At 39.6% G+C, this 57,671-nt stretch carries 57 protein-coding genes and 1 tRNA gene (1 of these 58 cut by a window edge); 6 read left to right on the top strand and 52 right to left on the bottom strand.

What is annotated here, in order from left to right; genetic code table 11:
• Window positions 1-286: 286 nt before the first annotated feature.
• The 15 genes from BM086_RS05565 to BM086_RS05635 all read right to left on the bottom strand — a co-directional run bounded on the left by BM086_RS05565 (window position 287) and on the right by BM086_RS05635 (window position 16,436).
• Window positions 287-1,111: a flagellin N-terminal helical domain-containing protein gene (locus BM086_RS05565; protein WP_092324663.1), complete on the bottom strand. Its 825-nt coding sequence runs from the start codon at window positions 1,109-1,111 to the stop codon at window positions 287-289.
• Window positions 1,112-1,434: 323 nt separating this feature from the next.
• The gene (locus tag BM086_RS05570) at window positions 1,435-1,914 is read right to left on the bottom strand and encodes a hypothetical protein (protein ID WP_092324666.1); all 480 of its coding nucleotides are present in this window, start codon (window positions 1,912-1,914) and stop codon (window positions 1,435-1,437) included.
• A 20-nt stretch (window positions 1,915-1,934) separates the two neighbouring features.
• Window positions 1,935-2,339, bottom strand: a complete 405-nt coding sequence (gene fliS / locus BM086_RS05575) for a flagellar export chaperone FliS (RefSeq protein ID WP_092324668.1) — start codon at window positions 2,337-2,339, stop codon at window positions 1,935-1,937.
• A gap of 98 nt (window positions 2,340-2,437) precedes the next feature.
• Complete coding sequence (gene fliD / locus BM086_RS05580) at window positions 2,438-3,952, bottom strand: flagellar filament capping protein FliD (RefSeq protein ID WP_175560124.1); 1,515 nt, start codon at window positions 3,950-3,952, stop codon at window positions 2,438-2,440.
• Window positions 3,953-4,185: 233 nt separating this feature from the next.
• Window positions 4,186-4,665, bottom strand: a complete 480-nt coding sequence (locus tag BM086_RS05585) for a flagellar protein FlaG (protein WP_330391530.1) — start codon at window positions 4,663-4,665, stop codon at window positions 4,186-4,188.
• 132 nt (window positions 4,666-4,797) lie between these two features.
• Entirely contained in the window at window positions 4,798-5,997 is a 1,200-nt protein-coding gene (locus tag BM086_RS05590; protein WP_092324673.1) for a glycosyltransferase family protein, read from the bottom strand.
• Window positions 5,998-6,154: 157 nt separating this feature from the next.
• Window positions 6,155-6,370, bottom strand: a complete 216-nt coding sequence (csrA, locus tag BM086_RS05595; protein WP_092324676.1) for a carbon storage regulator CsrA — start codon at window positions 6,368-6,370, stop codon at window positions 6,155-6,157.
• Window positions 6,371-6,541: 171 nt separating this feature from the next.
• The gene (fliW, locus tag BM086_RS05600; protein WP_092324679.1) at window positions 6,542-6,994 is read right to left on the bottom strand and encodes a flagellar assembly protein FliW; all 453 of its coding nucleotides are present in this window, start codon (window positions 6,992-6,994) and stop codon (window positions 6,542-6,544) included.
• 201 nt (window positions 6,995-7,195) lie between these two features.
• Window positions 7,196-9,346, bottom strand: coding sequence for a flagellin N-terminal helical domain-containing protein (locus tag BM086_RS05605; RefSeq protein WP_092324682.1), 2,151 nt, complete (start codon window positions 9,344-9,346; stop codon window positions 7,196-7,198).
• 80 nt (window positions 9,347-9,426) lie between these two features.
• Window positions 9,427-11,370, bottom strand: a complete 1,944-nt coding sequence (locus BM086_RS05610; RefSeq protein ID WP_092324685.1) for a flagellar hook-associated protein FlgK — start codon at window positions 11,368-11,370, stop codon at window positions 9,427-9,429.
• Between the two features lie 37 nt (window positions 11,371-11,407).
• Window positions 11,408-13,063 (bottom strand): flagellar hook-associated protein FlgK, encoded by a 1,656-nt coding sequence (flgK, locus tag BM086_RS05615; protein ID WP_092324688.1) that lies wholly within the window; start codon window positions 13,061-13,063, stop codon window positions 11,408-11,410.
• A gap of 155 nt (window positions 13,064-13,218) precedes the next feature.
• Window positions 13,219-13,737 carry a flagellar protein FlgN gene (locus BM086_RS05620; RefSeq protein WP_242952131.1) on the bottom strand — a complete coding sequence of 173 codons (519 nt, stop codon included), beginning with the start codon at window positions 13,735-13,737 and terminating at the stop codon, window positions 13,219-13,221.
• A gap of 51 nt (window positions 13,738-13,788) precedes the next feature.
• Window positions 13,789-14,076, bottom strand: coding sequence for a flagellar biosynthesis anti-sigma factor FlgM (flgM, locus tag BM086_RS05625; RefSeq protein WP_092324693.1), 288 nt, complete (start codon window positions 14,074-14,076; stop codon window positions 13,789-13,791).
• Window positions 14,077-14,493: 417 nt separating this feature from the next.
• Window positions 14,494-15,624: a hypothetical protein gene (locus tag BM086_RS05630; protein WP_092324696.1), complete on the bottom strand. Its 1,131-nt coding sequence runs from the start codon at window positions 15,622-15,624 to the stop codon at window positions 14,494-14,496.
• 200 nt (window positions 15,625-15,824) lie between these two features.
• Window positions 15,825-16,436: a thymidine kinase gene (locus BM086_RS05635; protein ID WP_092324699.1), complete on the bottom strand. Its 612-nt coding sequence runs from the start codon at window positions 16,434-16,436 to the stop codon at window positions 15,825-15,827.
• Between the two features lie 360 nt (window positions 16,437-16,796).
• Here BM086_RS05635 and BM086_RS05640 point away from each other — a divergent pair, with 360 nt between their 5' ends.
• The 3 genes from BM086_RS05640 (at window position 16,797) to BM086_RS05650 (ending at window position 19,262) form a co-directional block, all read left to right on the top strand.
• The gene (locus BM086_RS05640; RefSeq protein ID WP_092324702.1) at window positions 16,797-17,273 is read left to right on the top strand and encodes an Hsp20/alpha crystallin family protein; all 477 of its coding nucleotides are present in this window, start codon (window positions 16,797-16,799) and stop codon (window positions 17,271-17,273) included.
• Between the two features lie 389 nt (window positions 17,274-17,662).
• Window positions 17,663-17,860 carry a hypothetical protein gene (locus tag BM086_RS05645; protein ID WP_092324704.1) on the top strand — a complete coding sequence of 66 codons (198 nt, stop codon included), beginning with the start codon at window positions 17,663-17,665 and terminating at the stop codon, window positions 17,858-17,860.
• Window positions 17,847-19,262 carry a hypothetical protein gene (locus tag BM086_RS05650; protein WP_092324707.1) on the top strand — a complete coding sequence of 472 codons (1,416 nt, stop codon included), beginning with the start codon at window positions 17,847-17,849 and terminating at the stop codon, window positions 19,260-19,262. Before BM086_RS05645 ends, BM086_RS05650 begins: the two co-directional genes overlap by 14 nt.
• 45 nt (window positions 19,263-19,307) lie before the next feature.
• Here BM086_RS05650 and BM086_RS05655 read toward each other — a convergent pair whose 3' ends face one another.
• The 7 genes from BM086_RS05655 to BM086_RS05685 all read right to left on the bottom strand — a co-directional run bounded on the left by BM086_RS05655 (window position 19,308) and on the right by BM086_RS05685 (window position 26,103).
• The gene (locus BM086_RS05655) at window positions 19,308-19,793 is read right to left on the bottom strand and encodes a CvpA family protein (protein ID WP_092324710.1); all 486 of its coding nucleotides are present in this window, start codon (window positions 19,791-19,793) and stop codon (window positions 19,308-19,310) included.
• Window positions 19,794-19,803: 10 nt separating this feature from the next.
• Window positions 19,804-21,030 (bottom strand): DUF5711 family protein, encoded by a 1,227-nt coding sequence (locus tag BM086_RS05660; protein WP_092324712.1) that lies wholly within the window; start codon window positions 21,028-21,030, stop codon window positions 19,804-19,806.
• Window positions 21,031-21,237: 207 nt separating this feature from the next.
• Window positions 21,238-22,281 (bottom strand): aldose epimerase family protein, encoded by a 1,044-nt coding sequence (locus BM086_RS05665; protein ID WP_092324714.1) that lies wholly within the window; start codon window positions 22,279-22,281, stop codon window positions 21,238-21,240.
• Between the two features lie 108 nt (window positions 22,282-22,389).
• Window positions 22,390-22,989, bottom strand: a complete 600-nt coding sequence (gene recR, locus BM086_RS05670; protein WP_092324716.1) for a recombination mediator RecR — start codon at window positions 22,987-22,989, stop codon at window positions 22,390-22,392.
• Entirely contained in the window at window positions 22,989-23,336 is a 348-nt protein-coding gene (locus BM086_RS05675) for a YbaB/EbfC family nucleoid-associated protein (protein ID WP_092324718.1), read from the bottom strand. The genes recR and BM086_RS05675 overlap by 1 nt, the downstream gene beginning before the upstream one ends.
• The gene (dnaX, locus tag BM086_RS05680; protein WP_092324720.1) at window positions 23,336-24,937 is read right to left on the bottom strand and encodes a DNA polymerase III subunit gamma/tau; all 1,602 of its coding nucleotides are present in this window, start codon (window positions 24,935-24,937) and stop codon (window positions 23,336-23,338) included. The genes BM086_RS05675 and dnaX overlap by 1 nt, the downstream gene beginning before the upstream one ends.
• Before the next feature lie 92 nt (window positions 24,938-25,029).
• On the bottom strand, window positions 25,030-26,103 hold the full coding sequence (locus BM086_RS05685) for a 6-phosphofructokinase (RefSeq protein WP_092324722.1): 1,074 nt from the start codon (window positions 26,101-26,103) through the stop codon (window positions 25,030-25,032).
• A gap of 128 nt (window positions 26,104-26,231) precedes the next feature.
• Between BM086_RS05685 and BM086_RS05690 the strand changes: the two genes are divergently transcribed.
• Window positions 26,232-26,320: transfer RNA gene (locus BM086_RS05690), tRNA-Ser, on the top strand.
• 64 nt (window positions 26,321-26,384) lie between these two features.
• Here BM086_RS05690 and BM086_RS05695 read toward each other — a convergent pair.
• The 12 genes from BM086_RS05695 to BM086_RS05750 all read right to left on the bottom strand — a co-directional run bounded on the left by BM086_RS05695 (window position 26,385) and on the right by BM086_RS05750 (window position 38,517).
• The gene (locus tag BM086_RS05695) at window positions 26,385-27,311 is read right to left on the bottom strand and encodes a methyl-accepting chemotaxis protein (protein ID WP_092324724.1); all 927 of its coding nucleotides are present in this window, start codon (window positions 27,309-27,311) and stop codon (window positions 26,385-26,387) included.
• Window positions 27,312-27,336: 25 nt separating this feature from the next.
• On the bottom strand, window positions 27,337-28,350 hold the full coding sequence (locus BM086_RS05700; RefSeq protein WP_092324726.1) for a hypothetical protein: 1,014 nt from the start codon (window positions 28,348-28,350) through the stop codon (window positions 27,337-27,339).
• Window positions 28,351-28,353: 3 nt separating this feature from the next.
• The gene (locus BM086_RS05705) at window positions 28,354-29,892 is read right to left on the bottom strand and encodes an MBOAT family O-acyltransferase (protein WP_175560125.1); all 1,539 of its coding nucleotides are present in this window, start codon (window positions 29,890-29,892) and stop codon (window positions 28,354-28,356) included.
• A gap of 1 nt (window position 29,893) precedes the next feature.
• Window positions 29,894-31,423, bottom strand: coding sequence for an amino acid adenylation domain-containing protein (locus BM086_RS05710; RefSeq protein ID WP_092324731.1), 1,530 nt, complete (start codon window positions 31,421-31,423; stop codon window positions 29,894-29,896).
• Window positions 31,424-31,428: 5 nt separating this feature from the next.
• The gene (locus BM086_RS05715) at window positions 31,429-31,653 is read right to left on the bottom strand and encodes an acyl carrier protein (RefSeq protein ID WP_092324734.1); all 225 of its coding nucleotides are present in this window, start codon (window positions 31,651-31,653) and stop codon (window positions 31,429-31,431) included.
• A gap of 34 nt (window positions 31,654-31,687) precedes the next feature.
• Window positions 31,688-32,854: a diaminopimelate decarboxylase family protein gene (locus tag BM086_RS05720; RefSeq protein WP_092324736.1), complete on the bottom strand. Its 1,167-nt coding sequence runs from the start codon at window positions 32,852-32,854 to the stop codon at window positions 31,688-31,690.
• Window positions 32,855-33,024: 170 nt separating this feature from the next.
• Window positions 33,025-33,660, bottom strand: coding sequence for a cytidylate kinase-like family protein (locus BM086_RS05725; protein ID WP_092324738.1), 636 nt, complete (start codon window positions 33,658-33,660; stop codon window positions 33,025-33,027).
• Window positions 33,661-33,666: 6 nt separating this feature from the next.
• Entirely contained in the window at window positions 33,667-34,380 is a 714-nt protein-coding gene (locus tag BM086_RS05730) for an ABC transporter ATP-binding protein (RefSeq protein WP_092324741.1), read from the bottom strand.
• Window positions 34,381-34,409: 29 nt separating this feature from the next.
• Window positions 34,410-35,168, bottom strand: a complete 759-nt coding sequence (locus BM086_RS05735) for an ABC transporter ATP-binding protein (protein WP_092324743.1) — start codon at window positions 35,166-35,168, stop codon at window positions 34,410-34,412.
• A gap of 26 nt (window positions 35,169-35,194) precedes the next feature.
• Entirely contained in the window at window positions 35,195-36,238 is a 1,044-nt protein-coding gene (locus BM086_RS05740; RefSeq protein ID WP_092324745.1) for a branched-chain amino acid ABC transporter permease, read from the bottom strand.
• Between the two features lie 67 nt (window positions 36,239-36,305).
• A complete protein-coding gene (locus BM086_RS05745) occupies window positions 36,306-37,193 on the bottom strand; it encodes a branched-chain amino acid ABC transporter permease (RefSeq protein ID WP_092324747.1) in 888 nt (295 codons plus the stop codon).
• Between the two features lie 151 nt (window positions 37,194-37,344).
• On the bottom strand, window positions 37,345-38,517 hold the full coding sequence (locus tag BM086_RS05750) for an ABC transporter substrate-binding protein (protein ID WP_092324749.1): 1,173 nt from the start codon (window positions 38,515-38,517) through the stop codon (window positions 37,345-37,347).
• 336 nt (window positions 38,518-38,853) lie between these two features.
• Between BM086_RS05750 and BM086_RS05755 the strand changes: the two genes are divergently transcribed.
• Both BM086_RS05755 and BM086_RS05760 read left to right on the top strand, forming a co-directional pair.
• Window positions 38,854-39,357 (top strand): hypothetical protein, encoded by a 504-nt coding sequence (locus BM086_RS05755; RefSeq protein ID WP_092324751.1) that lies wholly within the window; start codon window positions 38,854-38,856, stop codon window positions 39,355-39,357.
• 218 nt (window positions 39,358-39,575) lie between these two features.
• Window positions 39,576-39,851 carry a hypothetical protein gene (locus BM086_RS05760; protein ID WP_092324753.1) on the top strand — a complete coding sequence of 92 codons (276 nt, stop codon included), beginning with the start codon at window positions 39,576-39,578 and terminating at the stop codon, window positions 39,849-39,851.
• 247 nt (window positions 39,852-40,098) lie between these two features.
• Here BM086_RS05760 and BM086_RS05765 read toward each other — a convergent pair whose 3' ends face one another.
• The 18 genes from BM086_RS05765 to fabK form a co-directional block, all read right to left on the bottom strand.
• On the bottom strand, window positions 40,099-41,787 hold the full coding sequence (locus tag BM086_RS05765; RefSeq protein ID WP_092324755.1) for a spermidine synthase: 1,689 nt from the start codon (window positions 41,785-41,787) through the stop codon (window positions 40,099-40,101).
• A gap of 97 nt (window positions 41,788-41,884) precedes the next feature.
• Window positions 41,885-42,763 carry a cation transporter gene (locus BM086_RS05770; RefSeq protein WP_175560126.1) on the bottom strand — a complete coding sequence of 293 codons (879 nt, stop codon included), beginning with the start codon at window positions 42,761-42,763 and terminating at the stop codon, window positions 41,885-41,887.
• 1 nt (window position 42,764) lies between these two features.
• Window positions 42,765-43,577, bottom strand: coding sequence for a response regulator (locus BM086_RS05775; protein WP_092324759.1), 813 nt, complete (start codon window positions 43,575-43,577; stop codon window positions 42,765-42,767).
• Window positions 43,574-44,086: a hypothetical protein gene (locus BM086_RS05780; RefSeq protein ID WP_092324761.1), complete on the bottom strand. Its 513-nt coding sequence runs from the start codon at window positions 44,084-44,086 to the stop codon at window positions 43,574-43,576. The genes BM086_RS05775 and BM086_RS05780 overlap by 4 nt, the downstream gene beginning before the upstream one ends.
• Window positions 44,087-44,205: 119 nt before the next feature.
• Window positions 44,206-44,778 carry a TetR/AcrR family transcriptional regulator gene (locus tag BM086_RS05785; protein WP_092324763.1) on the bottom strand — a complete coding sequence of 191 codons (573 nt, stop codon included), beginning with the start codon at window positions 44,776-44,778 and terminating at the stop codon, window positions 44,206-44,208.
• 84 nt (window positions 44,779-44,862) lie between these two features.
• Window positions 44,863-46,437, bottom strand: a complete 1,575-nt coding sequence (locus tag BM086_RS05790) for an AMP-binding protein (protein WP_092324765.1) — start codon at window positions 46,435-46,437, stop codon at window positions 44,863-44,865.
• 5 nt (window positions 46,438-46,442) lie between these two features.
• Complete coding sequence (locus BM086_RS05795; RefSeq protein WP_092324767.1) at window positions 46,443-46,682, bottom strand: phosphopantetheine-binding protein; 240 nt, start codon at window positions 46,680-46,682, stop codon at window positions 46,443-46,445.
• A gap of 65 nt (window positions 46,683-46,747) precedes the next feature.
• Window positions 46,748-48,133, bottom strand: coding sequence for a condensation domain-containing protein (locus tag BM086_RS05800; protein ID WP_092324769.1), 1,386 nt, complete (start codon window positions 48,131-48,133; stop codon window positions 46,748-46,750).
• Window positions 48,134-48,455: 322 nt separating this feature from the next.
• A complete protein-coding gene (locus BM086_RS05805) occupies window positions 48,456-50,114 on the bottom strand; it encodes an AMP-binding protein (RefSeq protein WP_092324771.1) in 1,659 nt (552 codons plus the stop codon).
• Between the two features lie 3 nt (window positions 50,115-50,117).
• Window positions 50,118-50,879, bottom strand: a complete 762-nt coding sequence (gene accA, locus BM086_RS05810; protein WP_092324773.1) for a carboxyltransferase subunit alpha — start codon at window positions 50,877-50,879, stop codon at window positions 50,118-50,120.
• A gap of 54 nt (window positions 50,880-50,933) precedes the next feature.
• Window positions 50,934-51,782 carry an acetyl-CoA carboxylase carboxyltransferase subunit beta gene (locus BM086_RS05815; RefSeq protein WP_092324775.1) on the bottom strand — a complete coding sequence of 283 codons (849 nt, stop codon included), beginning with the start codon at window positions 51,780-51,782 and terminating at the stop codon, window positions 50,934-50,936.
• Window positions 51,782-53,110, bottom strand: coding sequence for an acetyl-CoA carboxylase biotin carboxylase subunit (locus BM086_RS05820; protein WP_092324777.1), 1,329 nt, complete (start codon window positions 53,108-53,110; stop codon window positions 51,782-51,784). Before BM086_RS05820 ends, BM086_RS05815 begins: the two co-directional genes overlap by 1 nt.
• A 1-nt stretch (window position 53,111) precedes the next feature.
• The gene (locus BM086_RS05825) at window positions 53,112-53,546 is read right to left on the bottom strand and encodes a 3-hydroxyacyl-ACP dehydratase FabZ family protein (RefSeq protein ID WP_092324780.1); all 435 of its coding nucleotides are present in this window, start codon (window positions 53,544-53,546) and stop codon (window positions 53,112-53,114) included.
• 27 nt (window positions 53,547-53,573) lie between these two features.
• The gene (locus tag BM086_RS21550) at window positions 53,574-54,005 is read right to left on the bottom strand and encodes an acetyl-CoA carboxylase biotin carboxyl carrier protein (protein WP_092324782.1); all 432 of its coding nucleotides are present in this window, start codon (window positions 54,003-54,005) and stop codon (window positions 53,574-53,576) included.
• A 4-nt stretch (window positions 54,006-54,009) separates the two neighbouring features.
• Window positions 54,010-55,248 (bottom strand): beta-ketoacyl-ACP synthase II, encoded by a 1,239-nt coding sequence (gene fabF / locus BM086_RS05835; protein WP_092324784.1) that lies wholly within the window; start codon window positions 55,246-55,248, stop codon window positions 54,010-54,012.
• Entirely contained in the window at window positions 55,241-55,981 is a 741-nt protein-coding gene (gene fabG, locus BM086_RS05840; RefSeq protein WP_092324787.1) for a 3-oxoacyl-[acyl-carrier-protein] reductase, read from the bottom strand. The genes fabF and fabG overlap by 8 nt, the downstream gene beginning before the upstream one ends.
• Window positions 55,975-56,910, bottom strand: coding sequence for an ACP S-malonyltransferase (locus tag BM086_RS05845; RefSeq protein ID WP_092324790.1), 936 nt, complete (start codon window positions 56,908-56,910; stop codon window positions 55,975-55,977). Before BM086_RS05845 ends, fabG begins: the two co-directional genes overlap by 7 nt.
• A 532-nt stretch (window positions 56,911-57,442) precedes the next feature.
• Window positions 57,443-57,671, bottom strand: the end of a protein-coding gene (gene fabK, locus BM086_RS05850; RefSeq protein WP_092324793.1) for an enoyl-[acyl-carrier-protein] reductase FabK. It continues 716 nt past the right edge of the window; only the last 229 of its 945 coding nucleotides appear in the window; the start codon falls outside the window, past its right edge — the gene reads right to left on this strand; the stop codon is at window positions 57,443-57,445.

Genomic DNA, 57,671 nt, shown 5'->3' on the forward strand with positions numbered 1-57,671 from the left:
GACTGAATACCTGTTGTAATGCTAAGCTGTCTCTGTGCGTTCATCGCTGTAATGTTGTGTTGTACTACCATATTAATTTCCTCCTTGAAATTGTACGGTGGCATCCTTGCCACTCGTTTACTTATTATGAGACTGTTCCTATGCTGGCTAGAAACTATCTCTTTGTTTTACACCTTTATTATCGACTATAATTCTAAAAACTTTAGAGGATATTTTATTAAGAAAATATAAACTTAGAAAAACGGCAGCTTTCTTTCGAAAGCTACCGCCCAAAATATCTGTTATATTACTGAAGAAGTGAAAGAACTCCCTGATTTGTTTGGTTAGCCTGAGCCAGCATCGACTGTCCTGCCTGTGCAAGAATATTGTTGTTCGAATACTTAACCATCTCAGCTGCCATATCTGTATCACGAATCTGTGATTCAGCTGCTGTTGTGTTCTCATTAACGTTATCAAGGTTCTTGATTGTGTGCTCAAGTCTGTTCTGAACTGCACCAAGATCTGCTCTCTGTGAAGAAATACTAGTAAGCGCTGCTTTTATATGAGTAATACTGGACCTTGCATTATCGCCGCTAGAACCAGTAACCTTAACATTGATTACGCCAATTCCTGTTGCACTAAGTGACTGAATGCAGATCTTAATTGTATCTGATGTTACATTATCAGTACCAACCTGAAGGTTCTTATTTAAGAACGTTCCATCAAGAAGATTCTGTTCATTAAACTTTGTAGCACTTGATGTTCTGTCAATTTCAGAAATAAGTGCATTTACTTCCTGCTGAATGTAAGCACGATCCTGTGACTGTAATGTATCATTAGCAGCCTTTGTAGCAAGTTCATCCATTCTCTGAAGCATATCATGAACTTCATTAAGAGCACCTTCTGCTGTCTGAACTGCTGAAATACCATCCTGAGCGTTAGCTGAAGCCTGTGTAAGACCTTTGATCTGACGTCTCATCTTTTCGGAAATTGCAAGACCTGCTGCATCATCTGCTGCCCTGTTGATCTTGTAACCGGATGATAACTTCTCACTTGACTTCTTCTGATTGTCTGTCGTAATTCCAAGCTGTCTCTGAGTGTTCATTGCAGTAATATTGTGTTGTACTACCATAACTTTTCCTCCATGAACGGCCCCCGCCTCCTTGCTGCATTCCGTTTTATGTTTTCTATTTGCAGCTTACGTGGACTCCTTTCCATGGCTGCTTGGTTTTTATTCACATTTATAATATCGGCAACCTTTTTACTTACTTAACCCCTTTTGAAATATTTTTTTATTTTATTTTGATAATTTAAAATATTGTTGCAGCACGAATAAAACAAAATTATACACACTATTCTGATTTTCACTCTACATATGAAAATCTAAATAATAAAAGACCTCCTAAAGCCGGATTCATTTCCAACTTTGGAGGTCTTTGCACTTTTATTACCTTATCAATTCTTATTATCCAAAAACTGTGGTGGTACATCCTTATAATTTGTCATTGTAGTATAGTAGTTATACGCTGCAGCCGATGTCTGTCTGTTAAAATTCATCTTCTGCCTTGCTGCACTAAAATACTCTTCTGCCATTTTTTTGTTTCTACGCTCTGCTGCCTCTATAGAAGCGCTAAGTCCTGTAATATCCTTGATGTATTCCTGCATTCTTCCAATCTGAAGCTTGTACATATCTTTGTCCTTATTGACATCTTCTTTTACCCTGTCAAAAAGTGACTGGAACCCGTCATCAAGTTTTATAAGCTGTTCAATGAGCTCTCCTTTGATGTCCAGGATCTCATCAAATTCAGCCTGATTTACTTCATCCGGTGTTTTCAGGAGTTCTCTTTGTCTTTCGTTTTCCTCCTCAATCTTTTTCATTACATCAATTTTTTTCACAAGACTTTCTTCGAGCATATCAAGACTAGCAGATACCATAACTTATCCCCCTAAAAGTTTTATGCTTCCTTAACGTATACATGATTAGCTTTCATAACTTCAATCCAGTTATCCCGGATTGAATGCATATGCCCATTAATTTCTTCGATAATCTCCTTATCCTTAGTCAGATTCGCTTCAACTAATCTTTTGTCGATATATGAGTACATATTCTCAAAATCCTGAGCAACAGGATATTTCATATCAAGAGTCTGACGCAGATAGTCGATAACTCTCTCAGTCTTTATGATATTTTCGTGAGCTTTCTGGATATCTTTTTTCTCTATGGCAAAATCAGCTATATTAAGAAATTTGATTGCTCCATCATACAATAAAAGTGTAAGCTCCGGTGCGCTTGCAGACATGATCTTGTTATTCTTATACTGTGCATAAGCTGCTCTTTGTTGTGCGCTAAGTACTGGCATATACTACCCCCTCGTTAGTGAGATTTAAACCTATATGAAATATATTTGTGATTCCAAATAGATTCAGTTGCGTAATTGAGTTATAAAACATTCTTATTTTACTGGCTTCCACCGCCAAAGAAACCTGATAGTGAAGAGCTTGAAGAGTTGATCTTGGAAAGCGCTGTCTCCATCCTTGTAAACTTGGAATAAAGCTTATCCTGAGCTGCATCCAATGCCTTCTGTGCATCATTTATCTTAGTGTTATAAGCACTGTACTGTGATGCCATAAGCTTATCTTCATAAATTGTGAATGCACTGCTATAAGTAGTACCTTTCATAAGGTCTGATACTTTAGTGTACATCGCATTACTAAACTGCTGGAAGAAGCTCTGTACAGCGTCAGGATCAGATGAAATCATAGCTGTAAGAAGATCTGTGTTTCCACTTGTAAGTGAATCCTCTTTATCGCCATCTATATGAAGCGCATCTCTCTCATTCTCTTCAGTTGAGAAATAACTTCCTGTAGCTATTCCAAAGCTTGCAAGAGTAAGAGTTTTGGTAGTTCCATCACTAAGTTTAACGTCAAATCCCTTATTTGTTATTCCTCTAAGGCCTGTTCTGATGTTACTGATTGTCTCATCACCACTGAGAAGTCCATCTTTGATCTTGTTTTCCCAATCCTTGACCTCTTCATCGGACATCTCATCTTTCTGCTCATCGGTAAGCATCTTATACTTCTTCGCAGCATCCGCATTATAAAGAGTTGCAAACTCTTTCATAATGCTATTATATTCTTTTAACATCTTCTTGATGTTATCATATATGCCGCTTGTATCCTGCTTGGTGCTCAGAGTAATGCCTGATGCAACCTCATTTGCAGTGATTGTAAGACCATTTATATTGAAGGTATTACTCTTTGAAGTATATTCAACGCCGTTAAGCTTGATCTTTGCATCCGAGCCTGAAACATAGTTTGTACTGTTAAAGCCAAGCTTCTCAGCAGCATCGGAATTAACTGCTGCAAAGTTGTATGAATCACCACTACTCTTGGCTGATACAAAGAATCTGTTATTATTTTCATCATAGTTGAAATTAAGTTTTGTTCCGGTTACTGATGAAGAAGCACTCTGAAGCTTTGAAAGCACATCAGAAATTGAATCTGTAGCTTCATAATCAACCGAAATTAGATCTGAGTTGTTTCCTCCAATAGCAAACTGAAGAGTTCCGGACGTCAGTCCCAGTTCACTCATTGTCGTAGACTTTTTAGCTCCTTCATTGCTGGTCGTCTTAACATCATTACCTGTCAAAAATGCTGACTTTGCAAGTGATGTAATATCAAGAGTCTGGTCAGTTGCCATAGCTCCGTCGCCGGTCACAACAGAAACAGCATTTGCATTTGATGCAGTTGTAGTTTTCTTGGTATATGCTGAAGAAAAACGCATATTACTAAGTGTTCCGTTGTAGAAAGATACCATCTTCTTATTGAGGTCTTTCCACTTATCCATCTTCCATGTAAGTTTCTTCTGGTCACCAGTATGCTTGGTAACCTTATCCTTTTGTCTCTGTGTCAGGGCAGTGATGATACTTTCAGTATCAAGTCCTGAGTTCATACCTGTAATTCTGATTGGCATATGCTTCTCCTTTCTCAATCCGTGAGTGCGTTTCGTCGACATCCATGTCAAACTGTATTGCAGTTCTTAGAACAAAGAGTTGCTTTGCAACTCTTTGCGCGCTGATGCGCGCAAGCTTTAGCTTGCATATACATCTGCGCATCAGTCGCATCCATAGCGGAGCGTTTTTTATTTCATAGGAATGCGGAGCAATTTCCTATGAAATGAAAGAAACTGCAACCCAAGAATTACCGTTACCGCTTTTCGTCGACCATAATTCCTGCTATCTCCCACACCTTGGCGATCATATCAAGAGTCTCCTCAGGTGGAAATTCCTTGATAACCTTCTTGGTATCCTTGTCTACCATCTTTATGGTCACACGATTGGTCTTGTCATGAATTCCAAATACTGCCTCAGCATTGGAAATCATCTTCTTGTTGACTTCGGAAATAGCCTTTCTTATTTTTTCATTATCTGCCTGAATCTGCTCTTCTGTCTCTTCTATACGAGCCTGCAGCTGAGCATATCCATTCTTTTCAGATTGTGCATCACCATTGGACTCTCCTGAGTTCTCAGTAGCTTCAACTTTGAGATCAATGGTATTAGTTGTGCCATTTGCCTCTGCTTCAGCAATCTCGGACTGAGACCGGCTCTGTTCCTGAGACTGCGTTTTAAACTGGGGCTGCGTCTGCTGAATAAGCGGACTAAATCCGTTGATTGCTTCCATTCCCATAGCTACACCTCCATGTTAATACGGGACATATGATACATTACAATATTTCTCATCTCATATATCGGAAGCATTTTTCATAATTTTATATACAAGGAAGCAATTCTGATAAAATTAATAGAAAATTAATAATTCTCACAATTTCAAAATCTCAGGAAGAAGTTTTGTGTAGGCAAAGTTTTCAAATACCTTTTTTTGCCCGTTTCTTGCTATCTGCTGCCTTTCTTCTTCATGGTCCAGGTAATAAGCTGTTTTTTCCACCATTTCTTCCGGAGTATAAGCAATCACAAGATCCTCTCCATCCACAAATCTCTCCGCAATCTCCTCCTGATAATTAGTTAAAAGAAATCCTCCTGCAGCCAGGATATCCACTACCCTAAGCGGAATTCCGGAAATAATCGACCTGAGAGTGATATTTAAATTTACCTTGCTCCTATGGAAAACTCTTGGCATCCTTGTCATGTAGTCTGCAATCCCTAAGTTACAAACACCTTCTATCGGCTTTGCGTCCGGATCAGAATACAAAACGGTATCAAAGTATTTTCCCATTTTTGCAAGAATGTTTCTTCTTTCATTCACAGTGACTTTTTTTCTCAAGATATCAAGAAGTATCTTATTATAATCAAGGTCATATTTGCCTGTTTTCTCAAATTGAACATACTCGCCAAGTCGCTTTATATGTTCCTGATTAACTATCTCGGGATTGGTAAAAAAGTCCATTCCAAAAACTCGCTCCTGTGCCACTATCACAGCATCAATATACCCCTTAAGTTCAGGCGGGAGGTAATTTATCTGATCATAGAAATTATATTCGTTATCATATAAGCTCCCCAGGAAACAGACATCATGCTCATAGATAATTCTTCCATCTGTTTCTGAGTCAAGCTTATCGCACATATCTTTAAGCCTTATGGCATTTACCGCAAGTGTTGAGTGGCGGACAGTATCTATACCCTTATCCTGCATTTCTTTTTCAAGGCTTTTATCAAATAAAAATATATGGTTTACAGAGTTGGAAGTAGTGTGGGAATGCAGAGTATAATGAGGACAGTCAAACACCCATGAGATATATGGAATTTCGTATTTTTGACATACTTCTGAAACATTCGGAAAATAGTCAAAGCTAAATACCAGATCATAATAACAAGTTCCGCTATTATTCTGACCCAAAGGCACCTTAAAAAGAACCTCTCTAAATCTCTGATCCAGCTCCGGAGTAAGATCATATGATTTGGAAGTGCATTTAATACAGTCAACTTCATGGCCAAGTCTTCTCATGGCATCACGGCAGTCCTCACCGTTAAAATCATCCCAGTCATAATATAAAATACGCATATACCCTACCTGTTTGACAAAAATACTGTAAATATCAAAAGTGATGTTACTGATTGTTCCATATTAAGCACTATCACAATCCAACATAAATAGAAAAGCGCCGATACACACTCCATGTATCGGCGCAATAATCCATTCTTAAACAAATATTGCAAAATCACAGCAGCTTTTTGAGCGCCTCTATTCCCGCCATATCATTAGCCTGTTTATTTTCATTCTGAATCTGAACATAAACTTCTTTTCTATAAATAGGAATCTCCTTAGGTGCTGAGATACCTAGTTTTATCTGGTCTCCCCTGATATCCAGAACGGTAATCTCAATATTGTTGTTGATAACAATTGCTTCATTCTTTTTTCTTGATAATGCTAACATTTTTCTCTCCCTCCATGGTTTCAAGTCAAAAACATCTTGCCGTTAAACTCTTCTATGTAATTCTCTGCAAATTTTGAAAAAATCCAGTATGCTGAATCTTCAAAGTTCACAGTAACATACAAATATTTGCTCCCAAAACTTTTCTCAAATAACCATTATAAAAGCAATTTTTTACTCTTTGTTCTTCTGCAGAATATCATAGATAGGGAACTTTACAGGATAGTCGTCGTTTTCAACAATTGTCTGAACGCCTCTCATACCCTTTGAGTCAATGATAAATGGTCCCATAAGATTTGCTGTCATGAGTTTGAGATCATGAGGAACTGTGACAGTCACAAGCACAAGCAGATCATCGGAATCAATATCGCCAACCTCATCTGCAACACTGACTGAAACTTCCGGTTTATAGTCAGGCTTAACAGTTAGCGGATCTATTACAGGCATTGCAAAAGTCGGTTCTTCGATAGACTGAAGCCACTGGATAGTTCCGGAGCCCGGCTCTTCCTCATCACGCATAAGCGTAAATCTCTTCAAGTCAGGAAATCCGATTATTCCATTAGAAAAAGAAATAATCTTGCTATCATCAATTTCTACATCACCGAAGATTCTTGTTGATAATTTCATGTCATAACCTCCATATTAGATAAACAGCTTCTATTCGCAAGGAGCTTAACAGTTGCGATAATGACACTTGCCACAAATTAATTATATACGTTTTTTCGTCTTTGTGCTATATTTTATTGTTTTATTACAATTCCATTATCTTTCAATTGTCAATAAACAGGTACTAACGTCTTAGAAAACATTGATTTAATCATTTTTTCATCAGATATAATTCATCAACGAGCTCTGGCTTATCTTACCTGTTGCCATAAGGCTGGCTTCGTATATAACCTGCGCGGTTGTAAGCTTTGTCACTGCTTCAGCAAGATCTATATCTTCGTTGTCAGACTTAAGCGCTTCGAAAGTTGTAGTCTGCTCCATAAGTCTTGAATCCACAAGTTCAAGTCTCTTTGCTCTTGTTCCGTTGGAGGTAACTGCAATATTTGCTGTATCAAGGGATTTCTGAGTTGAAGTAATCTTGTGCTCAAATTCTTTTTGTATTTCATCCCTCAAGTAACTATATGCTTTATTTGCTGCATCTATCTCCGCCTGGATCTTTTTCTGTTTATTCTTTTCAGTTGTCTCTTTGAGTCTCTGTTCAAGAGTTTTAATGGTATTATTTACCTGCTTAAGTTCATTCAGTATTCTTGAAAGGTCGCTGACATCTCGTTTTACATTAGTTGTGAAAACCTCCTCAGCAGTTGTATTGACAACAACCGACTGTGAAAATCCTACATCATAAGCAATCTCATGTGGAGCAGTTCCCTTGTTATAAAGAATAGACTTATTATTCTCATCCCAGTAAGTACAGCTGAAAAGATTCTCAGGTCTGATATCGCCTTCTACCCACTCTTTTTTATCATAAATAACATCGATTGAATTTGCATTTATGATATCCGGAAGTGTGGAAAGTTTCTTCTTCAAATAATCATTTAGTAAAAGTTCTCCGGTGGATGCATTGAGGTAAACCTTGGCATTATCACTGGTATCTACCGAAAGTGCCTCATAAGCAGCATCTATGTCCTCTTCTTTTGTCGTGGAATAAAGAATACTTGCCGAATCAACAGTAAGTGTATTTTCTTTATAAGAAGCATGCACACTTCCGTTGCTTGTAACCTGAATAATGGAATTAGCTTCTGTTCCATCTGCATTTGCTACAGCATTGGTATCTTTTATTGTAAATGTGCCATCACTATTGACTGTAGCCTCAAATCCGCTCAGGTCATTTCCGTTATCATCCTGCGCAGAAAGCTTTATTGTATAGGACTGTCTCACTGCCGGTAAAAGAGGAACCTTAACAGATTTCTGTCCTGCATCGTCAGTATAAGTTATTGTTGCTATCTTCTTTGTTTCTTTACTCGTTATTGCTGAACTGACATTTCCGGTTTCATCATCCTGGAAAACGCCTTCTCCTGAGAGGTTAAATATTCCTATATCAGTACCGTTTTCATCAGTTGCTGTTATTTTATATGTGCATACATCCTGCGCATCCCTGGTGGTTTCTACCTTATAAGTAATACCTTCACTGGTAATCTCATATGAATCTGCATTTGTTCCGGGAGTTCCACTATCTGTAGGCGCTGCTGCCGGAAGCATAACGCTCTTGGAAGTACCAGCCTTAGTAATATATGTCAGATTTATCACATCAGTAGATTCCACTACAGTGCTTGTTGCAGGCTGAACCAGATCTTCTCTGAATTTGAGCTGAAATTCTTTATTATCGCCATCAATATAATCAAGATTGTCATAGGAAAGTCTAAGTCTCCCTACTGTCTTCTCAGATATATCGTGTTCATAAATAGTCTGACTAGTATCGTCCAGCACTGTCGAAGAATCAATCTTATATTTTCCGCAAACCCTGTGCGAATCCGTTATGTTCTTTGCATTAAACTCATCATTTATATCCGTATAAGTCGCGGTTGTAGTCTTATCATATGATAAAGACCTGTCTGTTCTGTATCCTGTAAAAACATATCTTCCGGCATAGTCAACATTTCCTGTTGCATAATATTCTTTTGCCAGAGCATCCATCTGTGTGACAATTATGTCAAGATCGTCCAGAGTCAGTTCCTTATTTGAACCTTTGTTAGCCTGCTTGACACTGTCAGTCAGTACTGAAGTAATTGTCGAAAGAGCATCACCGGTTACTTTAAGCCAGCTGTCCGCATCCTTGGCATTCTTTTCATAGTACTGTTTAAGCTGTGTCACGCTGCTTCGAAGTCTCAGTGCCCTAATGGCAACAACAGGATCATCGGAAGGCCTGGTCAGCTTTTTTCCTGTAGCCATCATGGTGTTAAGCTGATCCTCAGACACCTTATTATTATTGATATTGTAAAGGGAATTGTTCTGCATGATCTTATTGGTAATGCGCATAGGGAAACCTCCTGAAAAAAACTATTAGTATGCTGTGCACATGGATGCTGCACTTGGATGCTGCACTTGGATGCTGCACATCACACACCGGTTTCGAGTATCAATCTGTCATATATTTCGGTCAAAGTCTGGATCATTTTAGAGGAAAGCGTATATGCATTCTGGAATTTTACAAGATTTGATGCTTCCTCATCCTCATCAACGCCGGAATCCGAAAGACGCTGATTGCCGATTGTCTTTTCAAGCGCTGTATAGGTTTCTTCAAGCGTGTTAGCGTTACTTGTATTAAGAGCCACATCCGCAAGAACTTTTGTAAGGAATTCGCCTGAAGTAGCGCCTCTGAAGATTTTCTTGGTATCAAACATTTCTTTTAATCTATCCATGTTGTGATACTCGGATTCACCTTCTGTAATATCAGACTTAGTTGCCAGCCTGTCGCAGTTGTCCTGAAGTACTGAATTCACATCAAAATTTCCACCTCTAAGGAAATAGTAGCCCTTGTTCTCAGAAAGTGATGTAAGTTCTTCATAGCTGTACTGAGCCACTGAGTTTCTATCCTGAACTCCTGTTAAAAGAAATACGCCATCCAGTGAATCTGATGTATAGCCGCTTACCATTATGTCGTTAACTGCTGATGAAAACTGTCTTATCCATTCATTCATCTGTTCAAGATAATAGGGAATTCCTTCGTAGCTGTTTCCAAAGCCGATTGAAGCCGCTTTTCCTGTAGCAGGAACACTCTTTCTCACATAATCTGAAGGCTCTCCGCCGTTATCCAGAACAAATTTATATTTTGAACCGCCATCATAGGACCAGCTGTCATATTTGTACATCTTTGATCCTATTGTTATCTGTCCGGCTTGTGGAATCGTACATTTATTCATATCCTTCAGATATGCCACATCACCGACATCAATTTCCACTGTATATATCAGGTTTCCGTTTCCATCTCTTTCATAGACAGGATTTCCGGATGTATCAACTTCCTGATTACCATTTGCATCAAGTACGGGTATAAGTTGCGGCGTCCCGCTGATTCCGTGGAAATACTGCGAGTTATTTCCATCTCTTATTGCCAAAAGACCTTGGAGTTCTCCGCCAATTATCCTTGAATCCATCTGGAAATCAGAAAGATCTGAATAATCATCACCGTCTTTATAGTTGGCATATGCCCACTTAAGTTCAAACAGTCCGTCAACATCGTTCTGATTGACACCACCGTCAGATTCTCTTGCAACACACACAAGCTTCCTGTACTCATAAGAATCAACCAGCTGATAGGAACCGCCTATCCACACCTGATATCTGGTTGCGCCTGTAACTCTGTCCGGGTCATTCTCATCCTTTACAGGTGATTCCTTGACTTCAACAGAAACAATTTTTGACAGTTCATCGATAAGCACATCTCTCTTATCTCTGAGTTCATTTGCTGTGGTTCCTGTCATCTCTATTACATTTATCTGTTTGTTAATACTTGCAACTTCCTGGGAAATAGCTGTGATTCTGTCAGCGCAGAGCTTAATCTCAGCATTAACATCTGCCTGTTCATTCTGAAGACTTGTATAGACACTGTTGAAATACTCTGTGAGGCTTCTCATGGATGAAACAAAAGTTGCTTTCGCTTCCGTTGTGCCTGCTGCCTTTTTTACATCTTCCATGGCAACCTTCATCTTATCGAAAAGAGATGTAAATCCTGTCGTTCCATCATCAGCAAGATACTGCTCGATAAGCTGGTTATAATAGTTCTTTTGCTGTACATTTCCAAGAAGCGACTCATTAGTCCTGTACTTCACGTCGTAGAAATTGTCTCTTACTCTCTCTATTGCAATAGTCTCAACACCCGCGCCAGCACAACCATAGCGGGCAAAAACTCTTATAGGATCACTTGCTTCCTGTTTAACTTTCTGCCTGCTGTAGCCCTTTGTATCCGCATTAGATATGTTATTGGCAGTTGTGTTCAAAGACGCATTTGCTGCTCTGAGTCCCGACGCTGCAATATTTAATCCAAAAAATTGTGATGGCATAGGCTTCTCCTTTATCTCTGGTAAAAAAAGTTATTACTCAACTTCCAAGTGTATTCAAAAGATGCTCAAGCATTTCACTTACTACGTTTATATATCTGCTGGAAGCATTGTAAGCATTCTGGAACATGATCATAAGTTCAAGTTCTTCATCACTTGAAACACCTGCTATCTGCTCTCTGCCTGAATCAATGGCATCAACAGTCTTTTCCTGAGCTTCAAATATTCCTTTATATACATCTCCTGAATTTGCCACCTGTGAAACAAGACTGTTATAGTAGGTTATAAAGCTATTCTTGGTGCTGACATTGGGATTTAGCACGTAGTCTTCAGTGGTGAAAGCCTTTTTTAATGCCTCCATCGTCGCCATATCCTCATTTCCTTCTATTGTCCTGAAGGTGAAGACTGTAGGATCCTGAATAAAAGTAGAATTCACCTGAGTGTTCATGATAGTAAATCCGGAATAAAGCGTATTTTTATCAATATCGCCAATGTCATACATAACTTTATCGTCTTTGTTAGCGACAACAAAAAGATCAAAATCCTGTGGAAGTCCCAGGGTATCATCAAGATTTGCCGGATTAGATTCTGCTTCTTCCAAGACCTTATTGACCTCAGTTACTACAAAGTGGATAAGCTGATCAAACTCAGCCTCAACATTCATAAGAACTGACTGTGCAATGTGTTTGTTGTAGTAGTCAGGATCTTCATAGATATCATGATATGTAGCGTGATGATCGCCTCTTGCCAAAAGAACTGACTTTAACTTGCCAACATCTGTATTAGTGGAGGTGGAAACAGTCTGTGTCAGATCAAATATCTTTGCTCCGTCAATACTGTCTACTATCTTTTCACCGTCCTTGTCATAATGAGTCTTCGCTGCGAATTCCCAGTAAGGAGTTGCATATCTTTCGCAGCTTTCAAGGGTTCTGTCGATTGCTATGTGATTAACATGATCGGTGGTAACAAAGGCTGTCCCTTCAAACAATACAGTCACATTTCCAAATATATCTTCCTTGTAATCTATCTTTCCATACTCACCAAGCTTATCTAAAAGAAGATTTCTCTCATCCCTAAGGTCATTGGCATGTTCCTGTTTGCTTGATTCAATCTCTGCAATCTTCTCATTTAGTTCTTTTATCCTGTCACCATAATAGTTGATGTCTTCTACAATTCCCTCGATAGTGGCATCAAGATTATCCTGATAAGCTACAAGTCCTTCATAAACGCTCTTAGACCTTGCAAGGAACTCGTTAGCTCTTGTTACCAATGCGCTCTGATTAACTGCTGAGCATGGGTCTTTTGCCAGCTCCTGCACAGCTGTCCAGAAATTATTTAAAGAAAGAGCAAACTCCTGACCATCCATTTCCTGAAGCTGATCTTCAATCTCTTCAAGAGCCCTGGTAGAAACATCGTAAAAATCTTTTCTTCCAACCTCACGCCTGTATTCTACATCAAGGAAATCGCCCCTTACCTGTTTACAGTGATTATAGTTAACACCGGTTCCTATCTGTTTCCAGGCAATTACAGTGTAATCGCGCTCCAGGGTCTGATAGGGCATTGTTCCCTGCTGAACCTGCTGCCTTGTATACCCTGTTGTATCAAGGTTTGCCATGTTATGCGCTGTTGTATTTAATGCATTTTGGGATGTTGTAAGTCCTGATTGTCCTACATAAAGATTAGCCATTAAAGACATAGGGATTCTCCTTATATACTGGATAAGTGATGTAAAAGATTGCCTTGGTACTCTATATATCGGTTAAAAAGCTCTCATCTTTACCCTAAAAATGGGCGCAAAAAAGACACTATCGGGAAAATGACTTTCCCGGGTGGGTTATCTACACGCGTGTATTACTGCTTTGCATCAAACCCGCCCGATGTGTAACCAAGACATTCGCCTGTAGTGTCTAACGCTCTGGAATAATTTGCAGTTTCAGGAGCTCTTTTAGACGACTGGATGATATTCATCTCAAACTGGACCATCTCAAGAGAGCTTATAAGAAGCTCCTGATTCTGTCCATTTACACGCCTGACATTATTCGTAACTCCAACGAGTCTGTCTCGCTGAATTGCCAGGCTTTTCTGCTCGTCCGGCCTTTTGTCCAATATTGTTATCAGATCGGTCAGTTTTAATGAATTAACATCCATGTTAAGTACGTTGGCTATGTCGCCCATCGTTTCTACTCTTTGTTTTTCCAAACGCTGGATCTTGCCTACTACGCACTGCTCCTCATCCGTGATTTCCGCAAGTGCCGTCAGATCGCCCTCTATGATGATCGCGGTCTTCCGGCTTGACAACCCCAGTAATTGCTCGTAAAGGGTGCACTCACTATCAAGTACCTGCACCAGATTTTCCATTAAACTAGCCACTGGAATTATCCTCCTGTATTTATAATGATGGGCATATGCCCATAAACATTTTTATATCAAGCCTTCAGACTCTTCATATTTAGCAAGAAGCTTTTCTGCAAAGTCCTCTCCGCTCACATCATAGGTTCCATCCTTAATAGCAGCTTTTAGTCTTGCTACGACGTCTTCCCTGACATCCGGAGCAGCACCTACAGCCTGTTTAGCAATCTGGAAGTCTTTTCCGATTGAAGAAAATGATACAGTATCTCTGATATCATTTGTCTTTTTTGATGGCTGTGCTTTGCCTACTTTGCTGTTTGAATAAACCTGCTGAACCTGACTGTATGCTTCTATTCGCATAATCTTTTCCTCCTTCCCTGGAGTATTTTTATATCTACTTCATTTATCGGTAGATATTCACATTACTTTAGTCTTCCCCCTGAAATTCTTAAACTGATTACCAAAAGTTTATTATCTGTTATATATCAGAGAGATATGCCAAATTAAAACTGGCTCAAATGACATATCTCTCTGACATTTTTTAAGAATTTACATGACTTTTATGATAGTAATGCGGCCCTTCTCCTGGGATCTGATACTTTATTTTTTTCGTTCCGGTTTATTTATCGGTACATTAATAAAAAAACTTTAGACTTTTTTTAGAATTAATTTGTGAAAAAATTGTGTTCTTCTAAAATAAAAATTCAAATGACGTATTTTCATGCATTCATGGACTTTATATCCAGGAATATATAATTATTGTGACATATCCGCATCCTATAGTCTTGCGAGATCAACCTGCTGCACTGTGCCAACACCGCCGCTTTCCTTTAAGAAAAGACCGCTTGAGCGCATCATGGCTGTAACTCCAAAGTCCTCACTATTTTGATGCGTATGCTCAGTAGCCACATTTCCAAGATAGATTGCTCCCACATCTGCCTCTTTTAATGATAAAAGAGTATCCGTGCCATCTTCATTTTTAAGCCATACCTTCAAAAGATCATAAATCTCATCATTCTCATCTATCCAGCCATTTCGGTCACTGTCATACTTTGCAAGATCTTTAAATCCATTTCCGCTTCTTGCTCCAAAAAGCTCGTTTCCATTATTTATTATTCCATCACCGTTTCTGTCATAGGCAAGGAACCCACTGCCTTTTCTAAGTGAAGAAATCTTATCCTCTTTGCCGTCGCTGTCAATATCAAAGAAAAAACTCTGATCACTTATACTTGTAACTCCGCTTCCTACATTTATTATAAGCGGATCAACTAAATTCACAGCTCTTGCGGAAACTTCCATATCTGCATACTGCACAAATCTTCTGGAGAGACTAAAATCAATATTGAAATCTATGCTTCTGCCATCTTCAGTAAGTGCCATTCCTTTTCCTGAAAACGTCGTTTCTTCCTCTTCAACATGTGCCATCTGAACTGTAGTCACCGAAACATAGTGACTGCTGGCAATCATGGAAGATGTCTGATGAAGTAAGTGCCTGTAGTTCTTTCCGGGATTTCCTCCGGATAGAATATCCAACAGCTCCAATATTCGCTCGATCATGCTGGCCCTAATCTCTTCCAGCTGATCAATTATTGATACCTCTTCTTCCTGTATCATTCCTGCCCTTGAAGGATTCAGATAGTTATAATTATCACTTCTTATAAAATCATTTCTATCAAGATTTCCTGCGATATATTTATCTCTTTTATCCAAATCTCTTGTAAGGCCTTCTGTTCTTTTTCCCAATTCCTTTCCATTTGAGGTTTCAAGTTCGCTCTGTTTGCGGCCCTGTTCCTGCAAATTCTGTAAAAACAAATCTCTATCTACCACGCCGCTTTGCACCGTAACTGTATTATCTTCATAATACTGGTGAGTCGATACTAGGTTAACGTTACTCTGTGCAATTTTCATGTTGCCTCCTTGAGAAAAACAGGTAACTATTCGCGTGCACATTATATATTTTCGCCGGCGAATGTGCTCACTAAACAGTTACAAAAACGAAAGTGAAAATAGCACAACACAACTCTCCAATCTTTATATCGACTCCTCCTATACGGTTTGTTAGTAATATTGCTAAAGACTAAATATTCAGACTTTTGTTTTTTATTTTGTCACTCCTGCACGTCTCTTTCTCTGGCTCCGTTTACTTCACCTGAAAGGAAATGTCTTCTGCAGACTGAAACATAGGATTCATTACCTCCCATCATGATCTGCTCGCCGCTTCTTACAATCTTCCCATCATGAACCCTTGCATTAAAGTGAGCTCTCCTTCCGCACCAGCAGACTGTAGGAACTTCTTCTATATAATTTGCAATTTCCATAAGCCTCTTTGATCCGCTGAAAAGATGGCTGGTAAAATCAGTTCTAAGTCCATAGCATATTACCGGAAGATCGTATTTATCCACGATCTGAGCCAGCATATCAACCTGATTCTCAGTTAAAAACTGCGCTTCATCAACAATAACACAGTCCAGACTCTTCCATGAATCTGATTTTCCTGTAAGCCACTGCTTTTGGTACATTTCCAAAAACTCTTCAACAAATGTGCACTCCGCGCTAAGTCCGATCCTTGACTTTACTATCTTCTCACCATCACGATTCTCCGTCATTGGCTTTAAAAGGATTGCATTCTGTCCCTTTTCAATATAGTTATAGCGCACCATCAGCGCATTTGCTGTCTTCGAGCTTCCCATTGCCCCATATCTGAAATATAGTTTTCCCATGATTCCCCCTATGCATATGATTTATTTTTTATTGCAATTCTCATTTTTACGCACAAGTTATATTGTACCAAGTAAAAATAATTCATTCCATATAAAATTAATCGTTTCTTTTTGTTCAAAATCTTATGCATCAGGTTTATTTAAAATCGAATATACATTTACCCGACCTGTTACTTTATCTTCATTTATCTTCAATAGCCAATACTTAAGCATAGTTTATATTTTTTTTAGAATTATTAATGTTGACTTTTTGTTCCACATGTTCTATAACATACTTGTAACAAGAAATTAGCAGCCAATCACTTAGAGTGCTAATTAAATTTTATACAAGAATTCTATAGAGAAAAGGAGTGACGAATTATGTTAATGCCTATGCTTTGGAGTAATAATGATATTTTTGACGAGATGGATGACTTATTTGGAAGAGGATTTTTCAATTGGAATGATTCCGATGTCTGCAGAAATGGCCATACTGGCAATAACACAGCTTGTGGAACAAACCTGATGAGAACCGATGTAATCGAGAAAGATAATTGCTATCAGCTTGAAGCTGAACTTCCAGGATTCAATAAGGAGGACATCAGCATCGACCTTAAGAATGACATTCTTACTATCAGTGCTACTCACAGCGACAACAAAGATGAAAAAGATAACGAAGGCAAGTATATCCGCCGTGAAAGACGTTCATCTTCATATCAGAGATCTTTCCACGTTGAAGGTTTAAAGCCTGATGACATTATCGCTCAGTATAGAAACGGAGTTCTCACAGTAAGCATTCCTAAGAAAGAAGCTCTTCCGGAAAAAGAAGAAGTTACAAGAATTGAAGTAAAAGATTGATAATATCGTTTTCATCACCTCTCACCCCCAGCCCTTATCGGTTGGGGGTTTTTACATTATAGTTCATGATATATAGATATATGAAATTACCAATACACATTTTCTGCGGTGTTATGGGAATATCATTTAAGAACATATTCTTTTTTCCTGACTTTTAGTATATATTATAAGAAGAGATGGCTTGTGCATGCTACTATCAAGCGATTGATGATAACAAATTGCTGTTCAAACTCAGATTACGCGAATATTTCACATAGAAATATGTCATAATCCGTAAACATAGCTTCCAGAAAGCATATAACATTACTGAAGAAACAGCATATTAGCATTTCAACAAAGAAATGTCTGCTTTTTACTTATATACCATTACAACATTTTAGGAGATTTTTATGAACGATAAACTTGAATATGAAGGCTATGTTGGAACTATTAATTACGATAAGAAATGTGACTATTACACCGGAGAAGTTGAAATCGACGGAACAATCTATACCTATGAAGGCGATACTTTGGACGAGCTGCGCGAAGATTTCGAAGATATAATCGACTCTATTATTGCTTTTGAGGACATGGATGATGAAGAATAAAAAAAATCCTTCCTCACCTGCAACACCTTACCTTATCATGCTCGCAAGCTTTATTTTTCGTGCTTTCTATGTATCTATGATCTCAATTTATAAAAATCAGCATGATGGTGGAACTCCGTTCACTGCCGGTCATTTAGGCTATATCACCTATTATATTAACAATAATGCTTTCCCAAACTTTGATGTCAGCAAGGTGGATCAGTTCTGGCATCCACCTCTTCACTATTTTTTGACCGCAAATTTCTTGAAAGCGGCCTGGTACCTGTTCCCAGCACAAAATGGCAACTATGAAATCGCCCAGGCGCTTCCTTTATTATATGTAACCTTATCTATTTATTTAATTCATCGCTCACTAAGGCTTTTATTCCCTGACGATCAGCGTGCTTCGAATATAGCCTTATTATTTGCTGCCTTCCAGCCAAGTTTTCTTTTTCGTTCTGCAACGATCAACAACGATGCTCTTGCAACTCTCCTGACTATTGCACCATTATATGTTCTTCTTCACTTAATCAAAGCAGATATGGCTGAATATGACTTTTTTAACCAGAGAGCAATTTTTCTCTCAGAAAACGGGAAGTACGGCTTCCATCTTATAAGCAAACTCCGTATTTCCAAGTTTTTCCACATATTTCTCATGATGCTTTTTTTCATTCTCGGTATGTGGACAAAAAAGTCTGTTATGCTGATTGCCGTTCCGATTGGTCTTGTATTCTTATATGAAGCTTTTAATGGTCAGAAAAAAAATCTTATAACAGCTATAGTTTTATTTGTTATTACTTTACCTATCAGTTTGGGCTGGTATATTTGGATGTATCTAAAATGGAATATTCCATTTAATTTTGTTTGGAATCTGGAAAAACCCGACATGGCAATGGGCTATATTCAAGGACTATCACCCCTTTATCGTATCCTTGATTTTTCCCCTGCTCATTTCAAGTACCATTATGTCTTTGCAGGAAGTAATGTAAATGCAATCGACATTAATCCGCTCACGCTTCTTATCAAGACCTCGGCCAACGACCTCTGGATCTGGTCTTATGTAGACGGTAAAGTAATGAAGTTATCTTACATTATTTTATTATTGCGAATTCTGTTCACTGTTATCTTCGCTGCTTCACTTATTATTCTTATCGCAGACAGAAGAAATAAACCCATCACTCATATAAAAAATAAACTGGCAATCGTCTCTTTTACGATTACCAGCTTGGTTAGTTTTTATGTTTTTGCTTTTCAGAATCCATATATCTGTTCAATGAACTACAGATACATCGAGCCTATAATTCTTTGTGAAGCGATATTTGTTGGATATCTTGCTTCCTTAAACCGCGTGCCACGATGGATTCTTTCTTTATTGACTCTGCTTTTGTGTGTAGCCAGTGTAATGAAGATAATGTATTTCTAATGTAACTGTACTTGTGTAGCTTCGTTAGAAAAAGAAAAATCGCGTTTACTTTCTTATTTTATCAATAGATCCCATAATAACCTGCAGTAAAACCGTTGCCGCATCTTTTCCTGTCTTCATTACTACAGGAATGATCTGCAGTTCCGTAATATGCTCAACAAAATATATTATAAGATATGCCTCAGCAATTCCGACAATCGCACCTAAGAACCTGTCTATATTCCCAACTATCGGGATGTTATGCACTCTTCTGAATGCATCCGCCAGGGATGTCATTACTTTGTATATTATAAACGCAACAACAAAATAACCAATCTTAGGCACAACAGATCCAAATTTTGCAGTGATCAGATTGTGGTAAATGTTTATAATATAGTACACTGCAATGCAGGATGCCAAAACTGCGATAAAACCTGCCATTTCAGCGAAAAGGCCATTATTCAGTCCATAAGACATTCTCCATAAGAAAAGGCAAACAACTACTATCGTCATTATTATCTGCGAGATTTCTGCGCTATTTAATCCATTCAAAATTTTGTCCTCATTTCAGATTCATAGTTTCGATGTTATTTGACGTTACCAAAGTAAATTTGCTGCGCATGTTAGTTGGTATCATCACTTTCACCGGCTCTGAGAATGATCCCATATATTTATCATGTCCCGAGACAGACCTGATAATACATTCATCTTCGTTATAGATTATTATCTGATTGTCATAAAAAACAATATCAGAATATGCAAGATCAAAATATGTTGTTAAGATCATCTGCCCGTCGGAATTATAAACCTGCAATCTATACTGTCCATCTGAAGTGCTATTGGAGAAAACAAGGCCGACGTACTCATCGCTATTAAAGATTGATCTTATTTCTTCATTGCCAATTAAATTCTCAGCCTGGCTTACAGGTTTCTGATCACCCTTATAAAACATGATTCTGTCATCTGATACTGCAAATGCCGTATTGGAATTTATAAATTTAACATAGGGAACAACAACGCCAGGATAATCATATCCACTGGCATAATTATCAATGGCATTTTGTCCAACTGAACCAAAGTTAAAGAAAGCCACACTTGTTTTCAGTGCCCCCTCATCCGGATACAGATAAGATACGCATAAAAGCTCAGCATTCGGCGACAAACTAATTGAAATAGGATATCCGCTGTCTTTCATTGTTGTTTTAAAATTGGCTATAACATTGCCTTTTGAATCGTAGATGTAAATCCATGTCACATCAGTTCCATCCAAAACCGCAGCAACAACGCCCTGACCGGCCACACAGAAATCTCTTATCGGAAGATTAGTATCTATCATCCCCATTGAGCCGCTGGTATTACTAACATAGATAATATGTCCATTATAATCACCTATCGCAACCACGGAATTACAAAAATGCGCTATGGGATTCTGCATCTCATATGTCTGATTCCAAACAGGCTGTCCATTAGATGAAAAGCAGCTCACACCGTCTTTACTGTATTGCACAATATATCCGGATAAATTTATAACCTTGGCATCCATACCATTGGGAATTTTTGCTTCAATAGAAACTGTTGCTTCAGAAAACTCTTTGTTTCGCCAGCTTGTATAAATTGCTGTAACTAAAAGGGCTACAAAAACAATAATAAAAACGGTACTAAAAAAGACTCTTAGCCTGTGGGTTCTTATTTTTTCCTTGTAAGATGTATGCCCTGTCGAAGAAGGACTTATCCCACTGCTTATATTCTGTTTTTTGGCATATGAACTAAAATCTTTAACTTCTGCCAAATTATAACCTCCAATAGCATAAGTACAGCATGCCTGGCAAATGCCAAACGCGCTGTACTGTATGCTTCATCAATATATAATATCTTGAATAACTCACTCAAGATATCAACAAACAAGCCAATCATAATCGACTTATGTCGAAGACTATGTTTGAAGTTCCTTACTATTTACTATTAATCAGTTCATTCGATTTCTGACCTATTACAATCATTTGAACTGATATACTGTTACGCAGTCATAATCTCTTTCAGGTCCAAATACTGCATCAGGAAAACCTTCCTGATTAATTGAATTAGGATAATACTGAGTTTCAAGGCAGAAACCATCTCTTGCTTTATATTCAGTATTGTTTTTTCCACAATTACTCTTAAGGAAGTTTCCAACATATAGCTGAACACCGGGAAGTGTTGTAGAACACTTCAAAGTTATTCCTGTCTTAGGAGACTTTGCAAAAGCAGCCTGTCTAAGCGTTCCTTCCTCGCCATCAACACAGAAATTGTGATCATATCCGCCAACACACTGGAGCTGTTTGTCATCGACTTCGATATCCTGACCGATTGTCTTTCCCTTTGTAAAATCAAATACTGTTCCGGCTACATCCTGGAGTTCTCCTGTAGGAATAGCAGCGGAATCAATTACAGGAGTGAACTTTGATGCATTCAGTTCAAGAGTATGATCCAAAATGCTTCCTGAATCCTGTCCACCAAGGTTAAAATAAACATGGTTTGTCATATTTATAAGAGTCTTGGCATCACTCTTTGCATGGTAATGCAGTTCAAGATTGTTATCATCATCAAGTGTGTACTTAAGTGTAAAGACTCTGTTTCCTGAGAATCCTAAATCGCCATCCTTTGATTCCAGAGTAAATTCCACACTATTTTCACCCTCTTTAGCTTCCCAGATACGCTTATGGAAACCATCATTGAAATCAGTGTGAAGATTATTAGGTCCATCATTTACCGGAAGAGTAAACTCTTTTCCATCAATTGTATACTTTGCGTTTGCAATTCTGTTTGCGGATGGGCCTACAGTTGAACCAAGGAAGCAGTCATTATCAAAATAGTTCTCTGCTTCATCGAATCCCAATACCACATCAACCCTTTTACCATCACTGGTTGGGACAAAAATATTTTTTATTGTGCATCCATAGTTGAGAACAACTGCTTCCATGCCGCAATTATTGTTCAAATGAAATGCAAAAATAGATTGTCCGTCTTTTGTTTTTCCCAACAATTCTTTTGTCACTGCCATTGCAAAATCCTCCTAATTAGAATTATGACTAGTTTGTATTATCACCTATAAATCCCCAAAGCAATCAGGCTTGCTACTCATATCCTGTTGCCAATTTGCACTAAAAGATCACAACTCAGTTCTTCCTTCAAGTGCTCTCAAAAGAGTTACTTCATCAATATATTCCAAATCGCCGCCAACCGGAACTCCACTGGCTATTCGAGTCACTTTGATTCCTGTCGGTTTAATGAGCTTGCTGATATACATAGCTGTAGTCTCACCCTCAAGACTTGAATTGGTTGCAATTATAACTTCATCAACATCCTCAGTCTGAAGCCGCGCCATCAATTCAGTAAGTCTTATGTCCCCAGGACCAATGCCAAGCATAGGTGATATTGCACCATGCAGTACATGATAGACTCCTTCAAACTTACCGGTCTTTTCATATGCTGCCAGATCCCTTGAGTTTTCTACAACCATAATTGTTTTATGGTCCCTATTGTCGTTTCTGCATATTGGACAAATATCATCATCAGTAAGAGTACAGCATACCTTGCAGTAATGAACATTTTCTCTGGCGTTTGTTATTGATTCCGTAAGCTTATGTACTCTGTCTTTTGGTAAATTTATTATGTAAAAAGCAAGTCTTTGTGCCGATTTACCGCCAATTCCCGGAAGGGAAGCAAGCTCATCTATCAGTCGGTTAATATGTCCGCTGTAAAGATCCATTAGAAAGGAAAACCTCCGCCCAAGCCGCCGGTCATTTTATTCATCATTGCTCCACCAGCTTCATCTGCCTGCTTCATTGCTTCGTTTACTGCTGCAAGGATCATATCCTGAAGCATCTCAACATCATCAGGATCAACTGCTTCAGGTGATATTGTTATAGCTTTCACTGTCTTGTTTCCGTAAACTGTAACTTCAACAGCTCCGCCACCTGACTTTGCAGTAAATTCTTTGGTCTCAAGCTCTTTCTGGCTCTCCTCCATCTGGCGCTGCATTCTCTGCGCCTGTTTCATAAGATTGCTCATGTTTCCTGGCATTCCGCCTCCTGGAAATCCACCTCTTTTAGCCATTATTCATTCTCCTTTTCTTCATCTTCTGTTACTATATCAAATTTAATAGCCTGCAGGTCTACATAATTTTCTTCAAAAACCTGCTTTGGCTCAAGATATCTTGTTTCAAACTCAATGTGCTTGCCTATTGAATTATCAAGAAATTCCTGTAATTCCTCTCTGGACTTGTCTTTGGAATACTTCTCAGTAAGCTGCCTGTTATCAAAAACAAACTGAAGCACATCATCGTTACCCAGACTAAGCTTAACCCGTTGCATGTAATTCTTCATCGGGCTTTCCATTCTCATCAAAAGCTTAGACCAGTCCTTAACTACCCTTTGCAGATCCTCAGGCACTGCTCTGTCCAGCACTTTTTTTACCCTGGGAGCTGCGGGTGCGCCGCCTTCACCGGAGGCAAAAGAATTTATTGCAAAAGCTCCTGTCTGTACAGCGTTTAACAGCTTTGAATTTTCTTCATCATGCTGCTCCAAAACCCGAAGTCTGTCCTCAAAAGCCCCTTGCGTAGTCTCCATCTGTGGTTTACATAATTTTATCAGTGCTATCTCTATGAGAATTCTTTTCTGAGAAGCATATCTTATCTGTGACGACAACTCAGAAAAAATCCGGATAAATCTTAAAATCGTATCAATATCAGCCTCTGCTGCCTGCTCTTTTAGCGAAACCAGGTTGTCGGAAGAAATATCGATAACATCTTCCATCTGGTCAGAAGCCTGAACCAGCATAAGATTCCTTAAATACCAGACAAAATCATTAACGAACTGAGCAAGCTCACGTCCCTGAATAACAATATCTGCCAGAATCTTTAGTGCTTCGTTTGCGTCCTGCTTAAACAGTGCAGAAAAAAGTCTGCTGAAAACCTCTGTATCAACTGCTCCAAGAACATTTAACACTCTGTCATAGGTAAGCGTTTCGCCATAATTGAATGCAATACACTGATCTAAAAGGCTGAGAGAATCACGCATTGAACCATCTCCCATTTTAGCGACATACCTAAGTGCTCTTTCTTCAACCTCAATTCCTTCAGCATCTACAACCTCGCGAAGTCTGGACTCGATAGTATCTATCGTTATCCTGTGGAAATCATATCGCTGACATCTGGACAAAATCGTAATCGGGAGTTTATGCACTTCTGTAGTAGCAAGAATAAACATAACATATGACGGCGGTTCTTCCAGCGTTTTAAGCAGTGCATTAAACGCTCCTGTCGAAAGCATGTGAACCTCGTCGATTATATAGACTTTCTTTTTTCCCTTGGTGGGAGAATATGAGACCTCATCAATGATCTCTCTGACATTTTCAACACCATTATTAGATGCAGCGTCGATTTCTATAACATTCATGCTGTTGCCCGCTGCAATTTCTTTGCACATCTCACACTCACCGCATGGACTGCCGTCCACCGGATGTTCACAATTGATTGCTCTGGCCAAAATCTTCGCAACAGAAGTCTTACCTGTTCCGCGAGTTCCGCAGAACAGGTAAGCATGTCCAACTCTATCTGATTTGATCTGATTCTTGAGTGTGGTAACAATATGATCCTGGCCTTTGACATCTTCAAAGACCGGAGGTCTGAACTTACGATAAAGAGCTACATAACTCATTCAAAAAATATCTCCACCAAACTAATTCTTTATATATGTACTCCCCAATACACATATAATAAAACTTTTATCAAAAATAAAAACTCCAACATTTAATCACCGAAGCATACGCCAAGCATCTTAGCCTCTCTAATAATGCTTGCTTCAGGTGATACATACTTTAATTTTCCTGCTATCTCAGACAGCGGAACCTTAACGATTTCCCTGTTTTTATATGCCACCATATAACCAAACTCTTTATTGAGAATAAGCTGTCCTGCTTCAGTGCCAAGCCTTGAAGCAAAAACTCTGTCATACGGATCCGGAGCGCCACCGCGCTGCATATGTCCGGGAACAGTGACTCTTACTTCATTTCCGGTTCTCTTCTGTATCTCATCAGCTATTTCATAAGATACTGAAGGGAATGGCGACTTTGCAAGTTTCTCCTTGTATTCCTTCTTGGATAACTTGGCATCCTTCTTGGAAATAGCGCCTTCGGCAACAGCAATAATAGTAAATCTGCTGCCTCTCTTGTTCCTGGCATCAATCGCTTCACAAACCTTGTCAATATCATAAGGGATTTCAGGGATCAGGATAACATCAGCACCTCCTGCAATTCCTGCATTAAGCGTAAGCCATCCAACTTTGTGTCCCATTACTTCTATAATAAATACTCTGCCATGAGAATCAGCTGTCGTGTGTATATTATCTATAACATTTGTTGCAACATCTACTGCACTCTGAAAACCAAATGTCATATCAGTTCCCCATAGGTCATTATCTATGGTTTTAGGAAGAGAGACAATATTTAATCCTTCTTCACTTAAAAGATTGGCTGTCTTCTGAGAACCATTACCGCCAAGTACAACCAGACAATCAAGCTGCAATTTGTAATAGTTCTGTTTCATAGCCTCAACTTTATCCAGACCATTTTCATCTGGCTCCTTAATAGTCTTAAAAGGTGTTCGTGAACTTCCAAGAATAGTACCACCTTTTGTCAGGATGCCTGAAAAGTCTTTTGATGTGAGCATTCTGAAATCACTGTAAATAAGCCCTCTATAGCCATTTAAAAAGCCATAGAACTCAAACTGCTCACCGCTGTGCGCAATACACTTAACAACGCCGCGCATTGCTGCATTCAAAGCCTGACAGTCACCACCACTAGTCAACATACCAATTCTCATCATGTGAAAAGGCCTCCTTTGAAAACTGCTTTTTGTAAACGCACACTACTAATGATTATACAAAATAATGGCGTCAATGCCAAGTAATGCGTTGACGCCACTTCATTAAAAAAGTATAATGTAACTTACGCGGAGTTGTACCCAAGTGGTTGAAGGGTCCGGATTCGAAATCCGGTAGGTCGGCTCGTCCGGCGCAGGGGTTCAAATCCCCTCAACTCCGTTTTGGCTCTGCCTGATTGGCAGAGCCTTTTTCATTGTCTTTTATTATTGATTCTTAAATTGCACTAGTTCTTAAAGAATGCTATATCAGCGCTAAGCCTCTTGGAAATATCCTTTAATGTGTCAGCTGACGACGCAAGTGTGGTTACCGTAGCGGACAGTTCTTCCATCGACGCGCCAGTTTCTTCTGAAGAAGCAGCATTTTCTTCTGAAATTGCAGAAAGAGCACTCATCGTATCAACAACAGCATCTTTTGACTGGTCGCATATGGTAGCACCATTTGAAATATGCTGTACTCCTCCGACTGTTCTTTCAATATCTTCAAGCATTCCATTAACTGCTTCAAAGGTCTCACTAAGAGCAATCTGTTGCTCGCTATTTCCGTTCTTCACGTCATCAGCAGCAACAACCGCTGCATCTGACTGCTCAAGTAGCTTCTCCATTTCTATCTTTATATCATCTGCCATCTTCTTGGAATCTTCAGCAAGGGTTCCTATCTCACCTGCAACTACCGCAAATCCTTTTCCAGCTTCTCCCGCCCTGGCTGCCTCAATAGAAGCATTTAAGGATAGCAGATTGGTCTGGGTTGCAATATTGGTGATACCCATAACCTTCTCTCCGATTACATTGACAGCATCTTTCGTTGCCTGAATCGTTCTTGAAATTTCCTCTATCTTTTCCGTCATTTCTGTAGAAGATTCCTGCAATGACCTAAGCGATTCGCTAGATACCTCAGAAGCTTTCTTCATCTTCTGAGCGATGCCTGATAATTCTTCTGAAGATCCTTGAACATCTGTAACAGCCTCCCCAATCTTTCCAACATTCTCTGTTGCTTCCTGTATCTCGTCTGCCTGCTGAGTTGCCCCTGAAGCAATCTCCTGTACGGCATTTGATACATCTTCTGTTGTCTGAGATATCTGACTTGCTGCTAATGGCTGCCCCAAAGGCAAGGTCAATACATTTTTTACATATATAATAAAAAAGAGAAGCATTTTTACTTCTCTCTTTCAGCCATGATCATTCCTTTTTCTCTTTCAAAACAACACCGTCGTATTGAGCCTTAAACTGCTCATAAGAGGCATTCCAATCATCATAAGAGTTATCCCCTGCATGGCTCTTAAGGTCATAATTGTTTACAAGGTATTCACCTAAATAATGTGTCAGCTTGGCAGCTCCTTTTACATTAGCGTGATCTGTATCTGATAAATCTATGGAATAATCCACCACACAGTCTTCCATCACAGTAAAATCAATAAACGGAACATTGTATTTTTGAGCTGTAACAGACGCTGCATTTATCCTCGCCTGCTTTTCTTCAGTGTTCACTTCAGGAGAATGAACAAACACTACCTGTATACCTTTTTCCTGAAGCTCTTCCACTGTTTTTTCCAAATACATAACACCTTCTGTCTGTGTAGCAGCCTCATCTATACGATATTCATATTCAGGCCTTTCAAAGGCTGTATACTCCAGGTTGGCTGCATACCCCCTCAGCTTTGAATAATCCGTTGAGAAGTCTTCTTCTGTCAGTTCTTTCCATCTGTCATGGTAAATAATGATATCAAATAAAAGCTCGTGTCTTGGATCAGAAGGACTAAGCACATCATAAACTGCTTTTATCTTTGTTAGCGAAAGCGGAAATCGGTCCCAGGCAAGATGTACACTATACATATCCTTGTATTTTTCAGACTGACCATATTGACTGACCTCAATAACAACCACCTTAGGAGTTGTATAGTTAAGTGCATTCTTTATAGTCCAGTATGTCACAGGTAATCTTTCTGAAGTGTTACCAAAATTATACGAAGTAATACCACATTCGCCCCATAGCTGCAGCGGGTTTACCATTAGCTGCATGTTGCTGCTTCCAAAAAACAGAACATCATAATCATTTTTCTCTCTGAAAAAACCTTCATACTTAACATAAGCATCTTTTCTTTCAAGAATCTTTGATGAATACAGAACCATCAGCACAAGCAACAGCCCTCCTGCCACCACTTGCACAATCGCCTTTAACGATTTGGAATTCATTTATTAAAAACCTCCGTAGATAAAGTCAGCAGCGTTGTAGGATGAACCGTAGATTCCAAAGATCAGGGTTATCATTATAACCCCTGCAGTAAGCGCATATCTGAAAAGCCATGGCTGAGCAGCAATATGTTCGCGAATCTTCATACCACTTTCCTGTCTTATGCTAACAATATACCAAATAACCACTCCGACACCGACCACAAAAAAATCTTTGTACGTAAGACTGTACAGCTCAATATCTGTGATAATTCTATACCATTTGAAATTATGGATTATCTGATCTGTAAGTCTTAGAAATCCACTGAAAGAGCCGGTGATAGTGAACATTTCACCAATTGAGATCAAAATCCAGGTACGTGCTCTTCCAAATAATTTCATGGCATAACTATCATTATTCAAAGAAAAGCAGCGGTTTAAAAAGCTAAAGACCGGTTCAAATATCTGAGCGCTCGCCATTACAATACCATGCCAAAGTCCATAGGCAATGTAAGCAAAACTGAACTCATGCCAAAGTCCAATCAGCAAAAATGTAATTACAGAAACAATTCCTGCCGGGATTGTTTTTCCCAAATGTGCGTTTCTTTTTGAAAGCTTTGAAGAAAAATTAGCGTAGGTCTTTGAAAATGCTAAAGGATAGAAAACATAGTCCCTTATCCAGTTACTAAGCGACATATGCCACCTATGCCAATATTCGCCTATTGTAGTAGCAAAGAAAGGTCTCCTGAAATTCTCTTCCAGGGTTATCCCGAACATTTCCGAAATGCCGCGGACCATATCTATTCCGCCCGAGAAATCTGCATACAATTGAATATTAAATAAGAATACAGCTGTGATTACAATTGATCCCGCAGGTGAATCAGTCTGTTCTGTAACCGTGTTTACGAACAATGACAATCTGTCTGCAATAACAAGTTTTTTAAACAGTCCCCACAAAAAAAGCCATAAGCCTGATCTTACCTGAGCAAAGTCAAATTTATGTCTTTGAAAAAACTGAGGATTTAGTTTATCAAATCTGTTAATGGGTCCCTGGATAATCTGAGGAAAGTAGGATACAAAAAGTGCATAGTGTAAGAAGTTTCGCTCAGCTTTTACCTCTCCTCTGTAGACATCGATAAGATATCCGATTGACTGAAATGTATAAAAAGACATTCCAAGGGGAAGGATCAACCATGAAAACGGAAGAAATTTTTTGCACTTGAATACCATAAGCATTCCAAAAGCGACAACAGCAATTAAAGTCAAAAGAAGCTTTTTCTTTTTGGAAATCATGGCCTTAAATGCTTTTTTCTCTTCCTTTGTCCATCTTTCTTTATTGTCTTTTAAGCTATTCTTCTGATAGTTCGTAAACTGTTCCAGCTTTATCGCGCCCAAAAAAGTCATAACAGTTGTAACAACTAAGAATACAGAATATCTTAGATCTGTATATAAATAAAAACCAATACTCCCCACTAAAAGCACGATCCACTGATGATTCTTAAATATAGAATAATAGACTAAAAGAAGAATCGCTACAAACAACAAAAACGAAAATGAATAAACCACTTTAAATATCCTCCAGCTCTGCAAGCTTTTTTCTATCAATCTTGTCATGAGCATTCATTGGAAGCGTATGTAAATAAACAAACTTATTAGGAAGCATATATGAAGGAAGATACTTTCTGATCTGTTTGATTATAATATCATCGCATTCAGCCTCAGCGCTGTAAAAAAGATATATCATCTCTTTTGACTCTTTATACACAGCACAAGCCATTTTTATCTCATCGAGAGCATTGACCACAGTTTCAATCTCGCCCATCTCGATACGATGTCCCATGTGCTTGATCTGATGATCGCTTCGACCCGCATAGTAAAAATTGCCTGACTCATCATAATATCCAATATCCCCGGTCCTGTACATCAGATCTTGATATGCCGTTACTTCCGGATCCTGGACAAAGGCTTTTTCTGTCTGCTGCGAATTTCTATAATAACCCAGAGCAAGACAAGACCCCTTTACACATATCTCACCTTTCTCACCGGCTTTACGTATTCTTTGCATTGTGTCGGGATTTATAAGGAGCATTTCTGTATTGGCAAAGCTTTTTCCAATAGGAATGCTGTCAGTATCATTTAATCTGTCCTTTATTATGTAGCTGCTGCAGTTGCAGGTAATCTCGGTAGGACCATACAGATTTACAAAAGTTGCGTCTTTCCAATAATCCATCAGATAATTAAGGCATTTTACCGGCATTATCTCTCCAGAAAACATAACAAGAGAAATGCTATCCGGAACACATGCATCAAAAAGCTTAAAATTCTGAACGATTCTAAGCGCAGATACTGCCCATATCAGCACATTAACGTTATTTTCTTCCAAATATGGAAAAAGAGCCGCAGGCATAACAAAATAACTCTTAGGCACAATTACCACTGTACCACCCAGATTAAGACTGTTATAGATATCTTTTACAGAAACATCGAAATCAAAGGGTGCCTGATTTGCAAATACCGGCAGTTCAGGAAACGGAAAACTCTCTGCAAATCTGTGCACAAGGTCAATAACACTTCTGTGACTTACAATAACACTTTTAGGAACTCCGGTTGTTCCGGATGTAAAAATTGCATATACAGGATCTGTATCAATTGCAAATTCTCTGATTTTTTTAATCGATTCGAGGTAGTCATCACCAATTTCTTCTGACTGCTCAAGCAATGAGTCGAAAGAGTCTGCTTCTACAGGAAGTTTTCTTTTTGTAGCTGAAATACAACATACAGGCTGGAGCGTATCAAGCATAGCCTGTATTCTGTCTATGGGAAGTGTCGGATCGATAGGTACATAAAAATTCCCGCTGTATACAACCGCAAGAAATAGCTGAAGACTTCTAATATTCCTGTCGATGAAAACAGCAACAGGTTTATTTTTTTCAAAAAGTTCCAAATTCGCATTTTTGCGTATAACAAAAGCAATCTTTTGACTTCTGGTCAAGAGATTGTTATAGTCTATAGCTTCATCTTTATCTTTAAAAGCCACCCGATCCGGATGCTTTTCAGCGCTGCTCTCCAAAAAGCTTAATACATTATACTCATTCATACGTATTATTCCTGCATTTTCCGGATCATATCCCACATTGCTTTTGCACTGTTAAAATTCTCAGGTTTCAGTTGAGCCACATTTACCTCAACATCGAATGCCTCATTTATAGCATTTACAATATAAATAATATCAAACGAAACCAGTATTCCATCATCAATGAGTGCTTCTTCGTTCTCAAAATCAACGTCAGGTCTTGCGCCTTTTAATATCTCCATTAATTCATCCATTTTTAATCTTCCCCTTCTTAATTACTGTATATTCTTACATATGAAAACAATTTGTTTCATAGGTATTATTACTATTTCTTAGCATTCTGTATGAGCCATCTTCTTCCTTAACGTACACTGCAGGAAGATCCCTGCTCAAGAACAGATATATGCCCTCTGTAATTGAATATGCTCCTATGTTCTTAAAACTCAACCTGTCTCCGATCTTTGGTTCGGATATCATGACAGCTCGGGCAATCATATCATTAAATGAACATAGGGATCCATACAGGTCACATGGAACTACATCAGTTTCTTTTCCCTTCTCCGGCACAATTACAGGCGTTTTCATCACCATGTTCTGTCCATAATAGCTTATATGGTTTCTGCCACCGTCAAGAATTAGTATCGGAGCCTCCGGCGTGCCTTTAACATCAGCAACGGATGTAACATACTCACCGCAGGAAGCCACAAAAAATCTACCCATTTCAAGGTTCACACGATAACTATAATTTGCAGAAGAGATAAATCTTACCATTTCCTCGTACACTGAATAATAGTCATCAAAATCATCTCCGATAAAATATGGCACTCCAAGTCCCGGTCCATATTCAAGTAGTTCCGCCTCGAAAGCATATTTATCCTTTAACCTGTCAATAAACTCTTCAAGAAGTTTAAGCTCAGATTCAATCTTACTATATTTCTTTTTCTGGGTACCAGTAAAATAATGAATTCCGATGACTTTAACGCCCGAATGTCCAGCGCTGTCTTTGATGATTTCCTCAATGCAGCTCTGATCCATTCCGAATTGTGCTCCATTGGAAAGCCTTGGAAGAAGGCTAATACTGATATCGGTCCCTTCAACCTGTCTAACAATCTCATGATATTGATGCATTGATTCAGCAGTAAATAGTCTTACACCATACTCAATAGCATCAGCGATCATCCCGACTTCCTTATTTACACCTGATAAAATAATCTTTCCCGGATTTACTCCGTACTGTATGCATATCTTAAGTTCGCCCCATGAGCACACTTCAAAATGATCAACATATTTATCCATATACGGAATAAGAAATGAATTCGCTTTTACAGCATAGCAAAAGCGCAGATCATCATCGGTATATTTTTCTCTTATTGTATTCAGCTCAACAAGGTGTCTGCGTAATATACTCTCATCAAAACAATAATATGGAGTTTTCAATTCTTTATTGTCTATCAATTTAACTCCTTTTTATAAGAAAGAATGTCGCGAGTATGCATCGATATTTCCTCGTATTTAATAAAAAAGCGTCAAGCATAATCTCTATTCTTGACGCTACAAAATTATAGCATTAACACATGGTTTTGTCATTATATCGTTGCATCTTTGCGCTATATAAAAAAATATTTTCAATCAAATACATCCTCACCAAAGCGTACTTTTGCATGAACTTTTATAGCTTCAACGCATTTCTCAAATCCAAGCTTGCTGCTGTCAAGGCAGAGATCATAATTCATTGCGTCAGTCCATTCATGACCTGTGTGGTGTTTGTAATACTCTGCGCGATACTTATCTTCACGGGCACAGAATTTTTCAAGTTCTTTTCCCTTCAAAGGCTGAACCTTCGCAGCCTGCTCCATCAGGAAATCATGAGGCGCATGAACAAAGACGCTAAGCACATTATCAAAGTTCTTCAGGACGAAGTCAGCACATCTTCCAACAATTACGCAGGGTTTAGTTTTGGCGAGCTTCTTGATAGACTCGGCCTGGAAGTTAAAGAGATTGTCAGGGGAAGTAAATTCACTGCTTTCAGGGCCGATAATTTCTCCCTTATATACGTTTACAGGCACCCTCAAAAAGCCTGTCTTCCTGAATTTTTCATCTGCATCAAGAAACAGCCCTTCACTGATTCCGCTTTCTTCAGAAGCCAGCTTTATCAGCTCTTTATCGTAATAATGTATTCCAAGTTCATTAGCGAGCATTTCGCCCACGGTTCTTCCGCCGCTTCCATATTGTCTTGCAATTGTAATGACTATATTTTTCATGGTACTCTACTCTCCTAAATAAGCTTTCTTGATTGATTCATCATTCAGAAGTTCGCTGGCAGGTCCTTCTTTGACGATTTTGCCGGTTTCTAGTACATAGGCTCTGTTGGCTATTGATAGAGCTTTCTTGGCGTTCTGCTCTACTAAAAGAACTGTCACGCCGTCCTTGTTGACATCCTGAATGATCTGGAATATCTCGTTTACAAAAATGGGCGAAAGTCCCATTGATGGTTCATCCATAAGGATTATCTCAGGATGTGACATGAGTGCTCTTCCCATGGCAAGCATCTGTTGTTCGCCGCCGCTAAGAGTTCCTGCAAGCTGTGTTTTTCTTTCCTTAAGTCTTGGAAATCTCTTGTAGACCATTTCAAGGGTTGCGTCGATTTCTGCTTTATCTTTTCTGGTATAGGCTCCCATCTTGAGGTTCTGAAGGACTGTCATTTCAGCAAAAACACGTCTTCCCTCAGGAACCTGAGCCATTCCGAGACTTACAATCTTGTGATTTGCGATCTTTGTCAGCTCGTTCCCCTTATATTTGATTTCTCCTTTATCAGCCTGGATAAGGCCTGATAATGTGTGGAGGGTTGTTGTCTTTCCTGCGCCGTTTGCACCGATCAGCGCGACAACTTCTCCCTTATCCACATGAAAAGAGATATCTTTTAATGCCTGAATTACTCCATAATATACACTTAAATCTTTAACCTCTAATAAAGTTTCCATATACTATCCTTAAGTTTTATTGTTATGCTCTACTCTCCAAGATACGCCTTGACTACGTCGGGATGTGTGAGGACTTCTCTGGTCTCACCCTGGCAGAGAACACGACCGAAATTTAACACGGTCAGTTTCTCACAGATTCCTGATACAAGTTTCATATCGTGCTCGATCAGTAGTATTGTCATGTTGAACTTTTTGCGAACAAGGGCGATGGTTTCCATAAGTTCCTGGGTTTCATTAGGATTCATGCCTGCTGCCGGCTCATCGAGAAGAAGGAGCTTGGGACTTGTAGCCATGGCTCTTGCAATCTCAAGTTTACGCTGCTTTCCGTATGGAAGATTGGATGCAAGTGTATCTTTTTCCTCTTCAAGCCCAAATACTGATAAAAGGCGCAGAGCCTCTTCATCCATCTCTTTTTCCACCTTTTTATATTTGCCAAGATGAAAAATGCCTTCAATAGTGCTGTATTTAAACCTTTCCGTCAAGCCCACCTTAACATTGTCCAAAACTGACATATTCTTAAAGAGCCTGATGTTCTGAAAAGTTCTTGCAATTCCCTCATGATTGATCTCTGTTGTGCTCTTTCTTGTAATATCCTCACCGTCCAGACGGATAATTCCCTCATTTGGCTTGTAAACACCTGTCAAAAGGTTGAAAACAGTTGTTTTCCCTGCGCCGTTTGGACCTATCAGACCATAAAGCTCGCCTTTTTCTATTCTAAGATTAAAATCATCAACGGCTCTTAGTCCGCCGAATGAAATACAAAGATTGTTAACTTCCAGTAATGCCATGTCAAACCTCTCATTATCATATTTTCTTACTGTCTCTTCAGACTAAACTTTCCAAAAGTTCTTTTCCTGAATTCAATTACCTTAGGTGACCAGTTAACTATCATCATAACGATAAGAACAATTGAATATATCAGCATTCTGTAAGTACTAAATCCTCTAAGAAGCTCCGGAAGAAGATACAAGATACATGCTGCTATAACACTTCCTCTGATATTTCCAATTCCTCCAAGCACCACGTAGACAAGAATCATGATTGAAGCATTGTACCCGAAATACTGTGAAGACGCTGTTAGCGTCGTAATATTATGTGAAAAAAGAACTCCTGCCGCTCCTGCGATTGCAGCTGAAATAATGAATGCCATCATCTTGTATCTGGTAACATTGATTCCGGTTGCCTCAGCAGCAATGTAATTGTCTCTGACTGCCATTATTGCTCGTCCATCTCTTGAATTAACAAGATTAAGCACAACGAAAAGAGATAATAAAAGAACTATGATTCCCACTGTAAAGCTGGAATTATGTGGTGTTCCGGTAATTCCCATCGCACCGTTTACAATAAGCTGCCCATCGGGTTCAAGTCCAAGCTCCATGGAGTTTTTCAGAGAAAAATGAACCCCTTTTCCATCAATCCCAATGTAAAAAGCATTTATAACGTTCTTAATAATCTCGCCAAAAGCCAGTGTAACGATTGCAAGATAATCTCCCTTAAGTCTAAGAACAGGAATTCCGATCAAGAATCCAAATAGAGCTGAGATAGCTATTCCGATAACAAATGCAAGAACAAATCTTAGAGCTGAGGGAAGTGTATTTTCCGTAACCTTTGAAAAAAATGCGCTTGTAAAAGCACCTATACACATAAAGCCACAGTGTCCAATACTGAGTTCTCCAAGTATCCCGACGCACAGATTAAGTGCAACCGCTATGACCGCATAATATGTCATCGGCACCAGAAGTCCCTTCATATGGCTTGATAAATTTCCCGTTACAGATAATATTTGAAAAATAACATAGGCTGCAACTACTATGCCGTATGTTATCAGATTGTCCTTAGACTTTTTTGTCAGGTTCATGTTGAATCTCCATTCTCAGAATTAGTATTTGGCAAAATTTTCTTTTGCCCGTTCATCATTATATATATCAGACTTTTTCCTGAATAACCTTGCCTAAGATTCCGGTTGGTCTTACTAAAAGAACTATTACCAGGATTCCGAACACTATTGCATCTGAAAGCTGTGATGAAATATATGTCTTACTAAGTATTTCCACGATTCCAAGGACAAGTCCGCCTATCATGGCGCCGGGAATTGAACCGATTCCACCAAGCACCGCTGCAACAAACGCCTTGATTCCCGGCATCGCTCCGGTGTAAGGAGAAAGAGAAGGATATGCAGAGCACAGAAGCGCACCAGCAATTGCCGCCAGAGCAGAACCTATAGCAAAAGTAATCATGATTGTTCTGTTTACATTTATACCCATGAGGGCTGCAGCGCCTTTATCTTCTGCAACAGCAAGCATTGCCTGGCCCTGCTTTGTCTTTTTGATAAAAAGCTGTAATCCCACAAGGACAATAAGACTTATCGCTATAGTAACGATCGTAACGCCCTGAATTCGTAGTTGTCCGTCAGCAAAAGAAAGACCTTCCCACTTTACGACAGAAGAAAAAGATTTGATGTCTGCGCCAAATATTAAAAGAGCCACATTTTCAAGAAAATAACTTACTCCTATAGCAGTTATCAGCACTGCAAGCGGTGATGCCGCGCCCCTCAAAGGCCTGTACGCCACAAATTCAGTTGTGATACCAAGAAGTGTGCAAAGAATAATCGCTGCAATGATTCCGATAAATGAATTGCCTGAAAGTGCTCCGCTCACAGAAAAGATAATGTAACACCCCACCATGATAAAATCACCGTGCGCAAAATTCAGCATCTTTGCGATTCCGTACACCATAGTATAACCAAGCGCAATTATCGCGTAGATACTTCCCAGACTTAATCCGCTAATGAGATAAGTTAAAAAACTGCTCATTCATGTCCTCCAAAAAAGTTAATTTTAATCTTATTTCTTTTAACATTATATAACTAAAAAAATATTGTGTGTAGAAAAACGGGGGACACCTTTGGCAGCATCCCCCGTTGGAAAATCTTTACATTAAGTCATCGAATAAAACAACTTCCAATCACTGTGCTGAAACATACGCACCATTTTTGATAACAACCGCCTTTGGCTGCTTGTTAGGCTCACCACTGGCATCCCAGGTCATCTTTTCTGATGTAAGTCCCTTAGCTTCAATCTCTGTCATTGCACTCTTCAATGCTTCACAAAGGTCTGAAACACTCATATCAGGTGTAAGATTCTTTGCCTCGATTGCCTGCTTGATGATATAAACTGCATCGTAAGCATCTGCTGCAAACTGGTTAGGAGTCTCACCATATTTCTCCTGATACTTGGTAACGAAGTTAACTGTAAGGTCATCCTTGGCATCTGCTGCGAAAGGCGTAAGAAGCATAACGCCCTCAGCAAGGGATGTATCAAAGTTTTCAACTGTAAGGATTCCATCAAGACCATCTACACCAAAGAATATAGGTGAATATCCCATTGTATTTGCCTGTGTAAGGATAAGTGAAGCATCTTTATAATAGATAGGAAGGAAAACAAGATCTGCGCCTGCGTCCTTAGCCTTCTGAAGCTGAACTGAGAAGTCTGTATTGTTGTCCTGTGTGAAAGCTTCAGCAGAAACAACTTCGTAGTTCTTTCCTGCAGATTCTTCTACAAACTTCTGATAAATTCCGCTTGAATAAACATCTGAACTGTCATAGATGATACCAACCTTTGTTGCAAGGTTGTTGTCTGAAATATACTGAGCAGAAGCAATTCCCTGGTTAGGATCTGAGAAACATACTCTGAAAACATTGTCATACTTAACACAGTCAACTGCTGAACCTGATGGTGTAAGCTGGAACATATTGTCAGCCTTGGTATTCTCAGAAACTGCAATTGAGCATGCACTTGTTGTAGAACCAACTAAAACCTGCATTCCCCAGTCCTTAAGAGTATTATAAGCATTTACAGATTTCTCGGCATTAAGCTCATCATCCTCTTTGCTGTACTCAACCTGGTAACCGTTGATTCCGCCCTTTTCATTGATCTCTGCTACTGCAAGCTCTGCTGCGTTACATACAGCATTTCCATATGCAGCTGCGCCGCCTGACAAAGGTCCGATCGCACCAAATTTAAAAGTTCCTCCACCTGCTGCAGAACCTGTAGATTCCGCATTTCCGCATCCGGCAAGCATTGCCATCGCCATTGCTGCTGAACAGACTAAACTAACTGCTTTGTTTAACTTCTTCATAAATAAAACCTCCTCAGACAAAATAAAGAATTACTGTTCACTCGCTTGCAGCTCGCTCCAGTAACCAATTCGCGCATTCATTCCAATTCGACTTCGTCGAAGGAATGCGCTCACTACTGAATCATTTTCTCACGAAATACGCAGCGTAGTGCGCATTTCTGCATAATCAGTAGTCCTAAAGTTAAATGTATATTTGTATACAATTCATCTACTTTTAAAGATTAAAGTATTATAGTGAAAAAGTCAATGCTAATAAATACATTTTATTGTACGAAATATAGTAGATTGCATTTGTACATTATGATTGTTAGAATTAATTAAAGGGGGATGAACATTATGCTTCAATTATCTTACTTAGGAATTGCTTTTGCAGTAGTGTTCTATTTTGTTTTTGGTATCGCGGTTCGTCTTATGGAACTTAGCGACAAGCAGCGCAATAAGGCGCGGCTCAGAATAATCTTAATTTCGTTTGCCACGACAAGCGCATCTTCGCTTTTTGCAGGATTAATTAATCTCAACAGCAAAAAGATTATTTTGGGTGTCTTATTGGTTTTGCTTTCTTTTGTAACTTTCGTTTTTCTTGCAGGTATTCTGATTGAACTCCACCAGATTAAGACTAAAATTAAAATTCGCAGATTTATGGTTCTGTTTGATAAGGTAAGTTGCTTTATTAACGAAGGAAAAACGCAGGAAGAAATTCTTGCATATCTTGTAGAAATCCAAAAATTAACTGTAAAAGAAGCAAAAGATTTTCTGGAATTTATTTCGGATCCAACTAACTACCAATTTCTTTCAGATGTCAACCAAAAAATCCATGAGTCTCAGATTTTCAAGAATTGATAGCTTAAACGATTTACTTAAACGATTTATTATCTTTCTTAAATAATTCTTTAAAATGTATTAAATTTAGTTAATAAATATGATAATATTATGAAGTAGAAAGTAATTGATCACCGATAAGAAAACAATTGGTGATCGATTAGCCGACCAGCTTTTCTAATTATTGTCAGCTAATCAAAATCGTTTTAAGTAATTGCATTAGAAAGGAGTAACATCAGATGGGAAACAACCAACTGCGCTATTCTCCGTTCAAGCCAAACTTGAAAACAGCTGAAGTATTTGCATGGGGTGATCCGGAGTATAATTTATTTGATCAACTTAATGAAAAATATGAGAAAAGTCATCCAGAGTTCATGACACTCTCATCATATGAAAAAATGGTTATCAGACAACAGATTCACCATGAGGCCATTGGTCTCACACCACTAAACTTAATAAAAGCATTCGTCGAAGATCCACAGTTCGATGAATTCCGTTCGGTTTCGCCGTACTAAATATCTAAAATCTATAAGGATGCGCTAAGCCATCCTACTTATTTCGTAGCAAGCGTGCTACGAAATAGTAAATTACATAATGCATGTATGTAAATATATAAAGGATATCAACCATCATTAAATGGTCGGTATCCTTTTTCTATTGGTTTTATTCATCCTGCTCGTCCGAGAACTGCACATTTCTGAGCTTTTGCGCTTACTCCCGTCAGGAAATTCTTAACTTCATGATATATCTTGTACTTATAACCTACATTTCATCAATCAGCGCTTGTATTCCGCCTTGTTTGAAGATATCTTTGTAGTAGCTAACTTCTCGCTTAATGATTGAATCAATCTGGCGCATGCCAAGGAGTTCGACAGGGGCTTTGTCGTCGGTCATGATGTGGCCTGTGGAGGTATAGGGGATGGCAAGGCCTTGTGCCCTTTTCATCATCGCTTTGAGGTCATCATTTTTCTCAAGAGCGACATCGTTGTTTAGGCGAGTCAACATACTGCCTCCGCAGGTTGCAAATAATTCTTTGTTTGTGGAACCAGGGACGTCCACGATTATTACTTCATCAAATACTGATGATATGGTATCTGCCAGGTACGTGTTGATGCTTGAAGCATCCGTACCAAATACGCCCGGATTTGATAATATCACTGTGTTTCCTGCTCCATCATTAGCATCCTCATCGCTGTACATATTCATATTTACAACCATCACTCCCTCAGGAGAAAGATGTTCTTTTACCATGGTGAAAAACTCTGATGAAGACATCTGAAATGGTATCGTAATATCCTGATAGGCATCCACCATTATAACATCATATTTGTTCTTATCAGCAGCCAGGTATGCTCTTCCGTCATAGGTTGTCACTTTTGTCTCATCTGACAGCCCAAAGTACTGATGAGCCAGGTCAGTGATTTTGTCATCTATTTCCACGCCTTCAATGTTTACATTATCAAAATAGCGTGAAAGCTGCGTTGCATAAGTTCCTGAGCCCATTCCAAGTATAAGCACTTCAAGATTCTTTTCTTTGAGAGCTTCTTTTTGCCTTATTCCGGTCATGAAAGGGGCTGCCATCGCATAATCATAGTACATTCCGGTAAGACCGCTTTCCTTCATATAAACTGACTGGACACCAAAAAGTACGTTTGTTGAAAGAATCACGCTGGAAGGAGTCTCTTTTACCTGAAGATAATTGTAGACAGACTCTCCTTCATAAGTCAGGTTCTTTTCCCAGAAAGCAAAACTTGGGTTATAGCCAAAGCCGCAGCTTAGAGCAAAAATAAGTATGCTGGATACGATCTTTACTGCATCTTTCTTCTTAATGCCGCTGCTAGCAAAATATATGATTGATAGAATAAGAAGTATTCCTGCAAAGATAAGAAATGTTATCGCAGTTCCAACCGCAGGGATTGTCACAAAAGTCGGGACGAAGGTTCCGATAATGCTTCCGATTGTGTTGAATGCACCGAGAGTTCCGATTATCTTTCCATTATCTTCAAGGGAATCCGTTGTATATTTAGCAAGGCTCGGGGTTACTGTGCCCAAGAGAAAAAGTGGAAACACAAATACTATCATGCAGACTGCAAATGCTGCTATAACAAGGAAATTGCTGTTGATCGTCAGTATCACTATTCCTGAAACTGCAAGAATAATGTATTTTCCAAGCACAGGAATAAGTCCAATCCAAATAGCTGCGATAATTATCCTTCCATAAAGCTTGTCAGGATTCGGGTCACTGTCTGCTTTCTTGCCGCCATAGATATTTCCCAGCGCCATTGCGATCATTATCGTGCCAATGATTATAGTCCATACAATCTGTGAAGAACTAAAATAAGGTGCAAGAAGTCTACTTGCACCAAGTTCAACCGCCATGACTGACATTCCGGAGAAGAACTCCGTCATATATAGAAATAATTTATTGCTCAGAATTGCCTTTTTTTCCATACTTCCTCCTCAAAAACCTAACGATATAAAGGTGACATAAGGTCTTTCGCTCACTCGCAATCAAACTTGTAGTGGATTTAGGCTTTTGTCCCTTACATCATATAATATAAATATTCACGCTGCATTCCCCAAGTTCCTGAGTAATGCGCTCTTTCATTCTTTTTACGATATCACTGACTTCCTCAAAAGTCATGTCAGAACGAAATTCAAGACCTATATCTATTATCTTGTTCTTGCCGTTTACTCTGCTCTTCACATCCCCAAGAGTTTCATACGCGTCAAAAAACTCATTTAAAACCTTAACAATCTTAAGCTGACTTTCTTCATCCAAAGTCATATCGGCAAGCTCAATCACAGCTCCGCGAAGATAATCCAAAACCATCTTTCCGAAAAACATGGCAATAATGATGCTTACCACCGGCGAAAAAAATCTTATCCAGGATGTCTTTGCAAAAACAATGCTTATGGCGATAGTTGCGATTGATATAAAGTCAAATCCAAATTCTTTCTGTGCGCTAAGGTATGCTGTATGAAGCATTCTGCTGTGTTCTTTTTGGAAAAGAGCCCTTTCTTTTTTCATGATAAAAAAATCTATAAGGACGCCAAGAATGCTGACTCCCAAAGCAAGGAACAAATCGCCCTCTTCCGACGAGCCTCTTATAATCTTCCTCACAGCAAAAAACACTATGCAGAAAAGTCCTGCGATATCAAATACCTCGCAGCAAAGAGCCACTATGGCTTCAACCTTGCCTGTGCCGTAATTGAACCTGAACTTTAAATTCTTATTAAGCTTTTGTGAAAGAAACAGTATGATTATTCCCGGCACAACTATGCTGAAATTCTCGATAAATTCCAGCCATAATACCATGGAATCACTGGCCGTCGCTGCAATGAATGCTGCAACAGTTCCGGGAATGCGCCACAGTAAAAGGAGCAGTGCAAGTTTTTGCTGTTTCTCAAGTACTTCAGCCTTCATATCATTCCTCATCCATTAAGTCGTAGCTTATCTCATCAAGCTCCGCATGATAGTATTCTGCCCAGCTGTATTGATTCATATAATCACCGGTATACCTGTACTTGGATTCATTCTGGTTATCAAGCCAGTCGTACAGGTCACATTCAATCTTATCCTTTGCAATTGCCATGCTTCCACGCTGTTTAAGTATTATTCCTTCAAGTTTTAGTTTATTAAAAGTATTCTGAAGATCCTGCCTTAAGTTACACAGATAGGAAAGCTTTTTGTCCGGATCTCCGTCATCTTCCCAAAGAGAAGCAATTATCTCGCCATTAGTGGTCTGAGCTCCTCTGTTATTAACTAAAAGAGCTACAATCTCCTTGGTTCTCTTATACTTAAATTCCACAGGCTCTCCATCAACAAAAAGTTCAAAGTTTCCAAAGGTCTGGGCAAATATTCTCTTATATTTTTTCCTTATTTCCGGATATCTTAAGGATTCAAGCTCATACTTAACATCTTTTCCCATGCAGGGCTTTTTGATATATCCGCTTGCATGAAGCTTCATGGCATCATAAGCAGAATCTGTGTGCTCAGACAGAAATATCAGATTAATAAAGGGATTTAATTCCTCTAAATATCTTCCAAGATCTATTCCGTTTAATTCAGGCATATTTACATCAAGAATCGCCACATCAATTTCTTCTTCACGGGCTTTTGCCAGTGCAGAAAGAGAACTGTCAAATAAGAATAATGTAGAATCCGGTGATTCCTTTGTAAGGATTTTTTCTATTTTTGATAAGGAAGCCTTATCACCATCTACTGCTAAAATGTTCATTTTCCCCCTCCATCCGGCAAAGAAATCGCCTTTATATTCTGATTTTTTCTCTGCTGAGCAGTCATATGAAGAGGGTCAGCTTCCCCAATAACCAGCGTCTCACCATCATTCAGCGCCGCCTCATGCAAAGGGCCTGCATTCATATCCGCAAGAACAAGCGCCGCGAACCTGTCATAATTATCCTCGTCAATAACAGGAAAATGATATTTCATTCTGTACCAGTGCTCCGGATCATATCCGGCCGTGCCTATATACAGCCTGTCCGCTGTCCCCGCAACTTCATCGACACCGGCCAGAGCCCCCAGCTCCAGGCCATAGTCCTCACAAAACAGCATTCCATAGGCCTTTAAGATTCTATCTCTCACAGTCTCATCACTGCCATTCTTATTCTTTCTTCCTGTAGCAGTATCCATTATCTTATAATAAAGTTCCTGATTTTCTTCGCTGTCATCAAAGCCAACAATCGCATCAAACAGCTCTTTTTCACTGACATTCTCTGCTATCGCCACTTTCTTCACCTCCTGGTAATTCTTACCTACTAATTCGTACTAACTCGTTCATGATCAACCAATTTATTTAAATATAAACTATACATACCCTACCTGAGAATATTGCAAATGCCAGTACTTTACCCCATAAACGGTAACACTCCATTTAGGAAAATATTTGTCAGCATCTCTGCTATACTCTCCGGGGAAGCCGCAAATTCTTCAGCTGTCCACTTGTGAAGTATACCGATAGTGCAGCCTATTATCCCCGCAATCATATATGAAAACTGTTCCCTGGAAGAAGCCCCCGGAACACGAATATTCGTTACATTAGTTACATACCGGTGAAACATCGTCATTGCCTTCTCAAGAAATCCGTCGCCATGGGGGCTCTCAAGAAGATTTGAAAGAAATGGATTCTGGCGAGTGTAATTACAGATTGCAAGAAAATATGATCTGCACATCTCCTTGTCATTTTGCGGATGAAAAGACTCCATAAGAGTAAAAATATCTTCTATAGTTTTATCTTCCGCAGCAGTGACAAGCGCCGGAACATTTTCATAGTGATTGTAAAAAGTGCTTCTTACAATTCCTGCCTTTTTGATCACATCCGATACAGTAATCTTCTCAAAGTCTTTTTCCCTGATAAGCAGAAAGAATGCTTCCATTATGGCTTCTTCAGCCGTGCTGTATCTCTCATCAAGCTCGTTCATGAATTAAATACCTCTATACAACAATGTAACGGCCCCCCGTTATGGGAAAGCCGTTAACAATTAAACAACTTTAATTATACTATATCACGCCGCAGGATTTTCTATAAGTGCATCCTGACGTTTTATCTTGCCAGTTGAATTTCTTATAAATGGCGTTTTTCTGATAACCAGTGCTGTGATATGCCTGTAAGTAGGCTGACTTAAGTTATACTCATCAATAAATTTCTGTATTAAATCTCTTGTTTCCTCATCAGAATATTTTTTCTTCTCAATTACGTCTGCATCAGGATAAACCCTTGCTGTAAGGCCATTATTTTCTCCGGTGACGACAACTTCTCCAATAAGTGGATTTAATGAAAGCTTATTCTCAATTTCCTCAGGTGAGACATTTTCTCCGTTTGACATTATTATCAGATTCTTGACTCTTCCGTTTATGAAAAGATATCCATCCTCATCAATATAACCCTTATCACCGGTGTGAAGCCATCCATCAACAATAGTCTCCTCCGTTTCCCTGGGCATCTTGTAATATCCCTTCATAACACTGCTTCCCTTTACAAGTATCTCTCCATTTTCAAAAGATACTTCTACATTCTTAAGGAGCTTTCCAATAGATCCAGGCTTATGATTTTCCGGAGTATTGCTGGAAATAACAGGCGAACATTCACTCATTCCATAGCCTTCCAAAATATCTATTCCATATTCCGCGAATTTCTCAATATAGTAAGGATCAAGATGCGCACCGCCTGTAAAGATAATCCTAAGTTTTCCGCCGAATACTTTTTCAGCGATTCCTTTTCTTATAACTGCCATTATCTCATCTGGTACACTTCCCTGAGCGCCTGTCTTTGCAATATCAGCGTTTTCAAGTGCTTCCTGTTCTGCTGCCGAGAGTTTCTTATAAATAGTCTCGATCATAAGAGGAACCATCAGCATGACCTGTGGCTTAAATATTCCCATGTTCCTTACCATATGTATAAAAGAATCATTTATGCAGATAACTGCACCCAAAGACATTGTCTTTAAGTAGTCCATAACAAGGCAATAGGCATGGTGGATAGGAAGAACACTAAGCACAACACATCCCGGTTCTGTATAATACTCAACATATTTCACGTTATCTGAAAGATTCTCCTGAGTAAGCATAACACCTTTACTCTTACCGGTAGTTCCAGATGTATAAATGATTGTAGCTATCTCTGAACTATCTGCTCCCTCCACATCCTTCTCGTTCATATAAAATGCAGCGAATTCACTTGGCGAAAGCATCCATATTTTGCGTATCAGAGGACATTCAGAAAGCACCCTCTCTGCCAGATTGCCTTTTGACGGAGCCAGGAAAAGAGCTTCTGAATCAGACCTCTGTAGCAGCTCTATAAGTTCATCATCAGGAAGGCCTGCATCAAGCGGTACAGCCACATTTTGTCCTGACACTATTCCAAGATAGCCTTCAATCCACTCAGGCGAACTCGTTCCAATAAGTGCGATATGAGCCTTATTAAAACCGTTTTCTTCCAGCATGCACCTTACATGTTTTACGTACTCATTAAGTTCATTATATGTTTTTTCGTGGATGTCCTTCTTCTCAAGCCAGCGAACAGCCGGAAGGTTCTTGTGGTTTTCTACTATTGTCTCCCACAACGTTCTTATGTTTTTCATATTCCTCACCCCACAAGCGCAAGCTCATCAAGAACTCCAAGTGCATCTCCTATTGTAAGAATATTCATCACCTTGTTTTCTTCAAGCTCAACGTCAAATTCATCTTCAAGCTCGCCAAGAAGTGACATAAAATCAAGCGAGCTAAATCCCAGATCTTCACGGAAACGGAATCCATTTTTCATATCCTTTGGTTCCACGTCGCAGTACCTTGAAACTATTTCTTTAAACTTTTTCTCTCTACTCATAATTCTTCCTCCTCATCTATCTTGCTGGTATACAATAAGCTCTTAAATGCAGATACCTTTGCATCTCATACTGCCTTCATAAGTTCATCTACTGTGATGTCCGGCTTTTCTATCCCTGTAAAAAGAATCCTCATCAGATAGTAGTTCATAAGTTCCACATCCTTTTCTGATAGCTGAGCCGTCTGATAATGATATGAGAAATTCATTCCTCCATCTTCTGTATGGGAAACTGTGAGATACATCTTCTTGGTGGCTGCGCCGTTAGCAAACCACTTTGAATGCATCGGTATATCTTTAAGAAATGGATTTTCCATCTTAACCGACATTGGCTGATAAGTAAGATAGCAGCTCTCATAAGTAGTATCATCGGGAGTATTAAACCGTTTTTTTATCTCATCATAAATAAGCGCCGGATCATAATTACTATGCATATATATTCTGTTCTGGACATTTTGTATCTCATAAGCCGCCGATAAAAAATCCGTGTCTCCTGCTATGACCGTTCTGCAAGGAAACATGATTGTCCTGCTGCCCCCGGATGTCCATTCATCTTTGGTTGATCTTCTTGATATGAAATTTTGAATAGATATATCTTCCTGACCATCATTTTGTTTGGAAAGATATGTTCGGATACCCATTAAAAGAAGATTTGTCATGGATATGGAATGATTCATGCAAAAATCTATAAGTCGTTTTGAAGGTTCCGCTTCAAGCTTATAATCTTTTACCGCCACAAAAAGTTCTTTTCGCTCGATATCTGCTGAACGAAGTTTGGGATCATGATGAATCTCTCTTGCTTTCTCCAAAACTGAAGGTCCCTGAATATCTGAATAGATTGGCTCTCCAAGCTCATCAAGCTGCTCATCCCAAAACTTTTTATCCTTCATAAAACGTTTCTCATTGGAAGCTTTACTCAGGTCATTTTCAAGAACAGTCTCAAAATCCGCAAGGTCAGCGGGGTACTCAGAACCAAACTTATAATGAGTGTACAAAGACATGATATCGTTGGTCATCACTACAACTCCGCAGGAATCAATAAGCCTGTGATCCATATGGATAAAAAAGCCGTTGTAGCCGTCGGGAAGCTTCATCATGAATACTTCGCACATAGGAATATCATCACCATCAAAAGTCTGATATGCCCAGCTCTGCATTATAGTGTCCGCTTCCTCCATGGTCTTATCAGAGAGGTCTTTAAACGGTATATCCCTGTCGTCCTTTTTAACTATGTACTGTTTTACTTCGCCCCTTTTGTCAGCCTTGGTAAATCTGACTCTCATACACCCATAGCGTTCAATTTCTTTTTTAATGCATTTCTTCAATAGCTCAAAATCTATGTCTGCCTTAAGTGACGCCACAATGCTAAGTCCTGAAACCTGCTGCGTACCATATTCTTTTATCCATCTATAGTGCATGTTCTGCGCTGCAGTCAGTGAGTATGTTTTCTTCATATCGTCCCTCCTCATTAAAATGATGCAAAGATAAAAAGTGATGTCACGGATTGTTTCGTGCAACGTGCTCTCACAATTCTGCCTCATCGAAATTGACGATATCACATTTAAAAATGCACTTCCATACCCCCTGGCACTTAATGAACATCCCCGGCAAAAGTGACCGAAACATATCGAACAAATCTTATAAATATGTATGATATCTTGAATCAAATATCATAAACACTTATTTACTTTATATGTACAAGCAAATAGGCCCTTCATTATAGATATATAGAAAAACCACCTGCACACTTTAATCTAAAAATGTGCAGGTGGTTTTTTACCTATTCTGATAATCCATCTGTCTTATCCTGGCACGACTTATCTTTCCATTGGAAGTTCTTGGAAGTGAATCCACAAATGAGATTATTCGTGGATATTTATATAGGGCGGCTCTCTTTTTTACATATTCCTGAAGCTCTGTTCCAAGCTTTGGGCTGCCTTCGTAGCCACTGTTTAAGATAACTGAGGCCTTAACAACTGCGCCTCTTGTTTTGGAGGGAAATCCTGTGACAGCGCACTCAAAGACAGCGGGATGTTTCATCAGAATATCTTCAACTTCAGATGGCCCTATACGATAGCCGCTGGACTTAATGACATCATCATTTCTTCCCATAAAGAAATAGTATCCGTTTTCATCCTGAAAAGCCTTGTCATTTGTGTGGTAAACTCCATTTTTCCACACTTCTTTGTACAGTTCTTCATCCCCAAGATAGCCCTTGAGAACCCCAAGAGGCCGTTTTCCATCCTTGGGAATAATAACCATCTCGCCTTCTGTTCCTCGTGGCACTTCTGCTCCGTCCTCATCCACAATTTTAATGTCATAGAGAGGTGAAGCTTTACCAATCGTCCCCAGCTTTTCAGGTTCTTTTCCATCACCAACCTGATTGCATATCAAAAGAGCTGTCTCAGTCTGGCCAAAGCCTTCTCTTACAAAAAGACCTGTCATTCTTGTGAATTTTTCTGATACTGTTCCTGGCATAGTCTCTCCGGCAGTTGTAGTGTGTCTTAGAGCTGACAGGTCATACTTTGTCAGATCTTCCAGAACCAGATATTTATATATTGTAGGCGGGGCGCAGAAAGTATTGACTTTCTCTTCCATAAGGACTCTTAGAAAATCTCCCGCATAAAACTGCTCATAGTCATAGACTAAAATCGCAGCCTCCAAAAACCACTGTCCATAGAGTTTTCCCCATGCAGACTTAGCCCACCCGGAATCAGCCACAGTAAGATGAAGGTCACCTGACTTTATTCCATGCCAGTTTTTCGCCGTAAAAATATGAGCTATCGGATAAGAAAAATCATGTATCACAGCCTTTGGCTCACCACTTGTGCCTGAAGTAAAATAATAGAGCATGTCATCAGAAACGCTTGTAGGTACTCTGAAAAGCTTTTCTGTGCTTCTTTCAAGCATTTCATGAAAGCTTACAGTGTTCTCAAATTTCTTTCCAACAGTGATCTGTAACATTCCTGTTTTCCCGGCAGCTTCCTTTACCTTATTACAGATATCATCAGCATTTACGCAGATCACCGCTCTTACTGATGCCTTTTTTGCTCGCTCTGTAATATCCTCAGCAGATACCATATGGGATGTTGGAATTGCAACAGCGCCAAGCTTGTGAAGCGCAAGAATGCTTATCCAGAATTCCACCCTTCTTTTTAAAAGGAGCATGACTGCGTCACCTTTTCTTACGCCAAGTCCCTTAAGCATATTTGCTGCTTTACTGGATAATCTGCTGATATCAGAAAAAGTATATTTTTTCACCACTCCATCTGCGCTCCTGTGAACAAGCGCAAGATTATCAGGCTTTTCTTTTCCCAGTCTGTCTATCACATCATAGGCAAAATTAAAGTTCTCAGGATATCTTGTCTCAATCCCTGTTATTTCGCCGTTTTTCCCGATTATTTCCTTATAAAATTCCTCATATAAAAAAGCCATATCTTAATAACCGACCTTTCTGAACTTCCTATATCTTCCCTCAAGAAGACTAGTGGTATCCTGCTCCCTTAACTTCAAAAATTCTTTATAAATATCACCGGATAGCTTTTTCATATCAGAGTTATCAACAATCTTATCAATCAGACCAAGAGAATAGAGCTTATCAGCAGTAAGCGAAAGGGCATCTGCTGCCTTAGAAGCTTTTCCTGTATCTTTCCAGAGGATATTTGCACAGTTTTCGGGTGATACCACGCTAAAATAAGCATCTTTTAGCATCCAAATCCTGTCAGCATGAGATAGCGCCAAAGCTCCGCCGCTTCCACCTTCTCCAATAACGATTGAAAGTATCGGCGTTTTAAGTGTGGACATCTCATAAAGGTTGTCGGCAATTGCCCTTCCCTGGCCATGTTCCTCAGCTTCTATTCCACAGAAGGCACCGGCAGTATCAACAAAGCAAAGGATAGGTCTTCCAAACTTCTCAGCCTGTTTCATGAGTCTTAGCGCCTTTCTGTAGCCTTCCGGATTAGCGCTTCCAAAATTGTGAACGATCCTGTCTTTGGTATTTTTCCCCTTTTCTATTCCAATGACAGTAACAGGTATATCCTCTATAAAGCCAATTCCACCTATGACAGCTTTATCATCGCCATAAAGTCTGTCACCGTGAAGCTCCATAAAATCACTTACAGTCCCTTCTATATAATCCTTTGCTGTGAGCCTTCCTTCCATTCTGGCTCTCAGCACAATGTCATAATCATCAATTTTCATACCAACCATCCTCTGTAATGGCAAGAATCATCCCTGATATCTTGCAATACGGTTTTATGCATTAAGTAGTTTCTTACTATGCACTTTCAAAATCTGCTGCAACACTTCTCTTTGTTTTTCTCTTGGAACGACTTCGTCTATAAATCCGCATTCCAGCACCCTCTCAGCCCGTTGAAAGTTACCGGGTAAAACCTGATTCAGTGTTTTTTCGATAACTCTGGGACCTGCAAAGCCAACCCTTGCTCCAGGCTCTGCCAGAGTAATGTCTCCCTGCATTGCAAAGCTTGCATCTACTCCGCCTGTTGTTGGATTTGTTAAAAGAACTATGTATAGATTTCCTTTATCGCTATGTCTTTTCACTGCTGCAGAAACTTTGGACATCTGCATAAGAGAGATCATTCCCTCCTGCATTCTTGCGCCTCCCGAGACAGTCACGCCGATGACAGGAAGGGATTCCTCACTGGCATATTCAAAGAGCCTTGTAATCTTCTCCCCAACAACTGCTCCCATGGAGCCCATCATAAAGTTGGCATCCATGGCAAAGATGCAGACCCTTATCCCGCCTATCGTTCCTTCGCCGCAGACAACGCCTTCCTTCTCGCGGCTTTTTTTCATAGCTGCGTTTAGCTTGTCCTCGTACTCCGGAAAACCAAGTATATTTCTGGATTCCAGATCTGCAAAAAGTTCCACAAAGCTTCTTTTATCGCAAAGCATCAAAGCTCTCCGCCTGCTTCTTACGCCAAAATAATTGCCGCATTCAGGGCACACAAAGTAGTTTTTCCTCACCTTGGATACCATGAGTTTCTTTTGGCACTTAGGACAGGTTATGCGCCTTGAGCGCTGCATGGGGCTGTCACCCTCAAGTTCGTTGTTTGCCTTTAAAAAAAATTTTTTAAACTCCATTACAGTACCTTCTGGCAAATGCCTGTATCATAATTTCCATTAACGAATGAATTGTTTTCCATAAATTTCATGTGCATATGTCTGTTATTATCAACTCCCACAAGTACAAATTCAGAAAGGGCGCATTTCATCTTTCTTATGGCTCCTTCTCTTGTGTCTGAGCAGACGATCAGTTTTCCAAGCATGGAATCATAAAATGGTGACACTTCATAGTTCTGGTAAAGAGCTGAATCAAATCTTACATCCACGCCTCCCGGAATATGTAAAAGACTTATTTTCCCAACTGCAGGTCTGAAGGTCTTTTCATCCTCTGCACAGATTCTGCACTCGATGGCATGTCTTTTCCTTGAAACACTCTCCTGAGAAAAAGGAATCTCAACTCCTGCTGCCGTTCTTATCTGCCACTCAACGATATCCACACCGCAGACCATCTCTGTTACAGAGTGCTCCACCTGAAGTCTCGTGTTCATCTCCATGAAAAAGAATTCATTTTCCTTTACCAGAAATTCCACAGTGCCAACAGTGGTATAGCCCACTTTCTCTGCGAGCTTTCTTGCTGCTTCGTACATTTTATCTCTAAGTTCATCACTAAGAGTCGGCGCAGGACATTCCTCGATGAGCTTTTGATTTTTCCTCTGAACCGAACAGTCTCTATCCCCAAGTACAATTACTTTTCCCTTAATGTCCCCTATTATCTGGACTTCAACATGCTTTACCTTTTCAAGATATTTTTCCATAAATACCTTGTCGTCGGCAAAAGATATCATGGCTTCTTTTCTGACCTGTTCAAAAAGCGGGATAAGCTCTTCTTTTTTCCTGACTATCCTGATACCTTTTCCGCCACCGCCGGCTCTTGCCTTGAGTATGACGGGATATCCGATTCTTTCAGCCTCCAGGAGTGCTTTGTCACTATCCTTTAGAATATCGCTCCCCAGAGTAACAGGCACACCTGCACTTATCGCGATTTCTCTGGCTGTCTCTTTTTGTCCCATTTTTTCCATAACCTGCCATGAAGGGCCTATGAGCGCTATCCCTATCTCCGCGCACTTTCTGGCAAACTCAGGGTTTTCAGACAACATTCCGTATCCGGGGTGAATTGCCTCTGCTCCCACGCTCTTAGCAACAGTCAAAATCGCATCCATATTCAGGTAACTGTCTTTTACAAGCGGACCGCCAATACAGTAGCTCTCATCAGCCATTTCCACATGGAGCGAATTTTCGTCCGCTTCTGAGTATACAGCCACTGTCTCAATCCCCATCTCTTTGCAGGCTCTGATAATCCTTATGGCAACTTCACCCCTGTTTGCAATCAGGATTTTTGAAAACATATCATTCTTCCTCTTTGTTTTTTATAATGGCAAAAGAAAAATCGCCGCTCATACACTTTTTTCCATTTACAGTAAGTTCTCCGTGAAGCACGTACAACGGATGTCCCGCCTTAAGAATCCTGGTATCAACCCTGATCGTATCTCCCGGAACCACCATCCCTCTGAACCTCACCTTATCAAGTCCTGTATAGACAGGAAGCACATCACTTTCGCTCATTTTGTCAGCGAACATCATGCAGGCTGACTGAGCCATGATCTCGCACTGGATAACCCCCGGAACCACGGGCTTTCCCGGAAAGTGTCCCTGCAAAAAGAACTCATCTCCCCTTACAGTGTAGAATCCTGTTGCACTTCCATCTTCATTAAGGACTGCCTCATCAAGCAAAAGCATCGGTTCCCTGTGGGGGAGTATTTTCTTTATTTCTTCTCTGTTCATTTTTTCCTCACATCCAATATATGGAATTCAAGTTTTGATTGCATACAACTGCTGATTGTACTCCACAAGCTGTCCCGGCTTTACACAGACTTTTGTCACTGTTCCATCTGTGGGAGCCACCACTTCATTTAGCATTTTCATTGCCTCTATAGTGCAGAGCGCATCTCCCTTTTTGACTTTGTCTCCCTCTTTTACTGCTTCTCTTTCTCCTGAAAGTTCACCAAAGATTCCAAGAAGCGGCGCTTTTACTGCTATTCCATCATCCTCGTTTTTTTCTTCTATCTCTTCTGTACCGGAAATAGATTCTGTTTTAGAGGAAGCCGGAATAACTGCCTGCAGCTGATTTACTGCTGCCGAGGTTTCTTTTTTTAAGACAAGAGAAAAGTTTCCCTCCTGTATAGACAGTTCCGAAAGATTAAGTTTTAGAAAAAGATCTCCGTACTCTTTTAGTGAATTCATAATTTTATGCCTCGTACTTTTTAAATGCTATACATGCATTGTGTCCGCCAAAACCAAGTGAAGTGCTTATTGCGTAGTTTATAGCTACTTTTTCAGCTTTATTTGGAGTGTAGTTAAGATCACATTCTTCGTCTTTTTCCTTGTAACCGATGGTAGGTGGAATGATTCCTTCTTCAAGGGCCTTAACTGAAGCTATTGCCTCTACTGCGCCTGTTGCTCCCATCATATGGCCGGTCATGGATTTGGTTGAGCTGATATGAAGGTCATAGGCCTTATCGCCAAAAACAGTCTTAAGCGCTTTGGTCTCCATCGCATCATTTAAGTGAGTTCCGGTTCCGTGGGCATTTACATAAAGCGTCCTGCAATCTGATACACCTGCTTCCTCGGTGGCATTTTTGATTGCTCTTACAGCGCCATCTCCCTCGGGATCCGGAGCTGTAATATGATAAGCATCTGAAGTATTGCCGTATCCCACAACTTCTGCATAAATTCTAGCATTTCTTTTAACTGCGTGTTCATACTCCTCAAGGATGAGCATTCCTGCTCCTTCTCCCATTACAAACCCGCCTCTTCTCTTATCAAAAGGGATGCTTCCATCCTCAGGGTTATCCGTCAGATTAAGGGCCTGACAATTGATGAATCCCGCCATTGCAAGTTCATTTATTGATGCCTCCGAACCTCCTGCAATAATCGCATCAGCATATCCATGCTTGATGGTTCTGTATGCTTCACCGATGGTATGAGTTGATGTGGCACAGGCTGTCACAACAGGAAGTGTTGGTCCCTTTGCGCCGAACTTAATCGAAACAGAACCTGCTGCCATGTTGCTTATCATCATGGGTACAAAGAACGGTGAAACCATCTCCGGTCCTTTTTCCATAAGTTTTTTTGTCTCACGGAGTGTAGTACTGATTCCTCCGATTCCTGAACCTATATAAACGCCAAATCGTGTCTTATCAAGCTCCGATTCAAGTATCTTGCTATCCTCGACTGCCTCTTTTGCTGCTGCCATTGCATACTGCATAAAAAGATCTGACTTTCTTATTTCCTGCATGGTATCGTAGTATTTCTTCGGCTCAAAATCTTTTACCTCTGCATCAAGTGATACCTTAAGGTTCGATGCATCAAATCTCTTTATTGTGTCTATCCCGCAAATTCCGTCCTTTAAGCTATTCCAAAAGCTGTCAAGGTCATTGCCGACTGGTGATATTACTCCCATTCCAGTAACAACTACTCTATACATACATTCCTCCATCTACCTTGATTATTTCCCCTGTAATATATCCTGAACTATCACTTGCAAGAAAAAGAGCCAGGTTTGCCACATCCTCTGTTTTCCCCAATCTGCAAAGTGGTATGTTTGATGATATTTCTTTTTTTGCTTCTTCTGACAGTTTGTCTGTCATATCAGTTTCAATGTACCCCGGCGCAATTGCATTGCATCTGATGTTCTTTCGTCCGTATTCCTTTGCAACTGACTTGGTAAATCCGACAATTCCCGCCTTTGAGGCTGCATAATTTGTCTGACCTTTATTTCCCATAAGTCCCACAACAGAACTTATATTGATAACATTTCCATTTCTGTTTTTTACAAAATTTCTGATAAATGCCCTTGTCATAAACATCGTGCCTTTCAGATTTATGTCTATGACATCGTCGATATCCATGACGCTAAGGCTTGGGAGAAGGTTATCCTTCGTTACCCCTGCGTTATTCACAAGAACATCAATCTTTGTAAAATCAGCAAGTATTTTTTCTTTTATTGCTTCAACTGCTTCAGCTTCTCTGATATTGCAGGCATAAAGCCTTACATCGGTTCCATATTGTTTTAGTTCTTCTATTGTTTTTAATGCTTCTTCGCTTTCTCTTGTCGCAACTATGGCAAGATTAGCTCCGTTTTCTGCATACTTTGTCGCTATCGCCTTGCCTATGCCTCTACTTCCGCCGGTGATAACGGCTGTTTTTCCCCTTAACATGCGTTTTCAAACTCCCTGACTGTGCTGCCTAATGATTCAATATCGCTTACATTTAGTATCTTTGCGCCTTTTACAGTTCTTTTTACAAATCCTGAAAGTGTCTTTCCCGGGCCACATTCAACAAATGTATCTATCTGCATTTTTTCCATGTTTGTCAGAATGTCTTCCCATTTCACGCTGTTTGAGACCTGCGCTGAAAAGATGTCGATTATCTCATCTTCTTTTTCCGGATACATCTGAGCTGTTTTGTTTGAAAAAAGTGGAAGCTGCGGCGCTTTTACCTGGTACTTGTCGCTTTCTTTCAGCTCTTTTTTTAGCTTATCGGAGGTTTCTTCCATGTACGGTGTATGAAACGGTCCTCCTACAGACAGTTGAATAAATCTGACCTTCTTTTCTGTTAAAAGAGCTTTAAGTTTTTCGATATTCTCTTCTTTTCCCGAAACCACTATCTGTCCCGGGCAGTTGTAATTAACAAGATATGTTCCTGTTTCTTTTCCCAGCAAAGCAAGTTCATCCCTGTCCATTTTAAGGACTGCTATCATGGCTCCTGCATTTTGTGTTGCTGCCTTATGCATCAGCTCTCCTCTAAGGCACACAAGCTTAAATGCCTCCTGAAAAGAAAGGACTCCTGAAAAATAGAGTGCGACCACTTCTCCAAGTGAAAAGCCTGCAACTGCATCGGGTTCTATTCCCTGCTTTTTGAGTGCGATCGCGCCTGCAAGGTCTGCCAGAAAGAGGCAGGGCTGTGTGTTATTGGTTTGTTTTAGCTCATCCTCGGTGCCGGCAAACATCTGGGCTAGTGTGCCGGGCCGTAGCTTTTCTGCCTGATTAAATAGTGTTTGTACTTCAGGAATGTTTTCATATAAATCTTTTGCCATACCAGGATACTGACTTCCCTGACCGGCAAACAGAAATGCGGTTTTTCCCATATTCTCCTCCTGTGGTGTTGATTTGCTACAGATTTGATTACCGACAGTGGTACATGAACGTAGAAATGTTTGTGTTCGTCTGTCCCCTCAGTGCAGGAATGAAAAAATGCTTGTGTTCGTCTGCGCGGTGATTTCCTATATTTCGAAAGCAAATGGATGTCTCCTCTCAACGCTGTTCGAAACAGTCGACATCCATTTGTTTTCTTAATATGGAAATCATCCTGCTCGTCCGAGAACTGCGCATTTTTACATTCCCTACACTGAGGTTCACATACATCAACATACCCTGCGCATCTATAGCGGAGTGTTTTGCTTTAATAGGAATCCCGGCAATAATTCTAAAACACTTGTTAGTGTATATTCATTTTTGCATTCCTGCACTGAAATACACATATGCCTAAGCCTAATTTGCATTCATATCCGAATGCTTTTATTTCATAGAGTATTCAGAGCAATTTTCTATCTAATGGGTAAATTTTTAATATTCATATAAACAAGTAGTTAGAAAAAAATGCTCTTAATTTTCATGTAGTCAGCTGACTTTAATAGATTGGTTGAGGAGGGCGGCGGCGCCGGAGCAGATTTGCGTTATGATTTCTTCGCAGGTGTTTTCTGTGTTGACGAGGCCTGCGATCTGGCCGCACATGCATGAGCCGTAGCGAACATCTCCTTCTATTGCTGCACGGCGAAGGGCGCCTGCTCCCATTTTTTCAAGTTCTTCCGGTGTTGTTCCGGGAGTGTTTTCTTTCTCTGTAAACTCT

It is taken from the genome of Butyrivibrio sp. YAB3001 (assembly GCF_900112195.1).
In the GTDB taxonomy this organism is placed as follows: Bacteria; Bacillota; Clostridia; order Lachnospirales; family Lachnospiraceae; genus Butyrivibrio.

Bases quoted from the DNA above. Each gene is read 5' to 3' on its own strand.
- fliD (WP_175560124.1), bottom strand. From the start codon at position 3,952: ATGCCAATCAGAATTACAGGTATGAACTCAGGACTTGATACTGAAAGT.
- BM086_RS05695 (WP_092324724.1), bottom strand. From the start codon at position 27,311: ATGCTTCTCTTTTTTATTATATATGTAAAAAATGTATTGACCTTGCCT.
- BM086_RS05645 (WP_092324704.1), top strand. From the start codon at position 17,663: ATGAACGATAAACTTGAATATGAAGGCTATGTTGGAACTATTAATTAC.
- BM086_RS05825 (WP_092324780.1), bottom strand. From the start codon at position 53,546: ATGAACAGAGAAGAAATAAAGAAAATACTCCCCCACAGGGAACCGATG.
- fliS (WP_092324668.1), bottom strand. From the start codon at position 2,339: ATGCCAGTACTTAGCGCACAACAAAGAGCAGCTTATGCACAGTATAAG.
- BM086_RS05725 (WP_092324738.1), bottom strand. From the start codon at position 33,660: ATGAAAAATATAGTCATTACAATTGCAAGACAATATGGAAGCGGCGGA.
- BM086_RS05755 (WP_092324751.1), top strand. From the start codon at position 38,854: ATGCTTCAATTATCTTACTTAGGAATTGCTTTTGCAGTAGTGTTCTAT.
- recR (WP_092324716.1), bottom strand. From the start codon at position 22,989: ATGGATCTTTACAGCGGACATATTAACCGACTGATAGATGAGCTTGCT.
- BM086_RS05565 (WP_092324663.1), bottom strand. From the start codon at position 1,111: ATGGTAGTACAACACAATATTACTGCAATGAACACTCAGAGACAGCTT.
- BM086_RS05785 (WP_092324763.1), bottom strand. From the start codon at position 44,778: ATGAACGAGCTTGATGAGAGATACAGCACGGCTGAAGAAGCCATAATG.
- BM086_RS05630 (WP_092324696.1), bottom strand. From the start codon at position 15,624: ATGAAAATTGCACAGAGTAACGTTAACCTAGTATCGACTCACCAGTAT.
- accA (WP_092324773.1), bottom strand. From the start codon at position 50,879: ATGAAAATTGATGATTATGACATTGTGCTGAGAGCCAGAATGGAAGGA.
- BM086_RS05585 (WP_330391530.1), bottom strand. From the start codon at position 4,665: ATGGGAATGGAAGCAATCAACGGATTTAGTCCGCTTATTCAGCAGACG.
- fabF (WP_092324784.1), bottom strand. From the start codon at position 55,248: ATGTATAGAGTAGTTGTTACTGGAATGGGAGTAATATCACCAGTCGGC.
- dnaX (WP_092324720.1), bottom strand. From the start codon at position 24,937: ATGAGTTATGTAGCTCTTTATCGTAAGTTCAGACCTCCGGTCTTTGAA.
- BM086_RS05665 (WP_092324714.1), bottom strand. From the start codon at position 22,281: ATGGCAGTGACAAAAGAATTGTTGGGAAAAACAAAAGACGGACAATCT.
- BM086_RS21550 (WP_092324782.1), bottom strand. From the start codon at position 54,005: ATGAATTCACTAAAAGAGTACGGAGATCTTTTTCTAAAACTTAATCTT.
- BM086_RS05800 (WP_092324769.1), bottom strand. From the start codon at position 48,133: ATGAAGAAAACATACTCACTGACTGCAGCGCAGAACATGCACTATAGA.
- BM086_RS05795 (WP_092324767.1), bottom strand. From the start codon at position 46,682: ATGAGTAGAGAGAAAAAGTTTAAAGAAATAGTTTCAAGGTACTGCGAC.
- BM086_RS05700 (WP_092324726.1), bottom strand. From the start codon at position 28,350: ATGAATTCCAAATCGTTAAAGGCGATTGTGCAAGTGGTGGCAGGAGGG.
- flgM (WP_092324693.1), bottom strand. From the start codon at position 14,076: ATGCGAATAGAAGCATACAGTCAGGTTCAGCAGGTTTATTCAAACAGC.
- BM086_RS05750 (WP_092324749.1), bottom strand. From the start codon at position 38,517: ATGAAGAAGTTAAACAAAGCAGTTAGTTTAGTCTGTTCAGCAGCAATG.
- BM086_RS05765 (WP_092324755.1), bottom strand. From the start codon at position 41,787: ATGGAAAAAAAGGCAATTCTGAGCAATAAATTATTTCTATATATGACG.
- fabG (WP_092324787.1), bottom strand. From the start codon at position 55,981: ATGTTAAGGGGAAAAACAGCCGTTATCACCGGCGGAAGTAGAGGCATA.
- BM086_RS05685 (WP_092324722.1), bottom strand. From the start codon at position 26,103: ATGATGAGAATTGGTATGTTGACTAGTGGTGGTGACTGTCAGGCTTTG.
- fliW (WP_092324679.1), bottom strand. From the start codon at position 6,994: ATGAAATTATCAACAAGAATCTTCGGTGATGTAGAAATTGATGATAGC.
- csrA (WP_092324676.1), bottom strand. From the start codon at position 6,370: ATGTTAGCATTATCAAGAAAAAAGAATGAAGCAATTGTTATCAACAAC.
- BM086_RS05790 (WP_092324765.1), bottom strand. From the start codon at position 46,437: ATGAAAAACATAAGAACGTTGTGGGAGACAATAGTAGAAAACCACAAG.
- BM086_RS05740 (WP_092324745.1), bottom strand. From the start codon at position 36,238: ATGAACCTGACAAAAAAGTCTAAGGACAATCTGATAACATACGGCATA.
- BM086_RS05805 (WP_092324771.1), bottom strand. From the start codon at position 50,114: ATGGCTTTTTTATATGAGGAATTTTATAAGGAAATAATCGGGAAAAAC.
- BM086_RS05640 (WP_092324702.1), top strand. From the start codon at position 16,797: ATGTTAATGCCTATGCTTTGGAGTAATAATGATATTTTTGACGAGATG.
- BM086_RS05675 (WP_092324718.1), bottom strand. From the start codon at position 23,336: ATGGCTAAAAGAGGTGGATTTCCAGGAGGCGGAATGCCAGGAAACATG.
- BM086_RS05610 (WP_092324685.1), bottom strand. From the start codon at position 11,370: ATGCCATCACAATTTTTTGGATTAAATATTGCAGCGTCGGGACTCAGA.
- BM086_RS05815 (WP_092324775.1), bottom strand. From the start codon at position 51,782: ATGGAGTTTAAAAAATTTTTTTTAAAGGCAAACAACGAACTTGAGGGT.
- BM086_RS05760 (WP_092324753.1), top strand. From the start codon at position 39,576: ATGGGAAACAACCAACTGCGCTATTCTCCGTTCAAGCCAAACTTGAAA.
- BM086_RS05715 (WP_092324734.1), bottom strand. From the start codon at position 31,653: ATGGATGAATTAATGGAGATATTAAAAGGCGCAAGACCTGACGTTGAT.
- BM086_RS05745 (WP_092324747.1), bottom strand. From the start codon at position 37,193: ATGAGCAGTTTTTTAACTTATCTCATTAGCGGATTAAGTCTGGGAAGT.
- BM086_RS05650 (WP_092324707.1), top strand. From the start codon at position 17,847: ATGATGAAGAATAAAAAAAATCCTTCCTCACCTGCAACACCTTACCTT.
- BM086_RS05710 (WP_092324731.1), bottom strand. From the start codon at position 31,423: ATGAATGAGTATAATGTATTAAGCTTTTTGGAGAGCAGCGCTGAAAAG.
- BM086_RS05775 (WP_092324759.1), bottom strand. From the start codon at position 43,577: ATGAACATTTTAGCAGTAGATGGTGATAAGGCTTCCTTATCAAAAATA.
- BM086_RS05590 (WP_092324673.1), bottom strand. From the start codon at position 5,997: ATGCGTATTTTATATTATGACTGGGATGATTTTAACGGTGAGGACTGC.
- BM086_RS05770 (WP_175560126.1), bottom strand. From the start codon at position 42,763: ATGAAGGCTGAAGTACTTGAGAAACAGCAAAAACTTGCACTGCTCCTT.
- BM086_RS05605 (WP_092324682.1), bottom strand. From the start codon at position 9,346: ATGCGCATTACCAATAAGATCATGCAGAACAATTCCCTTTACAATATC.
- flgK (WP_092324688.1), bottom strand. From the start codon at position 13,063: ATGTCTTTAATGGCTAATCTTTATGTAGGACAATCAGGACTTACAACA.
- BM086_RS05730 (WP_092324741.1), bottom strand. From the start codon at position 34,380: ATGGAAACTTTATTAGAGGTTAAAGATTTAAGTGTATATTATGGAGTA.
- BM086_RS05570 (WP_092324666.1), bottom strand. From the start codon at position 1,914: ATGGTATCTGCTAGTCTTGATATGCTCGAAGAAAGTCTTGTGAAAAAA.
- BM086_RS05735 (WP_092324743.1), bottom strand. From the start codon at position 35,168: ATGGCATTACTGGAAGTTAACAATCTTTGTATTTCATTCGGCGGACTA.
- BM086_RS05820 (WP_092324777.1), bottom strand. From the start codon at position 53,110: ATGTTTTCAAAAATCCTGATTGCAAACAGGGGTGAAGTTGCCATAAGG.
- BM086_RS05635 (WP_092324699.1), bottom strand. From the start codon at position 16,436: ATGGGAAAACTATATTTCAGATATGGGGCAATGGGAAGCTCGAAGACA.
- BM086_RS05845 (WP_092324790.1), bottom strand. From the start codon at position 56,910: ATGGGAAAAACCGCATTTCTGTTTGCCGGTCAGGGAAGTCAGTATCCT.